58 protein-coding genes and 1 other annotated feature (2 of these 59 cut by a window edge) are annotated in these 56,981 nt (G+C 60.8%); of the genes, 53 read left to right on the top strand and 5 right to left on the bottom strand.

Features of this window, described 5'->3' with window-relative positions; genetic code table 11:
- The 13 genes from mreC to obgE all read left to right on the top strand — a co-directional run.
- Positions 1–501, top strand: the 3' portion of a protein-coding gene (gene mreC, locus IDH44_RS05395) for a rod shape-determining protein MreC (RefSeq protein ID WP_190915434.1). It extends 417 nt beyond the left edge of the window; the window shows 501 of its 918 coding nt (coding positions 418–918); its start codon lies off the left edge, out of view; it ends in the stop codon at positions 499–501.
- On the top strand, positions 498–1,025 hold the full coding sequence (gene mreD, locus IDH44_RS05390) for a rod shape-determining protein MreD (protein ID WP_190915432.1): 528 nt from the start codon (positions 498–500) through the stop codon (positions 1,023–1,025). The genes mreC and mreD overlap by 4 nt, the downstream gene beginning before the upstream one ends.
- A gap of 58 nt (positions 1,026–1,083) precedes the next feature.
- Positions 1,084–1,749, top strand: coding sequence for a septum site-determining protein MinC (locus tag IDH44_RS05385; RefSeq protein ID WP_317890118.1), 666 nt, complete (start codon positions 1,084–1,086; stop codon positions 1,747–1,749).
- A 5-nt stretch (positions 1,750–1,754) separates the two neighbouring features.
- Positions 1,755–2,549 (top strand): septum site-determining protein MinD, encoded by a 795-nt coding sequence (minD, locus tag IDH44_RS05380; protein WP_190915428.1) that lies wholly within the window; start codon positions 1,755–1,757, stop codon positions 2,547–2,549.
- Positions 2,550–2,564: 15 nt separating this feature from the next.
- Positions 2,565–3,719, top strand: coding sequence for an FtsW/RodA/SpoVE family cell cycle protein (locus tag IDH44_RS05375; protein ID WP_190915589.1), 1,155 nt, complete (start codon positions 2,565–2,567; stop codon positions 3,717–3,719).
- Between the two features lie 582 nt (positions 3,720–4,301).
- Positions 4,302–5,339, top strand: a complete 1,038-nt coding sequence (locus IDH44_RS05370) for a M23 family metallopeptidase (protein ID WP_190915427.1) — start codon at positions 4,302–4,304, stop codon at positions 5,337–5,339.
- The gene (locus IDH44_RS05365) at positions 5,332–6,210 is read left to right on the top strand and encodes a M50 family metallopeptidase (RefSeq protein WP_190915425.1); all 879 of its coding nucleotides are present in this window, start codon (positions 5,332–5,334) and stop codon (positions 6,208–6,210) included. Before IDH44_RS05370 ends, IDH44_RS05365 begins: the two co-directional genes overlap by 8 nt.
- Positions 6,211–6,272: 62 nt before the next feature.
- Positions 6,273–7,577, top strand: coding sequence for an Rne/Rng family ribonuclease (locus IDH44_RS05360; protein ID WP_190915423.1), 1,305 nt, complete (start codon positions 6,273–6,275; stop codon positions 7,575–7,577).
- A 60-nt stretch (positions 7,578–7,637) separates the two neighbouring features.
- Positions 7,638–7,730 (top strand) — a sequence feature (ribosomal protein L21 leader region).
- Between the two features lie 13 nt (positions 7,731–7,743).
- Entirely contained in the window at positions 7,744–8,055 is a 312-nt protein-coding gene (rplU, locus tag IDH44_RS05355) for a 50S ribosomal protein L21 (RefSeq protein WP_190915421.1), read from the top strand.
- Between the two features lie 11 nt (positions 8,056–8,066).
- The gene (locus IDH44_RS05350; protein ID WP_190915419.1) at positions 8,067–8,402 is read left to right on the top strand and encodes a ribosomal-processing cysteine protease Prp; all 336 of its coding nucleotides are present in this window, start codon (positions 8,067–8,069) and stop codon (positions 8,400–8,402) included.
- Between the two features lie 17 nt (positions 8,403–8,419).
- Positions 8,420–8,731 (top strand): 50S ribosomal protein L27, encoded by a 312-nt coding sequence (rpmA, locus tag IDH44_RS05345; protein WP_190915417.1) that lies wholly within the window; start codon positions 8,420–8,422, stop codon positions 8,729–8,731.
- 206 nt (positions 8,732–8,937) lie between these two features.
- The gene (locus IDH44_RS05340; RefSeq protein ID WP_190915415.1) at positions 8,938–9,663 is read left to right on the top strand and encodes a Spo0B domain-containing protein; all 726 of its coding nucleotides are present in this window, start codon (positions 8,938–8,940) and stop codon (positions 9,661–9,663) included.
- A gap of 15 nt (positions 9,664–9,678) precedes the next feature.
- Positions 9,679–11,004: a GTPase ObgE gene (gene obgE, locus IDH44_RS05335; protein WP_190915413.1), complete on the top strand. Its 1,326-nt coding sequence runs from the start codon at positions 9,679–9,681 to the stop codon at positions 11,002–11,004.
- Positions 11,005–11,098: 94 nt separating this feature from the next.
- Here obgE and IDH44_RS05330 read toward each other — a convergent pair whose 3' ends face one another.
- Entirely contained in the window at positions 11,099–11,401 is a 303-nt protein-coding gene (locus IDH44_RS05330) for a DUF6809 family protein (RefSeq protein ID WP_190915411.1), read from the bottom strand.
- Between the two features lie 108 nt (positions 11,402–11,509).
- Here IDH44_RS05330 and IDH44_RS05325 point away from each other — a divergent pair, with 108 nt between their 5' ends.
- Positions 11,510–11,725 (top strand): helix-turn-helix domain-containing protein, encoded by a 216-nt coding sequence (locus IDH44_RS05325; protein ID WP_190915410.1) that lies wholly within the window; start codon positions 11,510–11,512, stop codon positions 11,723–11,725.
- Positions 11,726–11,772: 47 nt separating this feature from the next.
- On the opposite strand, the gene IDH44_RS05320 is transcribed toward IDH44_RS05325, so the two are convergent.
- Positions 11,773–12,324, bottom strand: coding sequence for a M15 family metallopeptidase (locus tag IDH44_RS05320; RefSeq protein WP_317890117.1), 552 nt, complete (start codon positions 12,322–12,324; stop codon positions 11,773–11,775).
- Positions 12,325–12,645: 321 nt separating this feature from the next.
- On the opposite strand from IDH44_RS05320, the gene IDH44_RS05315 reads away from it, so the two are divergent.
- The 23 genes from IDH44_RS05315 (at position 12,646) to mnhG (ending at position 34,756) form a co-directional block, all read left to right on the top strand.
- On the top strand, positions 12,646–13,083 hold the full coding sequence (locus tag IDH44_RS05315) for an ACT domain-containing protein (RefSeq protein ID WP_190915408.1): 438 nt from the start codon (positions 12,646–12,648) through the stop codon (positions 13,081–13,083).
- A gap of 73 nt (positions 13,084–13,156) precedes the next feature.
- Complete coding sequence (locus IDH44_RS05310) at positions 13,157–14,443, top strand: homoserine dehydrogenase (RefSeq protein ID WP_190915406.1); 1,287 nt, start codon at positions 13,157–13,159, stop codon at positions 14,441–14,443.
- Complete coding sequence (thrB, locus tag IDH44_RS05305; RefSeq protein WP_190915404.1) at positions 14,443–15,426, top strand: homoserine kinase; 984 nt, start codon at positions 14,443–14,445, stop codon at positions 15,424–15,426. Before IDH44_RS05310 ends, thrB begins: the two co-directional genes overlap by 1 nt.
- Positions 15,419–16,285: a prephenate dehydratase gene (gene pheA, locus IDH44_RS05300; RefSeq protein WP_190915402.1), complete on the top strand. Its 867-nt coding sequence runs from the start codon at positions 15,419–15,421 to the stop codon at positions 16,283–16,285. The genes thrB and pheA overlap by 8 nt, the downstream gene beginning before the upstream one ends.
- Before the next feature lie 60 nt (positions 16,286–16,345).
- Entirely contained in the window at positions 16,346–17,224 is an 879-nt protein-coding gene (gene ilvE, locus IDH44_RS05295; protein ID WP_190915400.1) for a branched-chain-amino-acid transaminase, read from the top strand.
- Positions 17,225–17,392: 168 nt separating this feature from the next.
- Positions 17,393–18,862, top strand: a complete 1,470-nt coding sequence (locus IDH44_RS05290; protein ID WP_190915398.1) for a LysM peptidoglycan-binding domain-containing protein — start codon at positions 17,393–17,395, stop codon at positions 18,860–18,862.
- A gap of 99 nt (positions 18,863–18,961) precedes the next feature.
- The gene (locus tag IDH44_RS05285) at positions 18,962–19,585 is read left to right on the top strand and encodes a BofC C-terminal domain-containing protein (RefSeq protein WP_190915396.1); all 624 of its coding nucleotides are present in this window, start codon (positions 18,962–18,964) and stop codon (positions 19,583–19,585) included.
- Between the two features lie 479 nt (positions 19,586–20,064).
- Entirely contained in the window at positions 20,065–20,568 is a 504-nt protein-coding gene (gene ruvC, locus IDH44_RS05280) for a crossover junction endodeoxyribonuclease RuvC (RefSeq protein WP_190915394.1), read from the top strand.
- On the top strand, positions 20,565–21,182 hold the full coding sequence (gene ruvA / locus IDH44_RS05275; RefSeq protein ID WP_190915392.1) for a Holliday junction branch migration protein RuvA: 618 nt from the start codon (positions 20,565–20,567) through the stop codon (positions 21,180–21,182). The genes ruvC and ruvA overlap by 4 nt, the downstream gene beginning before the upstream one ends.
- 52 nt (positions 21,183–21,234) lie before the next feature.
- Positions 21,235–22,245: a Holliday junction branch migration DNA helicase RuvB gene (gene ruvB / locus IDH44_RS05270; RefSeq protein WP_190915585.1), complete on the top strand. Its 1,011-nt coding sequence runs from the start codon at positions 21,235–21,237 to the stop codon at positions 22,243–22,245.
- Positions 22,242–24,374: a SpoIID/LytB domain-containing protein gene (locus IDH44_RS05265; RefSeq protein WP_190915390.1), complete on the top strand. Its 2,133-nt coding sequence runs from the start codon at positions 22,242–22,244 to the stop codon at positions 24,372–24,374. Before ruvB ends, IDH44_RS05265 begins: the two co-directional genes overlap by 4 nt.
- Positions 24,375–24,383: 9 nt before the next feature.
- Entirely contained in the window at positions 24,384–25,430 is a 1,047-nt protein-coding gene (gene queA / locus IDH44_RS05260) for a tRNA preQ1(34) S-adenosylmethionine ribosyltransferase-isomerase QueA (protein WP_190915388.1), read from the top strand.
- A gap of 13 nt (positions 25,431–25,443) precedes the next feature.
- Positions 25,444–26,583, top strand: a complete 1,140-nt coding sequence (tgt, locus tag IDH44_RS05255; protein WP_190915583.1) for a tRNA guanosine(34) transglycosylase Tgt — start codon at positions 25,444–25,446, stop codon at positions 26,581–26,583.
- Between the two features lie 18 nt (positions 26,584–26,601).
- Positions 26,602–26,931 carry a preprotein translocase subunit YajC gene (gene yajC / locus IDH44_RS05250; protein ID WP_190915387.1) on the top strand — a complete coding sequence of 110 codons (330 nt, stop codon included), beginning with the start codon at positions 26,602–26,604 and terminating at the stop codon, positions 26,929–26,931.
- Positions 26,932–27,056: 125 nt separating this feature from the next.
- Positions 27,057–27,938, top strand: coding sequence for an alpha/beta fold hydrolase (locus IDH44_RS05245; protein ID WP_190915385.1), 882 nt, complete (start codon positions 27,057–27,059; stop codon positions 27,936–27,938).
- A gap of 161 nt (positions 27,939–28,099) precedes the next feature.
- Positions 28,100–28,624 (top strand): CcdC family protein, encoded by a 525-nt coding sequence (locus IDH44_RS05240; RefSeq protein WP_190915383.1) that lies wholly within the window; start codon positions 28,100–28,102, stop codon positions 28,622–28,624.
- Positions 28,625–28,942: 318 nt separating this feature from the next.
- Entirely contained in the window at positions 28,943–31,363 is a 2,421-nt protein-coding gene (locus IDH44_RS05235) for a Na+/H+ antiporter subunit A (RefSeq protein ID WP_223869382.1), read from the top strand.
- Positions 31,350–31,772 carry a Na(+)/H(+) antiporter subunit B gene (locus tag IDH44_RS05230; protein WP_190915381.1) on the top strand — a complete coding sequence of 141 codons (423 nt, stop codon included), beginning with the start codon at positions 31,350–31,352 and terminating at the stop codon, positions 31,770–31,772. The genes IDH44_RS05235 and IDH44_RS05230 overlap by 14 nt, the downstream gene beginning before the upstream one ends.
- Before the next feature lies 1 nt (position 31,773).
- The gene (locus IDH44_RS05225) at positions 31,774–32,112 is read left to right on the top strand and encodes a Na(+)/H(+) antiporter subunit C (RefSeq protein WP_190915379.1); all 339 of its coding nucleotides are present in this window, start codon (positions 31,774–31,776) and stop codon (positions 32,110–32,112) included.
- The gene (locus IDH44_RS05220) at positions 32,105–33,586 is read left to right on the top strand and encodes a Na+/H+ antiporter subunit D (protein ID WP_190915377.1); all 1,482 of its coding nucleotides are present in this window, start codon (positions 32,105–32,107) and stop codon (positions 33,584–33,586) included. The genes IDH44_RS05225 and IDH44_RS05220 overlap by 8 nt, the downstream gene beginning before the upstream one ends.
- Positions 33,587–33,592: 6 nt before the next feature.
- A complete protein-coding gene (locus IDH44_RS05215) occupies positions 33,593–34,069 on the top strand; it encodes a Na+/H+ antiporter subunit E (protein WP_190915375.1) in 477 nt (158 codons plus the stop codon).
- Positions 34,069–34,365 (top strand): Na(+)/H(+) antiporter subunit F1, encoded by a 297-nt coding sequence (locus tag IDH44_RS05210; RefSeq protein ID WP_190915373.1) that lies wholly within the window; start codon positions 34,069–34,071, stop codon positions 34,363–34,365. Before IDH44_RS05215 ends, IDH44_RS05210 begins: the two co-directional genes overlap by 1 nt.
- Entirely contained in the window at positions 34,337–34,756 is a 420-nt protein-coding gene (gene mnhG / locus IDH44_RS05205) for a monovalent cation/H(+) antiporter subunit G (protein ID WP_190915372.1), read from the top strand. Before IDH44_RS05210 ends, mnhG begins: the two co-directional genes overlap by 29 nt.
- A gap of 397 nt (positions 34,757–35,153) precedes the next feature.
- Here mnhG and IDH44_RS05200 read toward each other — a convergent pair whose 3' ends face one another.
- The gene (locus IDH44_RS05200) at positions 35,154–35,543 is read right to left on the bottom strand and encodes a TIGR04086 family membrane protein (protein ID WP_190915370.1); all 390 of its coding nucleotides are present in this window, start codon (positions 35,541–35,543) and stop codon (positions 35,154–35,156) included.
- A 226-nt stretch (positions 35,544–35,769) separates the two neighbouring features.
- Between IDH44_RS05200 and IDH44_RS05195 the strand changes: the two genes are divergently transcribed.
- On the top strand, positions 35,770–36,486 hold the full coding sequence (locus tag IDH44_RS05195; RefSeq protein WP_190915368.1) for a DUF421 domain-containing protein: 717 nt from the start codon (positions 35,770–35,772) through the stop codon (positions 36,484–36,486).
- Positions 36,487–36,562: 76 nt separating this feature from the next.
- Here the strand turns inward: IDH44_RS05195 and spoVB are convergent, their stop codons facing one another.
- Positions 36,563–38,125 carry a stage V sporulation protein B gene (gene spoVB, locus IDH44_RS05190; protein WP_190915366.1) on the bottom strand — a complete coding sequence of 521 codons (1,563 nt, stop codon included), beginning with the start codon at positions 38,123–38,125 and terminating at the stop codon, positions 36,563–36,565.
- Between the two features lie 194 nt (positions 38,126–38,319).
- Here spoVB and IDH44_RS26415 point away from each other — a divergent pair, with 194 nt between their 5' ends.
- From IDH44_RS26415 to IDH44_RS05130, 12 genes are all read left to right on the top strand, one after another.
- Positions 38,320–38,598 (top strand): post-transcriptional regulator, encoded by a 279-nt coding sequence (locus IDH44_RS26415; protein WP_317890116.1) that lies wholly within the window; start codon positions 38,320–38,322, stop codon positions 38,596–38,598.
- 97 nt (positions 38,599–38,695) lie between these two features.
- Positions 38,696–39,598 carry a cation diffusion facilitator family transporter gene (locus tag IDH44_RS05180; protein WP_190915362.1) on the top strand — a complete coding sequence of 301 codons (903 nt, stop codon included), beginning with the start codon at positions 38,696–38,698 and terminating at the stop codon, positions 39,596–39,598.
- Between the two features lie 40 nt (positions 39,599–39,638).
- Complete coding sequence (recJ, locus tag IDH44_RS05175) at positions 39,639–42,059, top strand: single-stranded-DNA-specific exonuclease RecJ (protein WP_190915360.1); 2,421 nt, start codon at positions 39,639–39,641, stop codon at positions 42,057–42,059.
- The gene (locus tag IDH44_RS05170) at positions 42,056–42,568 is read left to right on the top strand and encodes an adenine phosphoribosyltransferase (RefSeq protein ID WP_190915358.1); all 513 of its coding nucleotides are present in this window, start codon (positions 42,056–42,058) and stop codon (positions 42,566–42,568) included. The genes recJ and IDH44_RS05170 overlap by 4 nt, the downstream gene beginning before the upstream one ends.
- Before the next feature lie 129 nt (positions 42,569–42,697).
- Positions 42,698–44,893 (top strand): RelA/SpoT family protein, encoded by a 2,196-nt coding sequence (locus IDH44_RS05165; RefSeq protein WP_190915356.1) that lies wholly within the window; start codon positions 42,698–42,700, stop codon positions 44,891–44,893.
- A gap of 60 nt (positions 44,894–44,953) precedes the next feature.
- Positions 44,954–45,406: a D-aminoacyl-tRNA deacylase gene (dtd, locus tag IDH44_RS05160; protein WP_190915354.1), complete on the top strand. Its 453-nt coding sequence runs from the start codon at positions 44,954–44,956 to the stop codon at positions 45,404–45,406.
- 75 nt (positions 45,407–45,481) lie between these two features.
- Positions 45,482–45,649 (top strand): ferredoxin, encoded by a 168-nt coding sequence (locus IDH44_RS05155; RefSeq protein WP_190915352.1) that lies wholly within the window; start codon positions 45,482–45,484, stop codon positions 45,647–45,649.
- A gap of 577 nt (positions 45,650–46,226) precedes the next feature.
- Positions 46,227–47,498 (top strand): histidine--tRNA ligase, encoded by a 1,272-nt coding sequence (hisS, locus tag IDH44_RS05150; RefSeq protein WP_190915350.1) that lies wholly within the window; start codon positions 46,227–46,229, stop codon positions 47,496–47,498.
- Complete coding sequence (aspS, locus tag IDH44_RS05145) at positions 47,495–49,324, top strand: aspartate--tRNA ligase (RefSeq protein ID WP_190915348.1); 1,830 nt, start codon at positions 47,495–47,497, stop codon at positions 49,322–49,324. The genes hisS and aspS overlap by 4 nt, the downstream gene beginning before the upstream one ends.
- A gap of 45 nt (positions 49,325–49,369) precedes the next feature.
- Positions 49,370–50,125 carry a tRNA threonylcarbamoyladenosine dehydratase gene (locus IDH44_RS05140; protein WP_190915346.1) on the top strand — a complete coding sequence of 252 codons (756 nt, stop codon included), beginning with the start codon at positions 49,370–49,372 and terminating at the stop codon, positions 50,123–50,125.
- Between the two features lie 283 nt (positions 50,126–50,408).
- A complete protein-coding gene (locus tag IDH44_RS05135; RefSeq protein WP_190915344.1) occupies positions 50,409–51,722 on the top strand; it encodes a replication-associated recombination protein A in 1,314 nt (437 codons plus the stop codon).
- Positions 51,723–52,074: 352 nt separating this feature from the next.
- Positions 52,075–53,388: a hemolysin family protein gene (locus IDH44_RS05130; protein ID WP_190915342.1), complete on the top strand. Its 1,314-nt coding sequence runs from the start codon at positions 52,075–52,077 to the stop codon at positions 53,386–53,388.
- A 330-nt stretch (positions 53,389–53,718) separates the two neighbouring features.
- On the opposite strand, the gene mnmA is transcribed toward IDH44_RS05130, so the two are convergent.
- A complete protein-coding gene (gene mnmA, locus IDH44_RS05125; protein WP_190915340.1) occupies positions 53,719–54,858 on the bottom strand; it encodes a tRNA 2-thiouridine(34) synthase MnmA in 1,140 nt (379 codons plus the stop codon).
- A 283-nt stretch (positions 54,859–55,141) separates the two neighbouring features.
- Between mnmA and cymR the strand changes: the two genes are divergently transcribed.
- The 3 genes in view from cymR to IDH44_RS05110 are tightly spaced (at most 17 nt apart) and all read left to right on the top strand, a layout consistent with a single transcriptional unit that may run on beyond the window.
- A complete protein-coding gene (gene cymR / locus IDH44_RS05120) occupies positions 55,142–55,561 on the top strand; it encodes a cysteine metabolism transcriptional regulator CymR (protein WP_190915338.1) in 420 nt (139 codons plus the stop codon).
- A 17-nt stretch (positions 55,562–55,578) separates the two neighbouring features.
- Positions 55,579–56,730, top strand: coding sequence for a cysteine desulfurase family protein (locus tag IDH44_RS05115; protein WP_190915336.1), 1,152 nt, complete (start codon positions 55,579–55,581; stop codon positions 56,728–56,730).
- Positions 56,731–56,746: 16 nt separating this feature from the next.
- Positions 56,747–56,981: the 5' portion of a PRC-barrel domain-containing protein gene (locus tag IDH44_RS05110; RefSeq protein WP_190915334.1), read on the top strand. The gene runs 293 nt beyond the window's last position; only the first 235 of its 528 coding nucleotides appear in the window; it begins with the start codon at positions 56,747–56,749; its stop codon lies off the right edge, out of view.

Raw genomic sequence — 56,981 nt, 5'->3', positions numbered from 1 at the left:
TCCAAGCAGGGCATCACCGAAAATATGGTGGTCACGACGGTGGACGGGCTGGTCGGGTATATCAGCCGTGTCTATCCGCTCTCCTCGACGGTCACGCCGATCACCGAGCTGAACGGACAGGCGCCGGACGTCAAGTCGATCCCCGCTACCGTCGACGGCAAGGAAAGCGAGTCCTACGGCTTTATCGAGACGTACAACCGGGAGACGGGGCAGCTGCTCATGACGCGGATCGCCGAGAACGATCCGCTCGAGGAGGGCGATATCGTCATTACGTCCGAGCTGGCGACGGTATTCCCGCACGGGATCGTCATCGGCGAGGTCGTCTCGCGCCAGGTCGGCGATTTCGGTCTGACCCACACCGCCTACATCGAGCCTGCCGCGCAGCTCGACAAGCTTACGGATGTCTTCGTCGTCAAGGTCCCGCTGTCCCAGACGGAGCTGGCGGAGGAACTGGCCGAGCAAGAGGGCGAAGCGAGCGGAGCGGAGGCGCCGGGCCAATGAAATTTCGCTGGGTGCTGCTTATCATGTTCATGCTTTTTATTCTGGAGGGAACGCTGGCGCAATGGCTTATTCCGCTCGAATGGTCCGGCCGGATCGTCCCCCGCTTTACGTTTGTTTTTGTACTATATGCGGCGCTGTACGCCGGCCGGCATCGCGCGCTGCTGCTCGGCATCTTGTTCGGCATGCTGCAGGATGTCGTCTTTTACGGCCATTTGATCGGCGTGCACGCCTTTACGATGGGCCTTTGCGGATATGTGACGGGGCTGCTGCTCGAGCATCGCCGCGCGCCCATGCTGGCGTCCCTGTCGGTCATCGGCATCGTCTATCTGCTCTTGGAATCGTTGATTTATTTGATTTATCGGGTTTTTCGGCTGACGGCGGATCCGTACGACTGGGTTTTGATGCAGACCATCATGCCGAGCTTTTTTGTGAATCTCGTCTTTGCACTGGCCGTATACATTCCGGCCCGCCGCTGGTTCGAGCGGATCGGCTCGCTCCGCGGTGCGGAGGAGGACGAATCGTGACCGCGGCAGGATATTGGAAGGCATGGCGCGAATTGTATACGGTGGAGGTGGGCCATTCGTGACCGAAAAGCAGCACATTACGATCAAGGGTGTGAAGGAAGGCCTGCTCTTCCTGCTGGACGATGCGTGCGAATTCGACGAATTGCTGCGCGAGCTGAAATACAAGCTGGAAAAATCGCATCATCAGGTGCTGACCGGTCCCTTAATCCATATTCATATCCGACTCGGCAAGCGGACGATCAGCGAAGAGCAGACCGCCCAACTGCGGGCAATCATTCGGGAACGCGGCAATCTGCTCGTGCAGTCGATCGAGGCGGAGCAGCTGGAGACGGCCTGCGCGGCGCAGGAGCAGCCGGGCTTGCGCATCATCTCCGGCGTCGTGCGTTCCGGGCAGACGCTTCGTCATGACGGCCATCTGCTGCTGACCGGCGATGTCAATCCCGGCGGCACGATTTCCTGCAGCGGCGATATTTATGTGCTCGGCGCGCTGCGCGGCGTTGCGCATGCGGGAGACGAGGGCGGCGAGCTGGCGATTATCGCGGCTGCGCTGATGCGCCCCACTCAGTTGCGCATCGGCGATGTCATCAGCCGTCCTTCGGACGAATGGGTGAGTGAAGACGCAGCGATGGAATTTGCCTATTTGTCCGACGGACGGATGCAGGTCGACAAGATTTCGCAGCTGCATCGAATGCGCAAAGAGCCGATCGTGTTTAAAGGGGTGTAAAACGCATGGGAGATGCCATTGTAGTCACTTCGGGGAAAGGCGGCGTCGGCAAGACGACGACCTCGGCCAATATCGGCACCGCACTCGCGCTGCAGGACCGGAAGGTATGTATGGTCGATACGGATATTGGACTGCGCAACCTGGACGTCATCATGGGCCTGGAGAACCGGATTATCTATGACCTCGTCGACGTCGCGCATGGCCGCTGCCGGCTCGCGCAGGCGTTGGTCAAGGACAAGCGGATGGAGGACAAGCTGTATATGCTGCCTGCCGCTCAGACCAAGGACAAGCATGATGTGACGCCGGAGCAAGTGCGGGACATCGTGCTGGAGCTCAAAAAGGAATTCGATTATGTCATCATCGACTGCCCGGCCGGTATCGAGCAGGGCTTCCGCAATGCGGTATCCGGAGCGGACCGGGCGATCGTCGTCACGACGCCTGAGAATGCCGCCGTACGCGATGCCGACCGGGTCATCGGCTTGCTCGAGCAAGACGGCATTGCCGCCAAGCTGCTCATTAACCGAATTCGACCCAATCTGGTCAAAAACGGGGACATGCTGGAAATTGACGAGATCTGCCAGGTGCTGGCGATCGATCTGCTCGGGATCGTCCCCGACGACGAGCGGGTGATCAAAGCGGCCAACAGCGGCGAACCGACCGTGCTGGACCCCTCATCCAGAGCGGCGATTGCGTACCGCAATATTGCCCGCCGCATTCTCGGCGATATGGTGCCGCTGATGACGCTGGAGGATAAGCCGGGCATGCTGCGGCGCTTCCGCAAATTTCTGGGAATTGGATAACGCGCAATGTCATGGATTCTGAACAAGCTCAAAAAGCTGGATTGGGGCATCCTGCTGCTGATGGGCGTGCTGATGGTGATCAGCACCTTCGTCGTGCGCAGCGCGACGATCGGCCAGGGACCGGCTTACGAGAATTACGATGTTAAAACGATGGTGTTTTATGGCGCCGGCTTTTTGGTCATGATTGCCTGCGTTTTTTTCGATTATCGCATATTGCTCAAAACATGGATGTATTTGTACGGGCTCGGGCTTTTGATGCTGGTCGGCCTGCTGTTTTTCGGCGTGACCATCAACGGCGCCACCAGCTGGTACCGCATTACCGATTCGCTGATGTTTCAACCGGCCGAACTGGAGAAGATTTTTCTGATTATTACGCTGGCCGCGGTCATCGGCCGCAGGCAGGGCGAGCCGCTGTCCTTCAAGACCGACGTGCTGTTGATCGCAGTGCTTTCGTTCGTGCCGTTCCTGCTCGTCATGGCGCAGCCGGACCTGGGCAATGCCATTATTTATCTGTTCATCGTACTGGGCATGCTGTGGATCGGCAATGTCCGCTACCTGCACGTGTTGATCGGACTGGCTGCGATTATCGGTGTGCTCGTGCTGTCCGTGACGCTGTTCAATACGTACAGCACCGAGATCAAGGATTATCTTGAGGACCAGGGCAAGGGGCATTGGCACACGCGGATCAACACCTTTATCAATCCGGAGATGGCGACGGCCGACGAGAAGCACCAGTCCGAAAAATCGATGATCGCCATCGGCTCGGGCGGCTTGACGGGAGACGGCTATCTGCAAGGGGACTCCAAAAATCGCAAATTTATTCCGTATCCCTACTCTGACTCCATCTTCGTGGTAATCGGCGAGGAGTTCGGCTTCCAGGGCTCGGCCGTGCTGCTGCTCGTCTATTTTTTGCTCGTCTACCGCATGATTATTATCGCCTTTCAATGCTACGACATACGAGCTTCTTATATCATTATCGGCATTGCGTCGATGTTTGTGTTTCAGATCTTCCAGAATATCGGCATGATGATCGGCATTATGCCGATCACAGGCATCACTTTGCCGTTCGTCAGCTACGGGGGTACCTCGCTCATGCTGAATATGCTCAGCATCGGCATCGTGCTCAGCATACGCGCGCATCAATACGAGCATATGAGCGAGGACGAATGACATCGCACAAGACAAGTAACAAAGTCGCAGATGACATATGCCAGATGACAGATGTCAGATGACAAAGCAAGTGGCGTAACAGATGACGAAGCATGTGATGAAAATACGTGACCAAGCATGTAACGAAACACATGCGAAACACATGCGAAACACATGACGAAGCCCGCTCATTATGGCGGGTTTTTTTGTTGCTCTTTCCACGGCATGCCGTGGCCCGCGCTGTCATAGGACGATTGGACGTTATGGACCTAAGCCATGAAGGGGTTTGAGAAGGCAAGGCAAAGGACTACGAAAGACTACGGAAGTCCTGTTAAGGCGCCTGCACCTATGCTTGACCCACTATGCTCCCAAAATTTCGCAGCAGGAATTGGTACGTGTCTAAGACGCTGCGATACACTTGGAGGCCACGCCAGATCACGACGAGGCGCTCGATTTCGCGGAACGAAACGCACGCGTCGCTCAAGTCCGCCCCGACGTTTCGCCTTGGCACATAATGCGGGGGGCTTGTTCATAAGTATTAGCAGATGAACAAGCACTCCGCGGCCTGTCGAGCGGTCCGGAAGCGAAGGAGAGTAGGCGGCTATGAAAAAGCACAGCAGCGTGTATGAGCGCCAGCAGGCGCGCATTCGAAGCCTCCGCATGCAAGGCGGGAGGGGGCAAGCGTCCGAGCGCCTGCAGCCGCAGCCGCCCCCCCTGAAGGCGGGGAAGCTTGGCGAGCAGGCCGGTCTTGACAGCAGGCTGGTCCCCCGCTACAACCCGGGACCACCAGGAGCTGTGCAGCGGACGGCCATCGGAGAGGCCAATCGAGAAGAGTCCGACAGAGAGACTAGAGGAGCGCCCGGGAAAGAGACTCTACAGCCGATCAGGAGAGAGGCTCGGGCAGATGACGATCGCGATCCCGAAGCGCTGTGGAAGGCGCAGCGCGGACCGTGGCGCGGCTGGAGCGGCGATCCGGGCTCCGGTCCGGAGGGTCCGGGCGAGCCGGAGGGCCCGCCGGGGGGAGACGGCGGGCTCGCCCGGACGTGGCTGGCGAGGCTGCTGACGGGGGCGCTTGTCTTCGTAGCGGTGTGGATGCTGTTCCAGCTCGATACGCCATGGGCCAGGCGCAGTCAAGCTGTGATTGCGCAAGCCTTGACGGACGAGATGGATTTCGCGCGGGCGGCGGCCTGGTACGCCGACACCTTCGCCGATACGCCGGTCTTCATCCCCTTCATCGGCGAGCGCGAGCCGCAGACGACGCGCGTATCGGGCATGCCGGAGACGCCGCTGCAGCCTCCCTTGGAAGGCGGTGTCGTCGTGCGGCCGTTCGCGGAGCTGCTGAGCGGCGTGGAGATTGCTGCCGCACCGCTGGCGGAAGTGCATGCCATCGGCGCCGGCCGGGTGCTGCACGTCTCGGCGGGCGAGCGCGAGATGACGGTCGTGATCCAGCACACCAACGATCGAATGACCGTGTACGGCCGGCTGCGGGACGCTGCGGTGGCGATGAACGACTGGGTCACGCCGGGCCAATCGATCGGTACGCTCGCCGATGCCCCGAATGGGGGGCAGAGCACGCTCTATCTGGCGATCAAGCAGCAGGATCGCTATATCGATCCCGCGGCTGTGATTCCGCTTGATTAGGGCATTCGGCATCCGTTGGTCGGTGCATCCGCTATTCGTCCTGATGATGCTGGCGGCGGTGGCGACCGGCTATATCGCCGAGCTGATGACGCTGTTCACGATCGTCCTGATTCACGAGCTCGGTCACGTCCTGGCCGCGCGCGGCTTTGGCTGGACGATTCGAGAGGTCAAGCTGCTGCCGTTCGGAGGCGTCGCCGAGAGTGACGAAGCCGGTCGTCTGCCGGCCCATGAGGAGATCATGGTAGCGCTGGCCGGACCGCTCCAGCATGTCTGGATGGGCGGCGCGGCCTTGCTGCTCGGCTGGAGCGGATTATGCTCGCAGCAATGGGCGGCCTACCTCGTCCAAGTCAACGTCATGCTGGGTCTGTTCAATCTGCTGCCCGCGCTTCCGCTGGACGGCGGCCGATTGCTCCAGGCGCTGTTCAGCCTCCGCCTGCCGTACCATGCGACGCTCGTGTGGGGCGGGCGAGTCAGCCTCGCCGTCAGCGCGTTGCTGCTGGGCTATGCGCTCGCGCCGCTTGCAGCCGGCACCGGACCGCGCGCGAATTTGCTGCTGATCGGTCTGTTCCTGCTCTCGGCCAACTGGACATATTATCGCAACATCCCATTTTTGTTCCTGCGCTTCCTGATGGGGCGCGCTCGACTTGCGGAGCGTCACGTGCGGCGGGGGGGGCCGGCGGAGCCGCTGATTGTCCCGGCCCGCTATTCGATCCAAGGGGCGCTGCGCCGCTTCAAGCGTGAACGCTACCACCTTGTCTTGATTACCGAAGGCCGGGGCGCGGTGCGTGCGATTCTGCCGGAAGAGCAGTTGATCGACAAGTATTTGCAATCCGGCAAGCCGGGCAGTGCAGTCGACGAGCTTTTGCGGTAAAATGAGAGCAGCACGGCCCTCTGCAGCTTGCAGGGAGGCCGATCGGGGCAGGTGAGGCGCGGATGAGACAGATTTTGTTGCACCATCAAGAGCATATGACCCAGGCCGCTGTGCTGGACGGCGGCGAACTCATTGAATTTTATGTGGAGCGCGGAGCGGGCAGGCAGTGGGTCGGCAATATTTATTTGGGCCGGGTGGTCAATGTGCTGCCGGGCATGCAGGCAGCCTTTGTCGATATCGGCGAAGGCAAAAATGCATTTTTGCATGTTGACGACGTGTTGCCTGCCAATCCGGAGCGGCGGCAGGGGAAGAAGCCGTCCATTGCAACGCTGCTCAGATCTGGCGAGCCATTGCTCGTACAGGTCATGAAGGAGCCGCTTGGCAGCAAGGGCGCGCGCGTGACGACGCATTTTTCGCTGCCGGGACGCTACCTTGTCTACATGCCGCACGCCGGCTACATCGGCATATCCAAAAAAATCGAACCGGAGGAGGCGCGCGCGCGCCTGCGTGCGCTCGGCGAGCAGCTCTGTCAGGGTGAAGAAGGATTCATCCTGCGCACAGCCGCCGCGGCGGCGGAGCATCGAGCGCTGGAACGCGATGTCGCCGCGCTGCGCGAGCTCTGGGCGCGTATTCGCGAGTCGGCCCGCGAGGGGACGGCGCCATGCGAGATTCATTGCGAGGCCGGGTTGCCGCAGCGCATGATTCGCGACATGCTGACGATGCGCTCGGACGAGCTGTGGACGGATGAGCCGGGCCGCTTCGAGGAGGCGGTGCGCATGGTGAGGGAGCTGGCGCCCGGCTTGGAGGCGAGCGTCAGGCTGCATGCCGCCGCCGACGGACATTCGCTATTCGAGCGCTTCGGCATCCATGCCCAGTTGGAGACGGCTTTTGCCAAGCGGGTCCGTCTGCCAAGCGGAGGGCTGCTCGTACTGGAACAGACCGAAGCGTTGACCGTCATTGATGTCAACACCGGGCGCTTCATCGGCGGACACGACCTGGAGGATACGGTGTACCGCACCAATCTTGAAGCCGCTGTCGTCATTGCGCGGCTGCTGCGGCTGCGCGACATCGGCGGCATCGTCATCGTCGATTTTATCGATATGACCCAGGAGGCGCATCGCGAACGGGTCAGACTGGAGCTGGAGGAGCGGACCCGTACCGATCGCGCCAAGTGTCACGTCGTCGGCTGGACAAGACTGGGCTTGTTGGAGCTAACTCGCAAGAAGGTGCGCGCGAGCGGCATGACGCAACTGCCCGATTGCTGTCCCGCTTGTGACGGGACGGGCCGCGTCGCCGAGTCGGCTGCGCATCGGGCCGCGCTGGACAAGAGCGGGGATGCTCCGGGGGCGTCTTCATTTATTTCTTGAATCATTTCGGGGATTATGATATAGTATTCTGGTATGTGCAGCAGTATCGCTTTGTGCTGTTACATGCTACAACCGCACAGACCGGGTTCCTGCAAGCGCGTGTCGGCTATCATGGCGTTACGCCACCCGAATCAGGCGAGTCTGAGACATGAGGAGGTGCAGCACAATGTACGCAATTATCGAAACAGGTGGCAAGCAATACAAAGTTCAAGAAGGCGACGTTCTTTTTATCGAGAAGCTGGAGGGCGCCGAGGGCGACGCGGTAACGTTTGATCGCGTTCTGGCCGTATCCAGTGGCGATGGCCTGAATTCCGGCGCGCCGTTCGTTGCAGGCGCAAGCGTGGCGGCAACGATCGAGAAGCATGGCCGCGGCCAGAAGATCATCGTATACAAGTACAAGCCGAAAAAAAATTATCGCCGCAAGCAAGGACATCGCCAACCGTACACGAAAGTCACGATTGGCAAAATCCAGGCGTAACGGCACACGATATGATTAGGGTGACGATCAGGCGAAGCGGCGAGAGCGGAAGGGTCGATTCGTTCGCAATCGAAGGCCATGCGCGGTTCGCCCCTGTCGGGGAGGACATCGTGTGCGCTGGCGTCTCGGCCGTGTCGGTCGGGACGGTGAATGCGATCGAGTCGCTCGCCGGACTGGAGCTTCCGGCGGCCATGAAGGGCGGCTGGCTCAGTTCGGACATCCCCGCTACAGGGGATGCCGTGGTCGACGAACGGGTGCAATTGCTGCTCGAATCGATGATTGTCATGCTGGAGACGATCGCTGGCAGCTATGCCGAGCATGTCGTCATCCGGCAGCATACGGGTTGAAAAGGGAGGGAAATACCATGTTGAAATTGGATCTTCAGCTATTCGCATCCAAGAAAGGTGTCGGCTCGACGAAAAACGGACGCGACAGCCGCTCCAAGCGTCTGGGCGCGAAGCGTGCAGACGGCCAAACCGTATCGGCAGGAAGCATCCTCGTGCGTCAACGCGGCACGAAAATTCATCCGGGCAATAACGTAGGCATTGGCAAGGACGATACGCTGTTCGCCAAGGTCGAAGGCATCGTCAAATTCGAGCGTTGGGGACGCGATCGCAAAAAAGTCAGCGTCTATCCGGTCGATGCGGCTCCGGCGGCGGCTGCCGCTGAGCTGTAAAATCAAGCCATTCCAACCCCATCCCCTTCAGGATGGGGTTTTTTCAACGAAATGGCGGCTTCGTCGATCGAGGCGGCAATCCCCAAGGGTGAGGGGGCTTGCGGAATTGGTCCGAATGGCCGCGAAATGATGACCGGCTCAAGCTATCCGTGCTATACTGTTAAAGGTTGGGAATGCTAAAGAAATGGAGAATTTGGATGGTTCGGATGCGTAAGATGCAAATTGCGGCGGCAGCTTCCGTGTTGCTTCCGGCAGCGACAATGCTCATACTACACAATTCAAACTGGTCTGCGGTCGTATTTGCACTGTGGATGGCGGCTGCGGCCGCGATTGTCTTCGTGCTGGAACGGCGTCAGCAAGCACAGATGCTCGAGCGTGCCCTGCAAGCCTTGCAGCAAACGTCGATTCGCACCTTGAATCACCATCGTCACGATTGGATGAACGACCTGCAGGTGCTCTACGGGTACATCCGTATGAACAAGCCGGATAGAATGATGCAATACGTGGACAATATTAGACAGCGCATGGCGGTAGACAGCAAGATCGGACGGCTGGGCGAGCCTTCGCTTGTCCTTTTTTTGCAGTCGTTTCGCACCTTGACCCAAAGCTTGCGGCTCGAGGTGGAGATTGAAGAGGACATTGATCTGACAGAGCTGCCGCTTGACGCGGCGGCGGTCAGCGCATCGCTGATTGCGCTCATTCAGGCTTACCGCACGGGGGTCAAGCCCGGGTACGGCGAGCCTGCCTGTCTGACCCTGGCGATGCAGCGACAGGAGAAGATATTGTTTGTATCGCTGCAGTTCGCGGGTGAGCTCTTGGCGGCTCAGCAGTTGCACCGGCATGTTCAGGACAAGCTCGAGCGCGCGCCGTTGCGTCTGCTGGAGCTGGATCCGGCAATGACGCGTGTCCGGCTGCAGGCGGACTGGCAGTAGGAACGGAGGAAAAGCATGTTTGTAGACAAGGCAAAAATATTCGTCAAGGGCGGCGACGGCGGCGACGGCATTATCTCGTTTCGGCGCGAGCTTTACGTTCCGGAAGGCGGGCCGGCAGGCGGCGACGGCGGCAAGGGCGCGGACGTTATTTTTCGGGTGGACGAAGGCTTGCGGACGCTGATGGATTTTCGCTACCAGAAGCATTTCAAGGCTCCGCGCGGCGAAAAGGGAAAGCCCAAGGGGATGCACGGCGCCGGCGCCGAAGCAATGGTCGTGCGTATTCCGCCGGGCACGATGCTGGTCGACGACGATACCGGAGAAACGATAGCCGATCTGACCCGGCACGGGCAGGAGATCGTCGTCGCCCGCGGGGGGCGCGGGGGGCGCGGCAACATTCGATTCGCGACGCCAAACAATCCCGCGCCGCATATCTCGGAAAACGGAGAGCGCGGCGAAGAACGCTGGATCGTGCTGGAGCTGAAGGTGATGGCCGATGTGGGGCTTGTCGGTTTTCCAAGCGTCGGCAAGTCGACGCTGCTGTCGGTCGTCTCCGCGGCGAAGCCGAAGGTGGGCGCCTACCACTTCACCACGATTACGCCGAATCTCGGCGTCGTGGATGTCGGCGAGGGACGCACGTTCGTTGCGGCCGATCTGCCCGGTCTGATTGAGGGCGCGCATGAGGGCGTGGGACTTGGCCATGAATTTTTGCGGCACGTCGAGCGCACCCGCGTCGTCGTCCATGTCGTCGACATGGCCGCCACGGAGGAGCGTGATCCGTTCGAGGATTGGCTGAAAATCAACGACGAGCTGCACAGGTACAATGCGCAGCTGTTCGATCGCCCTCAGCTCGTCGCCGCCAACAAGATGGACATGCCGGGCGCCGAGGCGCATCTGGAGCGCTTCCGCGCCCAACTGGCCGCCCATGAGGGCGGACCGAAGATCGAAGCGGTCCTGCCGATCTCCTCGCTTACCAAGCAGGGCGTGCGCGAGCTGATGTTCCGCGCGGCCGATCTGCTGGACGCCTTGCCGGAGACGGCCGGCGTAGAGGAGGTCAAGACGGCGCAGGAACGCAAAGTTTATACCTTTTCGGGCAAGCAGGAGAATGATTTCAAGGTGCGCTTCGACGACGGCATTTACGTCGTGGAGAGCGAGAGCATCGAAACATTCATCGATCGCAACAACTTGAACTCGTACGACGAGGTGATGCGATTTGCCCGCATCATGCGCAAAATGGGGGTAGACGCGGCCTTGCGCAAAGCCGGCGCCAAGGATGGCGATCTCGTCCGGATCGGCGATTACGGCTTCGAATTTTTCGAAGGCAGCGACTATATATTCGAATAGGCGGCGCATAGCGCTGATAAAAAGCCTTTGCCCTTAAGCGGCAAGGGTTTTTTTGAAATCGTCGTGCCCGTAAAGGCTCGAAGAATTATGTTATTTAAACTTCAAATTTTGATATGTCGGTCGCAAGCCGTTCTTCCCCCATTAAAACTTCAACCATTAAACCTGCTCCCATGCGAAATCCATAAGAAAAAGCAGTGTTTAATTCCATTTCGTGCACTTGGGCATACAAGTCCATTAATTTTTGAAGATCTTCCACTACTTTTGCATCGTTTGTTGTTTTCCATTGATTAAGGATCCTCGAGATGTCATTGCTGATTTCTCGATATTTAGGATCGGTAGGAATAATTTTTTCGTCAGGTTTAAGTCTTCCGTCGTACAGTTCTTTTAGAATACTCATTTACCCTCCTGAGAACGATCGAGCATACGCATAAGCGTACCAAGTTAAAGTTAATTATATGGTACGTTAATGCGTATAGTCAATCTCCTTGAATTCAGGTGACTTGAAATGACGAAAAAGGTTGTAATAAACATAAAAGCACTGACCCAAAAGTATAATCTGTCGCTGCGCGAACTTTCGAGATTGTCCGATGTGCGGCATGCTGCATTAAGTGAACTGGCGAACGGCAAACGGGAGAGTATAAACTTTGCACATATCGAGCGCATCGCAGAAGCGCTCGATATCAAGGATATAAGAGAAATTATCGATTTAAAAACGAGGTAAAGAAAAAGACCCGCTACGGCTTAAGCTGAGGCGGGTCATCGTGTTTTTCATTCTTGTATAACCGTTACATGCCCGGGCGGCAAAAATCCGCGCTGCAGCTGATCCAGCGTATAACCGAAATCCATCTGCAAATGGGGATAGTCCGGGAATCGCTCCCAGTCGCCGCCCCAGGCGAAGCCGAGCGTCTTGGCCATCTCCACGACCTCCATCCAATCGGAGGCGCCGTTGCCGTTGCCGTCGTATTCGAGGTCCCACAGCACTTCGCCCGATGACGTGCGCAGCGCGAAGTCGATGGCGAGACCGTAATTGTGGTAGGACTCGCCCCCCCGCGCACGGGTGACGATATTGCCCGGAGACGTGCGCCCCTGCGCGTAGATGGCTTCCTGCTCCTCGTGACTGCGGAAGGCGTCGGTAATCAGCACGTCAATGCCGGCCTGATCCGCCAGACGTACAAGCGTGTCGCGCTTGTCGGCGAGCTCGGGATGAAGCCCAGCGGCAATCCGGGGCTCGGCAGGCTCGATGAGCGGCACGTGACGCTCCCAGGCGGGAGATTCTAGATGGGTATAATAAGCCAGCGCCCCCAGCAATGCGAGAAGCACGAGCAGCGTGCCGGCTTTTGACTTTCGTTTTGGCTGCGCCTGTCCGGGTCTGCGCGAGGGCGCTTGCAGGCGCGAGCGGGCCCGCTGGGGCGCCGATTTGAAGTGCGGGTCGATGATGTCCAGCTCCCAAGTGTGTCAGTTATCCGCTAACGCGATCCCTTCTATCGTACCACAATCGGGCAAGCGACACGATAGGCGGCCAGTCGGAGAATGTTGTCGAAATTCCGTCGCCCAATTCGGCTTAACCTATTGCCGTGGCGTCGGTTTTTCGTTATAATGTCCACTATATAAAAACATTTGTCTATCACAGGAGGACGTCAGATGACGGATCGTTATTTTGTCGTCCGCGAGGACATCCTGCCCGAGGCGATTGTAAAGACGCTGCTGGTGAAGGATATGCTGCAGCGCGGCGAAGCGGCCACCGTGCACGAGGCGACCGAACGCGCAGGTCTGAGCCGCAGCGCCTTCTACAAGTATAAGGACGGCATTTTCGCGGTCAATCAGCTTGACCGCGAACGCCTCATTACGGTATCGATGGATCTGGAGCATCGCTCCGGCGTGCTGTCCAAAGTACTGGGACTGGTCGCCGGGCTGGAGGCGAATGTGCTGACGATCAATCAGAGCATTCCGCTGCAGGGACAGGCCAATGTCGTGCTGTCCGTCGACACGTCGCCTATGACGCAGCCGATCGCCGCGCTGATCGAGCAGCTGCGAATGGAGCCCGGCGTGCGCAAGGCGGCCATCATCGGCCAAGGGTGAGCGAGTAGCCTGTCATAACGTCCGGAATCGGCCCGGCTCGATTCAAATTATTCGGAGTGTGGAGGAGAAACAAATGGAAGCAGTAAATATCGGCTTGCTCGGATTCGGAACAGTAGGGACGGGTGTCGTCCGTATTGTCGAAAATCATCAAGACGACCTGCGCAGCCAGGTCGGTCTGCCCATCAGAATCGCCAAGGTGCTCGTGCGCGATCTCGACAAGCCGCGCGGCGTCTCGGTGGCGGAGGATAAGCTGACCGACGATCCGTATGCGGTCATTGACGATCCGTCCATCCACGTCATCATTGAGGTCATGGGCGGCGTAGCGCGCACCAAGCAATATCTGCTGGATGCGCTGGCGCGCGGCAAGCACGTTGTCACGGCGAACAAAGATCTGATGGCCTTGCACGGTCCCGAGCTCATGGAGCAGGCGCGCCGTTACAAATGCGATATCATGTACGAAGCAAGCGTGGCCGGCGGCATTCCGATTATTCGGACGCTGATCGACGGCTTCTCGTCGGACCGCATCACCAAAATCATGGGCATCGTCAACGGGACGACCAATTATATCCTGTCCAAAATGACGGAGGAAGGCGCATCTTATCTGGATGTGCTCGGCGAAGCCAAACAGCTCGGATATGCGGAATCCGATCCGACCTCCGATGTCGAGGGTATGGATGCGGCCCGCAAAATGACGATCCTCTCCACGCTCGGCTTTCGCACCGAGGTCGAGCTGGCCGATGTCAGCACGAGAGGCATCTCCTCGGTCACGCTGGAGGATATACGGTATGCGAAGCGTCTGGGCTACGCGCTCAAGCTGCTCGGCATTGCCGAACGGCAGGACGAGCATATTAGCATCACGGTAGAGCCGACAATGGTCAAGCATACCCATCCGCTGGCCTCGGTCGGCGGCGTGTTCAACGCGGTCTATGTATACGGCGAAGCGGTCGGCGAAACGATGTTCTACGGGCCCGGGGCGGGCGAGCTGCCGACAGCCACATCTGTGGTGGCGGACCTGGTGGCCGTCGTCAAAAATCTGCGGCTGGGCGTCAACGGCTTGCATAGCTCGACCGTCTACAAGCCCAAGAAGCTCAAGTCCGACGAGCAGATCTCGAATAAGTACTTCTTGCTGCTGCATGTCGAGGACCGGGCGGGCGTGCTCTCCCAAATCACGCAAATCTTCGCCGATCACGAGGTCAGCCTGGAATCGGTGCTGCAGCAGCCGAACCCGTCCAATCCGAAGGCGGAAATCATCATTATTACGCATGATGCGAACCTGGCAGCCATGAAGCGAGTGCTGGCAGCATTCGAGTCGCTGGACGTGATTCAGACGGTGCAGAGCGTGTACCGGGTGGAAGGCTGATGAACGAACGCCGCATCATCGTCAAAACGCCGGCGAGCACGGCCAATCTCGGCCCGGGCTTCGATACGCTCGGGATGGCGCTGTCCCTCTATACCTGGATCGATATGGCCGCGACGGACGGTCCGACACGGATCGAGCTGCTCGGCGGTCGTCTGAAGGGCATCCCGACGGACAAGTCCAATCTGATCTACAAGATGGCCCAGTTGGTCTACGACGAGGCGGGCTATACGTTGCCCGAGCTCGAAATTGCGATGTACAGCGAGATCCCGCTCACACGCGGGCTGGGCAGCAGCGCGACGGCAATCGTCGGCGCGCTGACAGCCGCCAACGTGCTGGCCGGGCGGCCGCTGAGCGACCAGCGGCTGCTGGAGCTGGCCACGGCCGAGGAAGGTCACCCGGACAATGTCGGAGCCTCGCTGCTGGGCGGCATCGTCGTCGCGGCCGCGGGAGCTGCAGGCAGCGTCGACTGTATCCGACTGGAGCCGCACGCGCGTCTGGAGGTGCTGGTGGCGATTCCGGACTTCCAGCTGGCGACCGAAAAGGCGCGTCATGCGCTGCCGGACAGCCTGCCGCTCGCCGACGCGGTCCACAATGTGGGCCGCAGCTCGCTGCTCACCGCTGCACTGGCGATCGGACGGCTGGATCTGATCGGCAAGGCGATGCAAGACCGCATACATCAGCCCTTCCGGGCGCCGCTTATTCCGGGCATGGCCGATATTCTGGCACGCGCCGCAGCGCATGGCGCGCTCGGGGCGGCGCTCAGCGGCGCCGGACCGACGCTGTTGACGCTGGTGGACGCGCATAGTACGCGCAAGCAGGAGCTGGAGCGCTTTTTGCTGGATACACTGGAGTCGGCGGGCGTCCGGGCCGAGCTGCGCTGGCTGCAGCCGGTCCGACTCGGGCCGGAGGTCGAGCTGCTGGATCGCAGCATGCAGGATGTGCCGCTTATGGATTGGATCAAAGGAGAAGTCAAGCATGATTAAAGTAGCACTGCTGCCGGAAGGCAGCACCTCGGACGAGGCGGCCCGACATCTGTTCGCAGGCATCCCCGTCAGCATGTCGTATTACAAGCCGATCGCGGATGTGTTTTTGTCCACGGCGGACGAGCGTACCGATTACAGCGTCATCCCGATCGAGAATACGATCGAGGGCTCGGTCAGCCTCCACCTGGACTGGATCATTCACGAGGTCGATCTGCCGATTCGCGCGGAATGGGTCTACCCGTCGATTCAGACATTGATCGGCCGCCGCACGGAGCTTGTCGGCGAGCGAGGCGAGCTGGAATACGACCGGATTGTCAAAGTGCTCAGTCACCCTGTGGCAATGGCGCAGTGTACGCAATTTTTGCGGGCCAATCTGGCGCATGCGCAGTGGGAGCATGTGAGCAGTACAGTCGAAGCGGTGCGCCTCGTCAAGGAGAACCCGGGCTCCGGCTGGGCGGCGATCGGCACACAGGCCGGTGCGGAGCTGCACGGCCTCGACGTTTTGCAGCTCGGGGTGACCGACCACAACAACAATTTTACGCGCTTTTTGCTGCTCGGCCAGCGCCCGTTTGTCGAGCGTACGTCCGATACGTACAAGACGAGCATTCAGATCACGCTGCCGGAGGACTACCCGGGCGCGCTGCACCAGGTGTTGTCTGCGTTCGCTTGGCGGCGCATCAATTTGTCGCGCATTGAATCCCGGCCGACCAAAAAGAAGCTGGGCAGCTACTATTTTTACATTGATATCGAGATGTCGTTGGATACTGTGCTGCTGCCGGCCGCAATCAGCGAAATTGAGGCGATCGGCTGCCAGGTCCGTATTCTTGGCTCGTATCCGAGCTTTACGTATAACCCTTAATCAGCAGTGGTTCGGGCTCTTGACAGGGAGCCGGCATCTATTCGGAGGTGGAAGCAACGCATGGCGCAGCAGTGGATCTACATGAATGGCAACTATGTAACGAAGGAAGACGCAAAGGTTTCCGTATTCGACCACGGATTTTTATACGGAGACGGTATTTTTGAGGGCATCCGCATTTACGGCGGCAACATCTTCAAGTGCAAGGAGCATCTAGACCGGCTGTACGACTCGGCGCGCTCGATCATGTTGAATATTCCGCTGTCGTACGAGGACATGCAGGCGGCGCTGGTGGAGACGATTCGACGCAATGAGATGCGCGACGGCTATATCCGGCTCATCGTCTCGCGCGGACCTGGCAACCTGGGGCTTGATCCCGAGCGCTGCCCGGAGGCCTGGGTCATCATTATCGTGGAGCAACTGGCGATCTATTCGGAGGAAGCTTATCGCAACGGGCTCGTCTCGGTGTCGGTGTCGCAGCGGCGCAACATTCCCGACGCGCTCAATCCGAAAATCAAGTCGCTGAATTACCTGAACAATATACTCGTGAAAATTCAGGCCAATCTGGCCGGCGTCGGCGAGGCCATCATGCTCAACGCCCAAGGCTATGTCGCCGAAGGCTCGAGCGACAATATTTTTATCGTCAAGCGCGGGATCGTCTACACGCCGCCTTGCTACATCGGTGCGCTGGAGGGCATCACGCGGGCAACGATCATTGAGCTGTGCGACAAGCTCGGCTACACGCTCAAGGAAGAGCCGTTCACGATGCATGACGTGTATGTGGCGGACGAGGTGTTCTTCACCGGCACGGCGGCGGAGGTCATTGCGGTGCGCGAGGTGGACGGACGCGTCATCGGTTCCGGCGCGGCCGGTCCGATCACGAGCCGGCTGCTGGAGGCGTATCGTCAAATTGTCGAAGTCGAGGGCGTGTCCATCGACTGAACTTGCCGCATGGCGCGGCTTTGTGATCCCGAACCGGTAAGGTTCGGGATTTTTTTTGGCGCGAATGGGGGACATACGCCCACCTGCTGCATAGGATGTATGGATTGGCGGACCGCTGCACTCCGCGGTCTGCCGGATACGAGTCCGTGACAGGAGGGAAATGTTCGAGTGAAAATTCATATGGTCAAAAAGGGCGACACCTTGTACAGCATCGCCGAGAAATACGGCGTGACGCTGGAGGAAGTGATCAAGCTCAACCCCGAAATCGCCGATCCGAACGTCATCGACGTCGGCATGAAGGTCAAAGTCCCGTCAAGCGGCGAGAAGCCGTCCGGCGAAGGGATGATGCATCAGCACAAGGTGGTGCAGGGCGATACGCTCTGGAAGCTCTCCAAGGCGTGGGGCGTGCCGCTCGCGGATATGATCAAGGCCAACCCGCAGCTGAAAAATCCGAATGTGCTGCTGACCGGCGAAATTGTCAATATTCCGAAAACCGGCAGCGGGCCGAACGTCTCAATCCCTGAGCCAATGGATAACTGGCAAATGCAGACGCCGCCCGGCAAAACGCCGACGCATATCATCACGCCGCAAGCAGCGCCGGTCCCTGCGATGCCGCAGCCGACCCCGGCGGGGCCTGAGACGGACCTGTTCAAGTCCTACGGCATGCCGGCTACCGAGGTGGGAGGCATGAATGTCATGCCGCAGCCGTGGATGCCGGAGCAATCGCATTATGGCATGCAACAGTCGCAATCGGGCTATGGCATGCCACAGATGCCGATGCAACAAATGCCGATGCAACAAATGCCGATGCAGCAGATGCCGATGTCGCAGATGACAGATATGCAAATGCCGCAAATGCCGCAAATGCCGGAGATGCCGATGCAGCAGATGGAGTTGCAGCCACAAGCGCATTCGGCCGGCCAGATGCCGTACGGTATCGGACCGTCCGTTCTGGGCGCCTCGGAGCAGTGGCCTTGCTATCCCGCACAGGGTATGCAGGCAGGCGCGGCGGATATGGGCGCCATGCTGCCTTGTGGCGAGGGCTACGGCCCGGGACACGGCTACACGTACGCGGCGCCGCAGGAGCTACCCGGACAAAGCTATGGCATGCCTGGCTACGAGCAGACGAGCGGCGGCACACAAGCGGGCGGCATGCAGATGGGCGGCATGCAGACTGGCGGCTTGCAATTGGGTGGCACGCAGCTAGGCGGCATGCACGGAGGCGCCCCGTCCTATGGCGGATTCCCGATGCCTGGCGCGGAATGGGGCCCGCCGCCTGGCTATCCGCCGCAAAGCGGGATGCAGCAGCAGGGCGGTTACGGCGGTTATCAAGGCTACGCCAGCCCTGTTCCGTACGGCATGCCTTATGGCGCACCGTACGGACCATATGTAGGCGGAGCATCGGAGAAGCCATGCAATTGCGGATGCAAGGAGAAGCGCAGCGAGCCTGAAAAAAGCGCTGCGGGGAACTCCGGCAAATCATCGGCGACCACTGCGGCAGCGAAATCCGTCAAAGGCGACGCAAGCCGGAGCCGCAAATCAGCGCCGCCTGCGCGCAAGGCTTCCGCTTCGGCTCGCAAAACCGCGCGCGTGAGTGCAAAGACCCGGCGCGGCAGCCAGCCGTGGATCGGCCGCTAGGGTCGCGTACGCGCACGCGCAGCGCTGCGTAAACCAAGTATAATCCCCTTCTGGCCGGGCACACTAGGGTCAAACATCCAGAAGGGGATCCGATTAACTATGAAACGCAGCCTATGGAAGCAGTTGAAAAAGCAACTGCGCCGCCGCAGACGACCGCTGCTCGCACAACTGGCATTGGCGTTGACGGTAATCACCGCTGTGCCTTCGGCGGCAACGGCTTGGCATGTCGCAGAGACGCTGCCGCCCGAATCGTCATCGGCATCCGGAGGCCTTCAGCAGCAGCTTGCCCAGACAGAAGGGCTGCTGGAGGTCCGGCTCCAGCGCACCTACTTGTGTGGCGAGGAGACGTCTGAGCTGGGCAGCATGACCGGGGCTCAGGCGCTGGCGCTGCTTGTGCGCCATCCGAGCTGGACGGCCTCGGTGGAGCCAGGCCGATTATTGGTGAGTGAGCGCATCGACGATTTGTCCGAAGCCTGCAGCCACGGCGCCTTTTTCGGTGTCGATCGAAGCGGCAATTTGTCGCTTTACGACGGCCCGCCTCGAGAGGAGCGGCTGATGCGTACGTTTTATCAGCTCGATGTAGGGTTGCTGGAGAGCCGGCTGCCGGCAGCGCATTTAAAGCGACTGCATCGTGGCATTGAAGTCACCGACGTCGTGGAATACAATAGCGTATTGTCCATGTTCAGCGAATATGCGCTACGTCGCCACGACAGCGCAGTTTGAGCTGCAGGCGTGATTTCTTGTCTGCGGTTTTTTCGTGCGTGGAAGTAGCGATAAGAAACCAGAAAACCTAACTGGTCGAAAGTGTCGGATGGAGCAATAGAGTGAAATAGTAGACAATAGTCAGGCTATTGCTCGATCGCATGCGTCGGATGATGGCAATGGCAATAGAGTGAAAAAGTTACGCTACTGCCCTCGCTGCCGTGTCTCAGCCCCCTTGTGGCTCCCGCTGCTCGGTTCTCACTTGCTCCAACTGCCCTTAGCTACTCCTACTGCTCCCTTGCAACCCCGCAGTATTCCAGCAGTAACCCTGCAGCATTCCAGCAGCAACCCCGGAGCACCTTCGCAGCATCCTCACAGCATCCCCAATGCATTACCGCGGCATTGCAGGACTCCCTGCGAATGCGTCGATCGCTTCTGTTCTCATGACTGCGAACATTTGGTATAATGATGTGAAGCTTTGGGAAAAGGGAGAGGACGTTTTGCGGGTACTGGGCATAGATCCGGGCATTGCGATCGCGGGCTTCGGCTTCGTCGACAAGCTCGGACACAAGTTGGAGCCGGTGCAATACGGCGCCATTGAGACGGCTGCGCATACGCCGCAAGAGACGCGCTTGCGTCAAGTTTACGAGTCCGCATGCGCGCTCATGGACAAATACAAGCCGGATGCGGTGGCCGTCGAGAAACTATTTTTTAACCGCAACGTTACGACCGCGTTTGCCGTCGGGCAGGCGCGCGGCGTCATTATATTGGCGGCGGCCCAGCGCGGCCTGCCGGTGGCGGAATATACGCCGCTGCAGGTCAAGCAGGCCATCGTCGGCTACGGCAAGGCGGAGAAGCGCCAGGTGCAGGAGATGGTCAAGATGTTCCTGAAGCTGGCGGCTGTGCCAAAGCCCGACGATGTGGCCGATGCGCTGGCGGTCGCCATTTGTCATGCGCACTCGGCCGTATTGCAAGGCAAAGTAGACGAGGTGACGCGGCGATGATTGATTATGTCAAAGGCAGCCTCGCGCTGTGGGACGAGGACGGCATCGTCGTCGACGTGCAGGGCATCGGGTATCGGGTGCATACGCCGAATCCGTATGCGTTCGCGGGACTGACCGACAAGGTGGAGGTCTACACGCATTATCATGTGCGCGAGGATGCCGTGCAATTGTTCGGCTTCGCGACGCGGGACGAGCAGCGGCTGTTCCGCATGCTGCTGGACGTCTCGGGCATCGGCCCGCGCGTCGCGCTCGGCATCCTCGCCGGCGGGACGCCCGAGGCGGTCATTGCCGCGATCCGGCAGGAGAACCTGGCGTTCCTGACCAAGCTGCCGGGGATCGGCCGCAAGACGGCGCAGCGCATGGTGCTGGATCTGAAGGACAAGCTCGGCGCGCAGGCCGGCGCCGAGGAGACGCTGCCGCTCGCGTCGTCCGGCGCCGCAGGCGCGTCCGGCGGCAGCGCCGCCTGGCACGAAGCGGCGCAGGCGCTGGCCGCGCTCGGCTATCGCGACGCGGAGATCGACAAGGCGGGACACACGCTGCGCGAGGCCGCCGAGTCGGGGCTGAGCACGGACGCGCTCGTGAAGCGAGCGCTGCAGCTGCTGTTCCAAGGCTGAAGCAGGGGAGGAATCGGGCGTGGAAGAGGAGCGAATCATATCGGCCAACCTGATGATGGAGGACCGCGCCGCCGAGCTGAGCCTGCGGCCGCGCTATCTGAGCGAATACATCGGGCAAGCCGCCGTCAAGGACAATCTCAAGGTCTACATCGAAGCGGCCAAGCTGCGCAAGGAAGCGCTGGATCACGTGTTGCTCTACGGACCGCCGGGCCTGGGCAAGACGACGCTATCGAATATTATCGCAAATGAGCTCGGCGTCAACCTGCGCACGACGTCGGGGCCTGCGATCGAGCGGCCGGGCGATCTGGCTGCGCTGCTGACGAATCTGCAGGAGGGCGACGTGCTGTTCATCGACGAGATTCACCGCTTGCACCGCACGGTGGAGGAGGTATTGTACCCCGCGATGGAGGACTTCGCGCTGGACATCATGATCGGCAAGGGACCGAGCGCGCGCTCGGTGCGGCTCGATCTGCCGCCGTTCACGCTTATCGGCGCGACGACGCGCGCGGGCTTGCTGTCGGCGCCGCTGCGCGACCGCTTCGGCGTCGTCGGGCGACTCGAGTTCTACACGATGCCGGAGCTGTCCTTCATCGTATCGCGCACAGCGGAGCTGCTCGGCGTAGGCATGGTCGGCGAGGCGGCGGACGAGATTGCGATGCGCTCGCGCGGCACGCCGCGCATTGCGAACCGGCTGCTGCGGCGGGTGCGCGATTTTGCGCAGGTGCGCGGGGACGGGATGATCACGAGCGAGCTGGCGGAGACGTCGCTCGGCCTGATCCAGGTTGATCCCAAGGGACTCGATCAGATCGACCACAAAATGCTGCACGCGATGATCACCAGCTTTCGCGGAGGGCCCGTCGGGCTCGATACGATCGCGGCTACAATCGGAGAGGAAAGCCAAACGATCGAGGACGTCTATGAGCCCTATCTCATGCAGATCGGGTTCCTGCAGCGTTCGCCGCGCGGCCGCATCGTCACCCCGCCGGCCTATGCCCATCTCGGGCTGCCGCTGCCTCAGACGCCGGAGCGTACGGATTCGGACAAGGGGAGGCACGACGAATGAACGTAGGCAAGCGCTTGTCGTCAGGTCGGCGCATGGTGTTAATCGCAAGGGCTGTCGCGCTGCTTGCGGCAGCGGCTCTGCTCGTCGTCCCGCTGCTGCTGCAGGCGCAGACGGCGCAGGCCGCAGCGCCCGCTCTGGAGCGCATCCGGGTGGCGCTGCTCGTCAATCTGCCCGGCACGTATACGAACAATGCGACAGCGGCGTCGCTGAGCGGATCCGAGGGCCTGCAGGTTAAGCTGCGCGGCTCGGCCGCCTGGGATCAGCTGGCGGCGGGAGAATACGCACGCGTGGCGCTCGACGATTACAAGGTGCTGGTCGGAGAGAGCGCCGATTATCGCGCTGCAGCAGCGGTATTGGAACAAGTCAAAAAATCATCCTCGGCCGCATGGCTCGTCTCGGCGCAGGGCGGGCAAGGCGCCTTGACCTACCGCGTGCTGGAAGGCGCATATGCCAGCGCAGCCGACGCGCAGGCTGCCGTCTCCAAGTGGAGCGGCGATGCCGCGCTGCAGTCGCTCCCGGGCGCGTTGGCGCCGCGTCTGGCGGGACCGCTGCGTCTGGCGTCGGCTCCATACACGACGCTGCAGGAGGCGCGGGCTGCCGCCGCCGTCGCAGTCGCAGCCGGGCTGGAGGCGTACCCGGCCGTAATCGGCAGCGGCGCCGACGTCCGCTATGTAGCGGTGATCGGCGCTGCAGCTGACGAAGCCCAGCTCGCCGCGCTGCGCGAACAGGCAAGCGCGGTCGAAGCGCTGGGCGAACTGGCTGTATTGGACCGCGCACAGCCCGTGGTCGTGCTGCTGCGCGACCACACGCGGACAGCGCAGGCGGCAGCCTCGGACGCACTCTATCTGATCGGCGGCACCGGGACCAAGCTCTGGCTCGGGGGGCCAGAGAGCGGCCGAATCAAGCTCGACGAGCGATACGGGCGCTCGTATCGCGGCGGCTTCGAGCTAAGCGCGCACAATGGCATGCTGGCCGCTGTGAACGAACTGCCGTTCGAGCACTATCTGTATTCGGTGGTCGGCGCAGAAATGCCCGCTTCGTGGTCGGCCGAGGCGCTCAAAGCGCAAGCAGTCGCGGCGCGTACCTATGCGCTGCACAAAAACGGCGATGCGTTCGAGATCGCCAACGTCGTCGATACGGTGCTGAGCCAAGCGTACAGCGGCGTCGCCTCCGAGAGCGCGTCCGTCACCGCCGCGGTCGATGCGACCGCGGGCGAGGTCATGCTGTATAACGGGCAAGTGATCGAGGCGCTCTTCTCCTCGAGTGCGGGAGGGGCTACTGCGGATGCGTCGGAGGTGTGGGGCAACGAGGTCGCGTACCTGCGCAGCGTCGAGAGTCCGGACGAGGTATCCGAGCAGGGCCTGTACGCCTGGTATCGGATCGCCCTGGAGGACGGACGCACCGGGTATACGCGCGAGGACCTGCTGGAGGATACCGGCACGAAGACGAGCGGCGGTCAAGCGATCCTGCGCATCGTCGGCAGCGACGTGATGGTCCGGCCGATCCCGCTCGTCCAGAGCGATGTCGAGCCGGTAGCCAAGCTGCAGAGCGGCGCAAGGGTCGTGCTGGTGGAGCAGGCCGTGCAGTCCAATGCCATGAGCTGGGTGCGCGGTCCGATGGACGCCGAGGCGCTGCTGACGGCGATCAACAAGCGGCTGTCGACCCCGATCAGCGGACCGATCCGTACCTTGACTATCGCCGAGAGCGGCCCGTCGGGACGCGCATTGAAGATCGAGGTCAACGGGCAGACCGTGGATATTCGATATCCGGACAGCCTGCGCTCGGCGCTGGGCGGCCTGCCGAGCACACGCTTCACCGTAGATGAGACGGGTCGCGTGACCGTGCTGGGATCGGGCGGGGCCAAGACCGAGCGGCCGTATGACGCGTCGCCGCTGCATGCGGCCGGCGCCGATCGCGTGGAGCAGGCCGGCGGCACGTATTATGTGCTCGACGGCAGCGGCCGCCTTCGCGCCGCGACGCAGGATGCCCAGTTCCGCTTCGTCGGCACGGGCAACGGCCATGGCGTCGGCTTGTCGCAATACGGGGCCCGCAGCATGGCCGAAGACGGGTATGACTACAGGGAAATTCTGACACACTATTACAATGGCATAACGATCAGCAAGGGATGACGAGAGACGATGGATGTACGCGAATTTGATTTTGAATTGCCGGATCGGCTGATCGCCCAGACGCCGCTGGCCGAACGGACGGCATCGCGCCTGCTGGCGCTGGACAAGCGTAGCGGTGCGACGGCGCATCGCGGATTCGCCGAACTGGCAGACTATATGCGTCCCGGCGATACGCTAGTGCTTAATGATACGCGCGTCTTGCCGGCTCGGCTGCTGGGACACAAGCCCGATACCGGGGCTCGCGCCGAATTGCTGCTGCTTAGACAGCTGTCCGGCGATCGCTGGGAGACGCTGGCGCGGCCGGCCAAGCGTCTGAAGCCAGGCACCGAGCTATGGTTCGGCGAGGACGAGCGCGGCGGGCCGCTGCTGCGGGCCCGCGTGCTGGACGCCGGCGAGATGGGAGCGCGGACTGTGCAGTTCGAGTACGAGGGCATCTTCCACGAGCTGCTCGACCGGCTCGGAGAGATGCCGCTGCCGCCCTACATTCGCGAGCAGCTTTCGGACAAGTCGCGCTACCAGACGGTATACGCCCGCCACGAAGGCTCGGCGGCGGCGCCTACGGCAGGACTTCATTTTACCGAGGCCTATCTGGAGCGGTTGCAGCGCAAGGGCGTCCGCCTGGCATATGTGACGCTGCACGTCGGGCTGGGCACGTTTCGGCCGATGTCCGCCGAGACGGTGGAGGAGCATGTCATGCACGAGGAATATTACGCCCTAGACGAAGCGAACGCCAGGCTTCTCAATGATACGAAGGCATCGGGCGGCCGTGTTTTTGCAGTCGGCACAACCTCGGCGCGCACGCTTGAGACGGTCGCCGCGCGCTTTGGAGAAGGGTCGATCGCAGCCTGCAGCGGCTGGACCGGTATTTTCATTTATCCGGGCTACCAGTTCCGGCTTGTCGATGCGCTGCTCACGAATTTTCATTTGCCCAAGTCGACGCTCGTCATGCTGGTCAGCGCGCTGGCGGGGCGGGAAGCGATCATGCGCGCCTATCGCGAGGCGGTTGAGCGGGAATACCGGTTTTTCAGCTTCGGTGACGCAATGCTTATTTACTAGAGAATGGACGGATCTGACGATGGCGATACGATACGAATTAATTAAGGTTTGCAAGCAGTCCGGCGCCCGCCTTGGCCGCATCCATACCCCGCACGGGGTGATCGACACCCCGACCTTTATGCCGGTCGGGACGCAGGCGACGGTGAAGACGATGAGCCCGGAAGAACTCAAGACGATGGAAGCTCATATCATTTTGAGCAATACGTATCATTTGTTTTTGCGCCCGGGCCACGAGCTGATCGCGCGCGCCGGCGGCTTGCACCGGTTTATGAATTGGGATCGTCCGATTTTGACGGACAGCGGCGGCTTTCAGGTGTTCAGTCTGAGCGGCATGCGCAAAATTTCCGAAGAGGGCGTGCAATTCCGCTCCCATTTGAATGGCGATAAAAAATTCCTTTCGCCCGAAAAAGCGATGGAAATTCAGCACGCGCTCGGCTCCGACATCATGATGGCCTTCGACGAATGCCCGCCTCATCCGGCGGAGCATGGCTATGTGAAGCAGTCGCTGGAGCGCACGACGCGCTGGGCCGAGCGCTGCTTGCGGGCGCACGACCGGACCGATACACAGGCGCTGTTTGCGATTGTCCAGGGCGGCATGTACGAGGATTTGCGCAGGCAGAGCGCGGACGAGTTGACTTCCATGGATTTCCCGGGGTATGCTATTGGAGGGCTGAGTGTAGGCGAGCCCAAGCCGCTCATGTACGAGGTGCTGGATTATACGGTGCCGCTGCTGCCCGCGGGCAAGCCGCGCTACCTGATGGGCGTAGGGTCGCCCGACGCGCTGCTGGAGGGCTCGATTCGCGGCATTGACATGTTCGATTGCGTGTTGCCCACGCGGATCGCGCGCAACGGCACGACAATGACCAGCGCGGGGCGCCTTGTGGTGCGCAACGCGAAGTTCGCAGAGGATTTCGGTCCGCTCGACTCTGCATGCGACTGCTACACGTGCACCCATTATTCGCGCGCTTACATTCGTCATTTGCTGCATGCCGACGAGACGTTTGGCATCCGACTGACGACCATCCATAATTTGCATTTTTTGATTCGTCTCATGAAGGACGTGCGCCAGGCGATTGCGGAGGATCGACTGCTCGATTTTCGCGACGATTTCTTCGCGCGCTACGGCCTGTTGCATAATGAGAAAGGATTTTAGAAAAGGGGTGAGAAAACGATGATGCTAGCAGATAGCGCATACATTGCGACCGGTGACACAGCTGGAGGCGGGAGCCTTTTGACGATGATTTTGCCCTTTGTTTTAATGTTTGCGGTGTTTTATTTCCTCCTGATCCGCCCGCAGCAAAAAAAGCAAAAGCAACGCAATTCCATGCTGACTCAGCTGAAGAAAGGGGACCGCGTCGTAACGATCGGCGGAATCCACGGCACGATTCATGAAATCACGGACGATATCGTCGTCCTGCGCGTCAATGACGCGACCAAGCTGACATTTGACCGCAGTTCGGTCAACAACGTAAGCACAAGCACGCAAGTCAGCGAATCCTGATACGCCAATAAGCGCCAAAGCCGGACGGGTTCCCGTTCGGCTTTTGTATATTTATCCCAAATTGGGCAGACACTATCCGATAGGAACCGGCAGCGATCGCCGGGCATAGGAAAAGGATGGGGCGTATGCCGTTATGCAGCTTGAACGGGGCGGTCTTGCACTATCGCGTGCGGGGCAGCGGGCCGCCATTATTGCTGGTGCATCCGCCGCTGCTGAGCAGGGCGTGCTTTCATTACCAGGAGGAAGCGCTGGCCGATGAATTCCAGATTATCACGCTTGATCTAAGGGGACACGGTCACAGCGGGCAGTCGAAGGTGCCGCTCTCATATGCGTTGCTTGCCTCCGACATGGCGGCATTAGTGGATCATCTCGGACTCGCGAGCTGTTACCTGTGCGGGTATTCGACCGGGGCGGGCGTCGTCTTGGAGGCGCTGCTTGCCTATCCGGACCGGTTCGCCGGGGCGGTGCTGATCAGTGCCATGTCCGAGGCGGGCGATCCGCTGCTGCGCGCCAAAATCGCGCTCGCGATGCGGCTGGCCGCAAGCAAGGCGAGCGCGCGGCTGCTTCGGCTCGGCATTGTTTCGGGAAATGCCGATCGCGCGAGCACGTTTATCCGATTGATGCGTGAAGCGCGGCGCGCCAATTTACCGGACGTGCAGCGCTATTTTGCAAGCTCGCTCGCGTATCGCGCCACAGAGCGGCTAGCGGAAATTGAGGTGCCGGTGCTGCTGCTGTACGGCGGCAAGGATCGTGCATTTCGGCGCTATCGGCTGCTCCTGCAACGAAGGCTAAAGCAATACGACTCCGTCATCCTGGACAAGGAAGAGCATCAATTGCCAACCAAAAGTCCGCATGCGGTGAATGCTTGGATTAGACGCTGGCTGCGGGTCCAGACGCGCCCTTCTATCCCCTTAACGGCGCCGGAATACGAGCATTCGCCGGAGCTGACGGGCTGGCCGCTTGAGGAGGAGATGCCGGCCGATAGCGAGCCGCATTCGTTGCAATGAAGGGCGTGTCTCGCATCAGCGTTACCGTGCGTGTAGCGCACGACTTTAGGTAGTGCGGGCAGGGTTGCAGGGGCAGGAAGAATGGAGTACGATCATGAAGAGGATTGTCGATATTTCAACGGGAAGCCCGTACGCTATGCGGAAGGAGAAATGCAAGAATTATGACTATTTTGGGCATGCACCCGCTGCAGGCGCTGGCGCTGGCGGTCTCCGTGACCGGCGGGCTGATTTTGATTCGATTGCGGATTCGTGCGACCCGGCGGCCGACCTCGCTGCGCAAGATCGTGCTGCCGCCTGTGGCGATGTGCAGCGGCTTCGCCATGTTTGCCATTCCCGCGATGCGCATCCACCCGCTATGGGGCTTGTGCGCCTTCGGCACCGGCTTGTTGATTTTTTCGTTTCCGCTCATCGTGACCACACGCCTCGAGCGCCGCGAAGCCGACATTTATGTCATACGTTCCAAAGCGTTTATTTTGATTATGGCCGTTTTGCTTGCCATCCGGGCAATGCTGCACGGGGTTGCCGAAGCCTACATGACCGTGACGCAAACGGCGGCGCTGTTTTATTTATTGGCACTGGGCATGATTTTGCCGTGGCGCCTAGCCATGGTCAGCGAATTTTTGCGTCTGCGGGGAGCGGATGAGGCGCAGCGGGACGATTCGCCGCCGACTCGTCAATTTTTTTGAAACCATCCTTGCCTTTCGAACGTATTACGAGGGATGCTGCACGATTCGTACATATTCTCGCGGCCGATGCTGCGGTTTGTTTGGATGCGCTTCTTGCATGCGGAGCTGTGCCGAGCGCGCCTCGCTCAGGACGCTCATTTTTTGATCGGCCACCCAAGCGCCGGCCAAAAGCAAGAGCAGGATTGCGCTGCAAATGAGCGCCTTTGTTAAGGTTTGCATCAGTACCTCCGTTAGACTGGTTTCTTTCTAGCATCGCCAGCCCCCCCGTTATTTCATACTGCCTATGATTTGGATACTGAAAGGAGAGATCAGGGCCTGATGTTGCTGCATGCCGCGGTATTGCTGCCACTGCTGTTTACCATATTTGTGCCGCTGCTGTACAAAGCCTTTCCCAAGCTGCACACCGGCTGGGCGGTGCTTGCCGTACCGGTTGTGCTGTTTGTCTTTTTTGTCATGCAAATTCCGGGGCAAATGAACGGCGGCAGCGCCCAAAGCGCCGCGATTCCATGGATCCCTGCGCTCGACATTTCGTTTGCGCTCGTCTTGGACGGCCTGTCGTTGCTTTTTGCGCTGCTGATTACCGGCATTGGCGCGCTCGTTGTGCTGTATTCCATCTCGTACTTGTCCCGGGACAAGGAAGCGATCCACCGCTTTTACGTTTACCTGCTCTTATTCATGGGCGCGATGCTCGGCGTCGTGCTGTCCGACAACCTGATCGTGCTGTATGGCTTTTGGGAATTGACGAGTCTGTCGTCGTTTTTGCTGATCGCTTTTTGGTACAAGCGCGATCGTTCGCGCTACGGTGCGCTCAAGTCGATGCTGATCACCGTCGCGGGCGGCTTCGCCATGCTTGGCGGATTTGTGCTGCTGTACGTGATGGGCGGCACCTTCAGCATCCGGGAATTGGTTGCCGGTCTCGACGGATTTTCGGGTGACGCTTTATTCGTCCCGGCAATGCTGCTCGTGCTGCTGGGCGCCTTTACCAAGTCCGCCCAGTTCCCCTTCCACATCTGGCTGCCGGACGCGATGGAGGCTCCTACTCCGGTCAGCGCTTACTTGCATTCGGCTACGATGGTCAAGGCCGGCCTTTATCTGGTTGCGCGCATGAGTCCGGTGTTCGCCGGCGAAGCCGTCTGGTTCTGGCTGGTCTCGGGCGTCGGCCTGGCTACGCTGCTCTGGGGCTCGTATTGCGCGGTGCGTCAGACCGACCTCAAGGCGGTGTTGGCCTATTCCACCATCAGCCAGCTCGGGCTGATCATGTCGCTGCTGGGCATCGGCTCGGCGGCCGCGCATCAGGGCATGGCCGAAGATGCGGTAGCCGCTTACGCGGGCGCGATTGCCGCCGCCCTGTTTCATTTATTCAATCATGCGACGTTCAAGGGGACGCTGTTCATGGTGGTCGGCATCGTCGACCACGAGACCGGCACACGCGATTTGCGCCGGCTTGGCGGGCTGATGGCGCTGATGCCGGTGACGTTTGCGCTCGCGCTAGTCGCCAGCTTTTCGATGGCCGGCATCCCGCCGTTCAACGGCTTTCTGAGCAAGGAAATGTTTTTCACCGGGGCGCTCAAGGCCGCGGAGCTGTCTCTATTCGGCGTGCCGGGCTGGTCGGCGCTCTTTCCGATCATCGCTTGGGCCGCGAGCGTCTTTACGTTCATCTATTGCATGATTGTCGTGTTCAAGACGTTCGCCGGACGATTCAAGGCGGAAGCGCTCGACCACAAGCCGCATGAGGCGCCGCTGCTCATGCTCGTGCCGCCGGCTGTCCTGGCCTCGCTTGTCATAGTGGTAGGGCTTTTTCCGGGGCTGGTCGCCGGCAGTCTGATCGAGCCCGCCCTGGCTGCCGTGCTGCCTGCGCAGGCCGACGCGTATCACGTCAAGATTACGATGTGGCACGGATGGACGACCGAGCTGTTTATGACGATCGGCGTCGTCGCAGTCGGCATCGCCTTGTTTTTGACGCTGCGTTACTGGCAAGGCATCTATGCGCTGCTTCCCGGCCGGCTCACGTTCAACCGGGTTTATGACGGACTGCTGCGGGTGTTGGACCGCGGCTCGCTGTTTCTCACAGGACGCTACATGACCGGATCGCTGCGGCATTACCTGATTTATATTTTTGCGTTCATGATCGGACTGCTCGGCTGGATGATGCTCAGGCTTGACGTGCTGGGCGGAGGTTCGCCGGTTTATGCGGAGCTGTCCTTTTACGAGGTCGTGTTGGTGGCGGTCATCGTACTCGCCGCGCTGGCTGTTCCGCTGGCGGCCTCGCGGCTGACGGCGATTCTACTGACCGGCGCGGTCGGATATATCGTTTCCTTGCTGTTTGTCGTGCTGCGCGCTCCGGATCTGGCACTTACGCAGCTGATAGTAGAGACGGTCTCCGTCACGCTCTTTTTACTCTGCTTTTACCACTTGCCCAAGCTGCGCAAGGAAATGGCGCCGCTGCCGTTCAAGCTCGGCAACGCGCTGATTTCCGTCGGCGTCGGGCTTGTCGTGACGACGATCGCGCTGGTGGTCTCGGGGGCGCGCAAGTTCGATTCCATTTCCGATTTTTTTATCGCTCAGAGCTACGAGCTGGCGGGCGGGCGCAATATGGTGAACGTTATTCTGGTCGACTTTCGGGGGTTTGACACGCTGCTCGAAATCATGGTGCTGGGCATCGCTTCGCTCGGCATCTATGCATTGATCAAGCTGCGGTTGGCCGACGGGGAAGGGGGCGAGCGACTTGAAAACAAATGACGTCATTTTGCAAAGTGCCGCCAAGCTGGTCGTATTCGTCATCCTGACCTTTTCGGCTTATCTATTTCTGTCAGGGCATCACGAGCCGGGAGGCGGGTTCATCGGCGGATTGATGTCCGCCGCAGCGCTCGTGCTGCTGGCGCTGGCCTACGATCTGGATACGATTCGCTCGGTGCTGCCGGTCAATTATCGCATAGTGACGGCAACCGGTCTGTTGCTTGCCATCTTGACGGGGGCCGGTTCTTTTCTGTTCGATCGACCGTTTCTCAGTCACGCCTTTGATTATTTTACGTTGCCGTTGCTGGGCAAAACCGAGCTTGCGACCGCCGTGCTGTTCGATCTGGGCGTCTATCTGGCTGTCGTCGGCGTGACGATGACGATCATCCTGTCCATCGGGGAGGATCGCTGATATGGAAGTATTGCTTTGCATCGCGGCCGGGATGTTGTTTACGGTTGGCACCTACTTGATTTTGGCGAAAAGCCTGCTTCGTATCGCCCTCGGCACGTCACTGATCAGCCATGGCGTGCATCTGCTCCTGCTCACGATGGCCGGCGTCAAACGCGGGGCGCCGCCTCTGCTCGGCGAGGAAGCGCAGGCGTATACCGATCCGCTTCCGCAGGCGCTCATTTTGACGTCGATCGTCATCAGCTTCGGGGTCACTTCGTTTTTTTTCGTGCTCGCGTACCGGGCGTACAAGGAGCTCGGCACGGACGATATGGAGCAGTTAAGGGGGCAGGGCGATGAGTAATCTGGTAATCATGCCGCTGCTCGTCCCGCTTGTGACGGCGGTGCTGCTTATTTTTTTCCACAAGCGCCTCAGAGCGCAGCGTATCCTCGGCGCCGTCAGCGCGCTGATCAACATTGCCGTGGCGCTGGGGCTCGTCCTGCACGTGCGTGGAAATGGCATTGCCACGCTGCAGCTGGGCGGCTGGGCGCCGCCGCAGGGCATTGTGTTCGTAGCGGACATGTTCGCCGCGCTGCTCGTGCTGACGACTGCTATTGTCGGGGCATGCTGCCTGTTCTTTGCCTTTTTTACAATCGGCGAACCGCGCGAGCGTCATTATTTCTATCCGTTTTTCCACTTTTTGTTGGTCGGAGTCATTGGTTCGTTTCTGACCGGCGACATTTTCAATTTGTTCGTCTGCTTCGAGGTCATGCTGATCGCGTCGTATGCGCTGATCGTGCTGGGCGGCACGAAGCGGCAGCTGCGCGAATCGATCAAGTATTTGCTGATCAACATTGTCTCCTCCGCACTGTTCGTGACGGCGGTCGCTTATCTGTACGGCACGCTCGGCACGCTCAATATGGCCGATCTTTCGATGCGGGTCGCCGAAGCGGGGCAGGACGGGCTGCTGACGCTGCTGTCCGTGCTGCTGCTTCTGGTCTTTGGCTTGAAGGCCGGTCTGCTGCTCTTTTTCTGGCTCCCGGGATCGTACAGCGCGCCGCCGCCTGCTGTGGCCGCCGTCTTTGCGGGCTTGCTGACCAAGGTGGGCGTCTACGCGATCATTCGCGTGTTTACGCTAATTTTTTATCATGATCAGGCGGTGACCCATGTGCTGATCGGGGTGCTCGCCGCGATTACGATGAGTGCGGGCGTCATTGGCGCGATTGCATACCGGGATGTGCATCGCATTCTTATTTACAATATTGTCGCCGCGGTTGGCTTTATGGCATTCGGCCTGGCGGTTGCCAGCCGCGAAGCGCTTGAAGGCGCGACGTTCTACTTGCTGCACGATATGCTGGTCAAGGCGCTGCTCTTCCTGCTGGGGGGCGCGCTGATTGCGGGAGCCGGGACGTCTCGGCTCGCGGAGATGGGCGGCCTGATCCGCCGCTTTCCGCTGCTGGGCTGGCTGCTGCTGGTGGCGGCGCTGGCGCTCGTCGGCGTCCCGCCCACGAGCGGCTTCGTCGGCAAGCTGCTGATCGTGCAGGGCGGACTGGCAGAGGGCTGGTATTGGATCACGGGCATATCGCTTGCCTCCTCGCTGCTGATGCTGTATTCGATGATGAAGCTCTTCATGGCAGCCTTCTGGGGCGAGGAGCCGCTGCATCGACCTCCGTCGGCAAGCCGCGTGCCGACCGGCGTCTACTGGCCGATCGGCGCGTTGACCGTGCTGGTCCTCGCGCTGGGCGTCGGCGCGCAGTGGGCGATGCCCTATGTCGCAATGGCGGCCGACGCGCTGACCGACCCGCAGATCTACATCGATGCGGTGATGAAGGAGTAGAAGCATATGGGACTTCAGATTGTTCTCAACCTGATCATCGCCGTCGTTTGGATGTTTCTGAACAACGAATGGACGGCGGTGCAGCTGATCGTCGGATACGCGCTGGGCGCGCTCATCATGCTCGCGCTGCGCCGGTTTTTCAATCATGATTTTTATTTGCGGCGGGTATGGGCGTTTTTGCTGCTGTTGGTCTTGTTTTTGCGGGAGCTGATCATGTCCAATATTAGCGTCATTCGCGAGCTGCTGCGGCCCAAGCTGGCGATCCGGCCGGGGATCTTTGCCTATGACACCGAGCTGCGCGGCGATTGGGAAATTACGGCGCTGGCCTGTCTCATCACCCTGACCCCCGGTACGCTGACGCTGGAGGTGTCGCCGGATCAGCGCACGCTCTACATTCACGCCATGGATATCGCCGATGCCGAGGAGCTGTCTGCGCAGATTCGCAGTACATTCGAAAAAGCGATCAAGGAGGTGACGCGCTGATGCTGCAGGTGGTGCTTTACACGGCGCTTGTGCTGCTGTCGCTGTCCGTCGTTGCGGGTCTGTACCGCATCATACGGGGACCTTCCATGCCGGATCGCGTCATTGCGCTCGATACGATCGGCATTTGTCTGATCGGCTTGGTGGCTGTCGTCTGCATGCTACAGGACACGACTGCCTATCTGGATATTATTTTGCTGATGGGAATTCTGGCCTTCCTTGGCACGGTGGCCTTTTCCAAATTTATCGAGAAGGGGGTGGTGATGGAGCATGCACGAAATCGGGATGACCATCGTTGAATGGATCATTGGCTTGCTCGTGCTGGGCGGCGCGCTGCTCGGCGCGCTAAGCGCCTTCGGACTGCTGCGCTTGCCGGATGTATATACGCGTTCGCATGCGGCGACCAAAAGCACAACGCTCGGGGTGATGTCGATTCTGCTGGGCGCGTTTCTGTATTTTGTCGCCTACGACAACTATGTCAGCGCCAAGCTGCTGCTCGGCATCGTATTCGTGCTCATCACCGCCCCTGTGGCGGGTCATCTGATCGGTCGCGCAGCCTACAAGTCCGGAGCGCCGCTCAGCGACCGGACGGTCCAGGACGACCTGAAGCACGCGCCGCACACCGATACGCAGCTGCGCGAGCATACCGACGGCCAACTGCCGCACGAACGCGAGCGGCAAAGAGAATAGCGCTGCAGTGCAACTGCGGCCCGCAAGAACAGGTACGGATGCACGAACAGGTACGGGATGCATTAAAAACGTCTCTGCCCCTCTCGGGGCAGAGACGTTTTTCATCATTAGAGCTTAGATAATTTTGAGGAGATAGACTGAAATCGGCTCCACTCCAACGGCGGGAATAAGCGTAAAAAGTGAGGCTGCACGGCGGAATCTGCTCCAACGGCGGGAATAAGCGTAAAAAGTGAGGCTGCAACGGCAGAATCAGCTCCAGCGGTGGAAATAAGCGTAAAATGTGAGGCTGCACGGCAGAATCAGCTCCAGCGGCGGGAATAAGCGTAAAATGTGAGGCTGCACACCCGAAGAACAAAACTTGCTGCGCGTCAATGGACGGCGCAGCAAGTTCGCATTGTCAGGCGCGTGCGTTGACGCCGATCATGCCGCCTGCCGCACCGGCCAGCGCGGCGGCTGCCAGCGTGATAAGCGTACGCAACGTGAGCGCCGCGTCCATCGCCAAAAAGCCGATGAGAACGATGGCCAGTCCGTAAACCAGACCGACCGAGATGCCGTGCGACCAACCCTTGCGCTGGGCGCGCTTCCCGGATACAAAGCCGCCCGCCAGCGCGCAAAGCGCATGCGCACCGCTTACGTAGCCGGGCAGCTGTGCTTCCTGCATGCCGCTGAAATAAAGCAGTCCGGCCATCAACAGCGTGCAGCCGAGGAGCCATAGCGCGGCATACATCAGCCCGGACAGGAGCGGCGACGCAATGCGAAGGCGGGGCACTTCTTTAATGGCTTTCACCTGCAATTCCCCTTCCTCGATACGGAACGTTTTGGCCGCTACTCGCAGCGGCAGGTTCCTTTGTGCTATCAAGCATATGGCGGCAACAGGCGAATTAGTACAACCTCGGCACATTTCACCTGCTTTGTGCATTCGCATATGTGCATCGATTGCAATACCAGCGGTCACACTAACGGGTACAGATAGGCACGAGGGATGATCGTTAGGGAAGGGGGCGACGGGCGGGATGGTGGATATGACGAGCATTCTGATTCGGACGCTGCTGATGTATGTGGTCGTGTTCGTCGTCATGCGGCTGATGGGCAAGCGCGAAATCGGCAAGCTGACCGTATTCGATCTGGTCATCTCCGTCATGATCGCGGAGATTGCGGTGCTGGCGATCGAGGATGTAGAGCGTCCGCTGGCAGACGGCCTGGTGCCGATGGCGGCGCTGCTGCTCGTGCAGATCCTGCTGGCCTACCTGTCGATGAAGAGCAGAGTGGTGCGGATGCTGTTCGACGGCAAGCCCAGTGTCATTGTCGATAAAGGACGCATTAATTACGACGTGATGCGCAAGCAGCGGTACAATCTCGACGATCTGATGCTTCAACTGCGCGAAAATCAGATTGCCTCGATTGCGGATGTTGAATTCGCCGTACTCGAAACGAGCGGTAAGCTGTCCGTCATCAAAAAGGATGACGATACTAGCACGAAGGAGCAGGGAATCAAGGCGGATGAAGGCGATTCCGACACTTTAATTCCGCCGCGCTTTCGATACGAGACGCTGCCGATTCCGCTAATTATGGACGGCAAGGTGCAGGAAGAGTCGCTGGTCAAGCTCGAAAAGACGCGCTTCTGGCTCAAAAAGGAGATGCGCAAATTTGGCATTACCGACCTGAGGGACGTGCTGCTGTGCACGCTGGACCATCGCGGGCGCTTGTTCGTCGATCGTAGGGATAGCTGAGACAGCGGACCCGACATTGCATAGCCCGAGCCAATGCAACCGCCGGGCCAACGCATAACCGGTTCGGTTCATCGCGTCAGCCGAACCAACGTCCAATCAGAGGAAGCCGGCTCACATCGTGGCGGTCGATGATGCGCATGATCACCATGAGCAGCAAATAAACCGCCAATGCGCCGGAGAAGGCAATTCCCGCTCGCAGCCATTCAGCGTCGAGCGGCAAGCTGGTGAAGCACCAGCGCAGCGCCGCGCCCATAATGAGCATCGCCGCTGCGACCTTGCCCAGATCCGGCAGCTTGAAGCGGTAGCCGGTGCTTTTGGCTACGCTAAAATAATGCAGCACAGTGACCAGCATAATGTTGGCGTTGATGGCGAGCAGCGCGCCGTAAATGCCGAGCGCCGGGTTGCTCGCTAGCTGCGCGATCAGAATCAGCTTGACGCAGGCGCCGAAGAAGGTGTTACGCAACGCAACGCCGGGCTTGTCGAGCGCCTGCAGCGCCGCCTGCAGCGGACTCTGCAAATAAATAAACAGCGCAAGCGGCGCCATCAGCTGCAGCATCGGTGCGATCTCGGCATGATGAAACAGCAGGCGGCAAATCGGCTCGGCGAGCAGCAGCATGGCTACGACGAACGGCGCGCCGCTGACGAGCGCCAGCCGGATCGATTGATGCAGCCGCTTGCGAATGATGGCATGATCGCCGCGCGCAGCGGCCTCCGAGAGCGAGGGCACGAGCGAGACCGAGAGCGAATAGGTCAAGGCCGTCGGCAGCAGTACAATCGGAATAATCATGCCCTGCAACTCGCCGTACTGGGAGGTCGCCAGCGCAGTCGCCACGCCAGCCGCGACGAGCGCCCGTGCAATAAAGATCGATTCCAGCAAGTAGGAAAGCGAGCCGACGAGCTTGCTGAAGGTCACCGGAACCGACAATCGGAGCAGGCCCCCGAGCACCGGCGGTTCGGCTCTGCCGCCAGACGCGGACGGGAGGGCAGTGGGACGGCCCGTCTCGCGCCTGCGCTCGATCATCCGGTGTCCGAGCAGGACAGCCAGCCCCCCCAGTTCCCCGATCACCCCGCCGAGCATGGCGCCGGCGGCTGCCCATTCCAGCCCCCAGGGCAGCATCCAGCGGGCGAAAAACAACACGAACACAATGCGCAGCACCGTCTCGGCAATCTGCGAGTATGCGGTGGGCAGCATATTGTGGCGGCCTTGAAAATAGCCGCGGTAGACGGAGGAGACGGCGATAATGCCGAGCATCGGCGTCATGAACAAAAAGCTGCGATAAACCCGAGCATCAGGCAGCAGATGGGTCGTAATCCAAGGAGCGAGCAGCAGCATCAGTCCGGTGCAGGCGAGTGCGAGGCCAATCGTCAGCGTCATCGCGGTGCGAAAAATATGGCGCACGCGCCGCTCGTCGCCAAGTGCGAGCGCCTCAGAGGTCTGCTTGGATACGGCGAGCGGAATGCCGCCGGTAATCAGTGTCAGCATCACAATTAAAAACGGATAGCCCTGCTGGTACAGACCGACGCCCTCCGAGCCGATGAGGCGCGGCAGGGCGATCCGCGGCACGAAACCGAGAATGCGGGTCACGATGCCGGCTGCGAGCAGTATCATGGCGCCTTTCATAAAGGTTTGTTTGGTCACGTCACGGGTCCCTCGACTTTCTGCGGTAAAGTATGAGGCAGGGCTTGCCTTCGCTTATACAGCATATGCCGGGCATGTCCGGTTAAATGTCACACGTTTTTGCAAGCAGGAATTGCGGGGGGGCGTGTCGAATTACCCCGTGTCGGATTAAAACGTTGAACGAGCCAGACACCGCGAAAGGGGAAGCGCGCATAGTGGACGAAGAAGAGGAGCGGGCACAAGAGGAACGGAGCGTGTCATTGGAGGAGCTGAGCCAAGATATCGAGGTGCTGTGCGCCAGCAAGGCGGAAGAATTCCGCATGATCGGCTACGAGCATGTCGTGGGGGAAGAGATCTGGTCTTGCGTGAGCAGCAAGTACGCCAAAAGCGGACAGCCGCCGCTCTACCAGCTGGTCAACGATATTTTGTCGCTCAAGCCGACGGCATTTATGAATTTCATGACGCTTAGCGCCTATCGCGGCACCCATTTCTAAACGGATGGGGGCTTTTTTTTGACGTCATTTTGCAGGGTCGCTATAATAAAGAGCGAGTTGTTAAAAATGCAGGGATTACATAAACGGGGTGTCTGCAATGGCGAAATTGCCGCAAAACGAACAAGCCGAATCGTCCGCCCGCGCAGCGGCCGGGAGCGCCGGATTGGCGCTGCTCAAAGCGGTCGCGGCTGCGGCGACCGGGAGCGCGGCGCTGCTGGCGGACGCGATCCGCAGCGGCGCCCAAGCTGCGGAAGGGGCCGCGCCGGCGCTGATGCGCCGGGAGCAGCGTCTGAAGCGCGCGAATCGAAGCGACCGGGAGCGGGGGAGGAGCATGGCGGCGGTCACGCTGGTTGCCGGGCTGATCATCATGGTGCTCAGCCTGGAATTGGGACTCGAGGCGATCCGCATGCTGCTGAGCGAGGAGCCGGCCGCGCCGCGCTGGTGGGCGGCCTTGATCGTGCTCGGCGCCTACGCGCTGGGCGAGCTCGTACTGCCGCGCTCGCGCAGGCGTGTCGAGCAGGTGCTGGCGCTGATCGCCTTGATCGGGACCGGCGGCGCTTATCTGGGCGCAGTACTGGAGCTGCGCCAATTGCTCTATCTCGATCCGGCGGCGGCGCTGGCGATCGCTGCCCTGACCGTGGCCGGGGGCTACCGGCTCATCAGCGGCATGCTGCTGGAGCGGCGCGGGGCGGGGCTGCGCGAGGAGAGCCCGGAGGAGATGACGGCGTTCGTGCAGCGTATCGAAGGCGTTATCACGATTGAAGAGATTCATGCCTGGGAGCGGGGACACTATGTCGCAGTGGAGATGCGCATCAGTGTCAATCCTCGCATTACGGTGCTGGAGGCGCACGAGATCGCCAAGCGGACCAAGGAGCTGCTGCTCAGGCGCTTCCTTCACGTGACGGACGTGACGGTCACGGTCGATCCGTACGATCCGGGCTACCCGTACAAGTCCAATCACGATCCGAATCAGCAGCCGATGCCGACGCTCCTGCAATAGCACGTCAATAATCGCGCAAGAGGACCGGGGAGGAAAACCATTGATTGAAGCCAGAACGACATGGCGGCTGGAGCCGTTGACGGAGGCGCAGCAGCAGCAGTGCGACGAGCTGACGAAGCTGCCGCTGCCGCGGCTCGTCGCCGAGCTGCTCGTGCGGCGCGGCATCAGCGATGCCGCTGCCGCACGCGTTTTTTTGTACGGAGAAGGCGAGGCGCCGCATGATCCGCTGCTGCTCGCCGGCATGGAGCAGGCCGTCCGGCGCATCCGCCGGGCCGTCGATACGGGCGAGCGCGTACGTATTTATGGCGATTACGACGCCGACGGCGTCAGCTCAACCGCGCTCATGATCCGTCTTTTTGCCGAGCTCGGTCTAGACTATGATTATTATATTCCGCATCGCCAGCTCGAGGGGTACGGGCTGAATGCCGCAGCGATCGAAAAGGCGGCGGAGCGCGGCGTGACCTTGATCGTCACGGTCGACACCGGAATCAGTGCAGTGGAGCAGATCGCCCTCGCCCGCGCGCGCGGCGTCGACGTCGTCGTCACCGATCATCACGAACCGCCTCAGGTGCTGCCGGAGGCCTGCGCGATCGTCAACCCCAAGCTGCCGCACTGCGGCTATCCGTTCAAGGGGCTGGCAGGTGCGGGGGTCGCATTCAAGCTGGCGCACGCCCTGCTCGGGCGGCCGCCGCTGGAATGGGCCGATCTGGCGGCGCTGGGCACCGTGGCTGACCTGATGCCGCTCGTCGGGGAGAATCGCTGGCTCGTCAGGCAAGGGCTGCAACGGATGCAAGCCAGTGCCAACAGCGGCCTGCGCGCGCTCGCCGAGGTAGCCGGCGTGCGTCTCCCGGAGCTGACGTCGACGAATGTCGCGTTTGCGCTGGCGCCGCGCATCAACGCGAGCGGCCGGCTCGCGCATGCCGACGAGGCCGTAAGCCTGCTGGTCGGCGACGATCCCGAGGAGGCGATTGCGGCCGCTACGCGGCTCGACGAGCTGAACAAGCAGCGCCAGCGCATGGTGGCGGATATGACCGAGGAGGCTGCCGAGCTGTGGCAGCAGCGGCTCGAGGCGTGCTCGGCGGCAGGGGAAGCGGCGCCGGCGGCGATCGTGGTGACGGCGCCGCACTGGAATGTCGGCGTCGTCGGCATCGTCGCCTCCAAGCTGGTTGAGCGCTTCTACCGGCCGACCGTCGTGCTCGCGCTCAATGAAGCGACCGGCTTGTGCAAGGGCTCCGCGCGCTCGATCGAAGGCTTTGATCTCTATGCCGGTCTGCAGAGCTGCGCCGAGCTGTTCGAGCATTACGGGGGTCATCAGGCCGCCGCAGGCATGACGCTCTCGCGGGAGGGCGTGCCCGAGCTCGAGCGCCGGCTCGGCGCGGCTGCGCTGGCGCAGCTGCGACCGGAGCAGTGGCAGCCGACGACACAGGTCGACGCCGTATGCACGCTGGAGGAAGCGAATCTGCGTACGATCACGGAGATGGCCGCCCTCGAGCCGTTCGGCGCGGGCAATCCGGCCCCGCGCATCTGGCTGCGCGGGGCATGTGTGGAGGAGAGCCGCGCGATCGGCAAGAGCGGGGCGCATCTCAAGCTGACGCTCGGCGGCGGCGGTAGGCGGCTCGAGGCGCTGCGCTTCGGAGCGGGCGAGCTGGCCCGGCAGCTGGCGCCCGGCGTTGCGGCCGAATTCGTCGGCGAACTGGCTGTCAATGAATGGAACGGCACGCGCCGGCCGCAGCTGCTCGTGAATGATCTGAGCGTGCGTGAGATCCAGATCTTCGATTGGCGCGGGGACGCAGCGGGCCTCGAGCGCTGGCTCCAGGATGCCGCGCCGGGGCGCGTGATTGCCGCGGTGGGCGCGCCGGAGCCGCGGCAGGATATCGCGGCAGCCGCTGTGCGCGGAGCGGGCGGGCCCGCAGTCGAGCGGCTCGCCTATGCCGATCTGCCGGAGCGCCTCCGCTGTACGGACCTGCTGCTTGTCGGGCGTCCGCCGTCCGCGGCCCGCCTGGCGGAGCTGCTGCAGCGCTGTCCGCAGCTGGAGCGGATAGCGGCGCTGTATCCGTCAGGGCGCAGCGATCGCGCCGGTTTTCCGGAACGCAGTCATTTCATCGCCGTCTACCAGCAGCTGCGCAGCGGAGACTGGCAGCGGTGCGCACCCGAGACGGCGGCGATCCGGCTCGCCGAACGGACCGGCTGGAGTACGGGGATCGTCCGCATGATGTTGGACGTATTCGCCGAGCTGGGATTCCTTACGCTGAGTGCGCAAGGGATCGAGGTGGCTGCTGCGCCGCGCAAGCGCGACCTCGGCGAGTCGCCGCTGTATCAGGCCGCGCAGCGCCGGCACGCAGACGACCGGCTGCTGCATGCGAGCACCGCGGAATTGCGCGAATGGATGGCCGGCCAGCTAAGCCCTCGAGCGGGAACGGATGTCACGGACAATAGAGCAAAGGAGCTGCTTAACCGATGAATTTAAAGGAATATATTCGCGTCATTCCGGACTTCCCGGAGCCGGGAATTCGCTTCAAGGACATTACGACGCTGCTGAAGGATGGGGCGGCATACCGAACCGCCATAGACGGTCTGAAGGAAATGGCCGACGGGCTGGGGGCGGAGGTCGTGACCGGGCCCGAAGCGCGCGGCTTCGTCATCGGCGCGCCGCTGGCGCTGGCGCTGGGCGTGGGCTTCGTGCCGATCCGCAAGAGCGGCAAGCTGCCGGGCGAGACGGTCGAGGCCGCCTATCAGCTCGAATACGGCAAGGATCGGCTTGCGGTGCACAAGGATGCGATCCAGCCGGGACAGAAGGTGCTGATTGCCGACGATCTGCTCGCCACCGGCGGCACGATTGCGACGACGATCGACCTCGTTCGCCAACTGGGCGGCGAAGTCGTAGGGGCGGTTTTTTTGATCGAGCTCGGCTATCTTTCCGGCCGGGACAAGCTGGCCGGCATTCCGACCCATTCGCTGATTATGTACTGATCCCCCGCTCGCGCGCGCGAATCGACCCGGCCAGCTGTTGACGACAGGCGGCAGGAACAGGCATAATATGAAGAAAACTCGGAAATTACGGCGACGCCAACGCGCGGACTTTTTCGGAAGGGACGTTTCATGGGTATTGAGCAGTTATTGGAAAAGGCATCGGCTTATTTAAAAGAACATGATCTGCAGCACATCCGCGAAGCCTACGATTTTGCCGAACAAGCTCATCACGGCCAGGTCCGAAAGTCCGGAGAGCCTTATATATTGCATCCCGTGGCGGTAGCGGACATCCTCGTGAATATGCACATGGACGTCATCTCCATCATCGCCGCGCTGCTGCACGACGTGGTCGAGGATACGACCGTGGCGCTGGACGAAGTCCGCGTGCGCTTCGGCGAGACATGCGCCATGCTCGTGGACGGCTTGACCAAGCTTGAAAAAATCAAGTTTCGCTCCAAGGAGGAGCAACAAAACGAAAATTACCGCAAAATGTTCGTGGCCATGGCCCAGGACATTCGCGTTATTCTGATCAAGCTGGCGGACCGGCTGCACAACATGCGGACGCTGAAGTTCCAATCGGAGGAAGCGCAGCGCCGCATCGCATACGAAACGCTGGAAATTTTTTGTCCGATCGCGCATCGGCTCGGCATCTCGGCGATCAAGTGGGAGATGGAGGATATCGCGCTGCGCTACCTCAATCCGCAGCAGTATTACCGTATTGCTAATCTGATGAAAAAAAAGCGGGCCGACCGCGAGCAGCACATCGACGACGTCATCGGCGGCATCGCCGAAAAGCTCGAGGAGATGGGCATTCACGGCGACATATCGGGACGTCCGAAGCATATCTACAGCATTTATAAAAAAATGACGAGCCGCAGCAAACAATTCAACGAAATCTACGATCTGCTGGCGATCCGCATCATCGTGGACAATATCAAGGATTGCTATGCCACACTCGGCATCATTCATACGTTGTGGCGGCCGATGCCGGGCCGCTTCAAAGACTATATCGCCATGCCCAAGGCGAATATGTATCAGTCGCTGCATACGACGGTCATCGGACCGAACGGCGAGCCGACCGAAGTGCAGATTCGAACGTGGGAGATGCATCACACGAGCGAATACGGCATCGCTGCGCATTGGGCGTATAAGGAAGGCATGGTCGTGCCCGAGGGCAGCTTCGGCGATAAGATGTCGTGGTTCCGCGAAATCTTGGAGCTGCAGAACGAGACGCGCGATGCGGCGGAATTCATGGAATCGCTCAAGATGGACTTCTTCTCCGACCTCGTATTCGTGTTCACGCCCAAGGGAGAGGTATTCGAGTTGCCCGCCGGATCCGTGCCGCTGGACTTCGCCTATCGCGTCCATACCGAGGTCGGCAACCGGACGATCGGCGCCAAGGTCAACGGCCGCATCGTGCCGCTCGATCACAAGCTGCGCACCGGCGACATCGTTGAGATCCTGACCTCCAAGCATTCGTACGGCCCGAGCCAGGATTGGCTCAAGATTGCCCAATCCTCGCATGCCCGCAGCAAAATCAAGCAGTGGTTCAAAAAAGAGCGGCGCGAGGAAAACGTGGCCAAGGGGCGCGAGCTGCTCGAGCGGGAAATCAAGCGGCTCGGCCTGGAGCCGTCGGCGTGGCTCGTCGATGACAAGCTGCAGGAGGTCGCTGGCAAATTCACGTTCAACGACATCGAGGACATGCTCTCGGCGATCGGTTTTGGCGGCATTACCGCAGCCCAGATCACGACTCGCCTGACCGAGAAGATGCGCAGGGAGGCGGAGGAGGCGAGTCAGCTCCAGCTCTCCTCGGAGGTCAAGGAGGTCAAGGGCGCGTCCGGCTCGGCCGCGGCGCAGGCCAAGCGGCGGCCGACGCACGGCGTGCGGGTCAAGGGCGTGGACAATCTGCTCGTGCGCTTCGCGCGCTGCTGCAACCCGGTGCCCGGCGACGACATCGTCGGCTATATCACGCGCGGGCGCGGCGTGTCGGTGCATCGCTCCGACTGCAATAACATTCCGGCTGTCGGCGACGGCGAGGAGGCGGCCCGCGTCATCGAGGTCGAGTGGGAGGACGCCGTCGAGGCGAATTACAGCGTCGATATCGAGATCACGGGACACGACCGGCGCGGCCTGCTCAACGAGGTGCTGCAATCGGTGGCGGAGAGCAAGACCAACATTGCCGCGGTCTCGGGCCGCTCGGACAAAAACAAGCTGGCGATGATTCATATGACGATCCTCATTCGTAATATTGAGCATCTGCATGCCGTGGTCGAGAAGATCAAGCGCGTGCAGGACGTGTATTCGGTGCAGCGGATCATGCAATAGCGGCCCAGCAAGGCAGCCGCGACAGACAAGGCAACGGAAGGGCAAAGGATGTGACGCAACATGCGCGTGCTGGTGCAGCGCTGTAAACATGCGGCGGTCACGGTCGGAGGCGAGACCGTCGGCCAGATCGGGAGCGGCCTGCTGCTGCTGGTCGGATTCACGCATGACGACACGGAGCGGGAGGTCCGGCAGTTGGCCGAACGCGTCACGGGTCTGCGAATCTTCGAGGACGAAGCGGGCAAGATGAACGCTTCCGTGCGCGAGATCGGCGGCGAGCTGCTGTCGGTCTCGCAATTCACGCTGTACGGCGATTGCCGCAAGGGACGCCGCCCGAACTTCATGCAGGCCGCGCGACCGGAGCAGGCCGCCGCATTGTACGAGCTGTTCAACGCGCAGCTCGCCCTCTCCGGCCTCCAGGTGGAGACCGGGCGCTTCGGCGCGATGATGGACGTGGAGCTGACCAATTGGGGGCCGGTGACGCTCATGCTGGAGAGCCCTCCTTCCCGTGATTAGGCCGTGAGTAGACGAACCGCCTCCGGCGCACACTAAGCCCAAGATGTGCATTCGGGTTCCAAAGGAGGCGGCGCCATGCGGCGCGGGGCAAAGGAGCAATGCGTGCTGCGCGGCCAATCGAGCCTGCAGCAGCAGGAGCGCGGCGAGGCCTGCGCGGTCGAGGCCGCGGAGCGCGGCGGCGGACCGGCCGAGCAAGCGCGTCTGCGAGGCGTCTGTGCACTTGGACCTTCGGAAAGCGGCTAATCGACCGGGCGAGGAAGCGGCAGGTTATAGGTGTGATAACGTTTTATTTTTTGTAATGCAACTGTAACGTGTGCAACATCATTCTTTAATGTCCGTCGCCTATACTAATAGTCGACCCCCTTTTTTTAATATAATTTCTTTGGACCTGCGAATTGTCGTAGGTTTTTTTTCTGTCTGCTTGACATCGGACGTGCTGCCGGGTACAATCAATTATCGATATGCTGCCCGTTCGAGGCAGCGCATAACGACGATTCGATGACGGGACAGTTGTAATTCGCCCCCGCCTACCCAGAGAGGATCGCCCCGGCTGCAAGCGATCTTATGGCGAACGGATGAGAGGACCTCCCCGAGAACGGACAGTGAACCGGCTTGTCGCCCTCGCCGCCTGCTGAGGAGGAGCACCGCCGCATTAGCAGTCGCGCGACTAGCGGACGTTACCCGCCCGAGCGGACCGGAGCGACTGAGCCCGGACCGGAACAGATGGGTGGTACCACGAGAGCAGCCGAGCTCTCGTCCCGGGCAGACGATGCCTCGGACGAGGGCTTTTTTTACATTTTACCCGACGGAGGGATGGACGATGGCTTTTCAGAAGGCAAAAGGAACGCAGGATCTGCTGCCCGCCGCGATCGGCACCTGGCAGTACGTCGAAGCAGCGGCGCGCGAGCTGTGTCGCCGCTACGGCTTCCGCGAGATTCGCACGCCGATGTTCGAGTCGACCGAGCTGTACCAGCGCGGCGTCGGCGAGACGACCGATATCGTGGAGAAGGAAATGTACAATTTCGAGGACCGCGGCGGCCGCAGCGTGACGCTGCGCCCGGAAGGGACGGCCGGCACGGTGCGCGCGTATGTAGAGAACAAGCTGTACAGCGAGCCCGAGGTGGCCAAGCTGTATTACATCGGGCCGATGTTTCGCTATGAGCGGCAGCAGGCCGGGCGCTACCGGCAATTTCACCAATTCGGCATCGAGGCGCTCGGCGCGCTCGATCCGGCGCTCGACGCCGAAGTAATCGCGCTCGGCTATGATTTCTTCACCTCGGTCGGCCTCAAGGGCGTGCGCGTGGAGCTGAATTCGGTCGGGACGCCCGAGATTCGAGCGGCCTTCCGCGAGCGGCTGCTCGCCTTCCTCGAGCCGAAGCGCGAGCTGCTGTGCAAGGATTGCCAGTCGCGCATGGACCGCAATCCGCTGCGCGTGCTCGATTGCAAGCACGATCAGGCGCATTTCGAGGGGGCGCCTTCGATCCTGGACAGCCTGGATGAGTCGTGCGCGACGCACTTCGACCAGGTGCGAGCGCATCTGGATGCAATGGAGATTCCGTACACGATCAACTCCCGGCTCGTGCGCGGACTCGACTATTACACGCATACGGCCTTCGAATACAAGGCCGAGGGCATCGGCTCGATCGACACCGTCGGCGGCGGCGGCCGCTACAACGGGCTGGTCGCTGACATCGGCGGCCCGGACCAGCCGGGCGTGGGGCTCGCGATCGGGCTGGAGCGGACGGTGCTGCTGCTGGAGAGCCAGCAGACCGAGCTGCCGGAGACGACGCGCGCCGATGTCTATGTGGTCGGACTCGGCGAATCCGCCGCGCAGGCGGCGACCGGCGTAGCGAAGCGGCTGCGGGGCGCAGGCCTGGCGGTAGAGCGCGACTACGGCGGGCGCAAGATGAAGGCGCAGCTCAAGAGCGCGGACCGCTATGAGGCGCGGCTGGCCGTCATCCTTGGTGAGGATGAGCTGGCGCGCGGCGAGGCGGTGCTCAAGGCGATGGCGAGCGGGGAGCAGCAGACCGTCCGACTGACGGAGCTGGAGGCGCAAGTAATTACCCAATTGAAGGAGATGGATGCACAATGATAGCGAAGACGCATGATTGCGGACGGGTGACGAAGGCGGAGGTCGGCCAGACGGTCGTATTGAACGGATGGGTGCAGCGGCGGCGCGACCTGGGCGGGGTGTTGTTCATCGACCTGCGCGATCGCAGCGGCATTATGCAGATCGTGTTCAACCCGGACTTCTCCGGCGAAGCGCTGGCGATCGGAGACCGGGCGCGCAGCGAATACGTGCTGGCGGTCAAGGGGACGGTCGTCGAGCGCGACCCCGAGACCTTCAATCCGAACCTGGAGACGGGCGAGATCGAGGTACGCGTCACCGAGATCGAGATCATGAACGCGGCCAAGACGCCGCCGTTCCCGATCGAGGACGGCGTCGAGGTCGATGAATCGCTGCGGCTGAAGTACCGCTATCTCGATCTGCGGCGTCCGGAAATGCAGCAGACGCTGCGACTGCGTTCGAAGGCGGCCAAGGTGTTCCGCGACTTCCTCGACGGCGAGGGCTTCCTCGAGGTGGAGACGCCGATCCTGACGAAGAGCACGCCGGAGGGCGCGCGCGACTATCTGGTGCCGAGCCGCGTGCATCCGGAGGAATTTTTCGCCTTGCCGCAATCGCCGCAGATCTTCAAGCAGCTGCTGATGGTCGGCGGCCTGGAGCGCTATTATCAGATCGCCCGCTGCTTCCGCGACGAGGACCTGCGCGCCGATCGTCAGCCGGAATTCACTCAGGTCGACATCGAGACGTCGTTCCTGTCGCAGGATCAGGTGCTGGAGCTGATGGAGCGACTCGTCGGCGAGCTGATGGCGCGCACGGTCGGCGTCACGATCGAAGCGCCGCTGCAGCGCATCACGTATGCTGATGCGATCCACAAGTACGGCTCGGATAAGCCGGACCTGCGCTTCGGCCTGGAGCTGCGCGACATTACGGACCTGGTGGCGGGCAGCGATGTCAAGGTATTCGCCAATGTGGCCGGCTCCGGCGGCGTGATCAAGGCGCTCAACGCCAAGGGCTGCGCCACCTGGAGCCGCAAGGAGCTCGACGACCTGCAGCCGTTCGCGGCGCGCTACGGCGGCAAGGGACTGGCCTGGGTAACGGTCAAGGAAGGCGAGTGGCGCGGACCGATCGTCAAGTTCTTCAAGCCGGAGGAGATCGCGGCGCTGACTGAGCGGCTCGAGGTCGAGGAGGGCGATCTGCTGCTCTTCTCCGCGGACAAGCTCAAGGTCGTCGCCGACGTGCTCGGCAATCTGCGGCTGAAGGTCGGCAAGCAGCTCGGTCTGATCGACGAATCGGCGTTCAAGTTCGCCTGGGTGGTCGACTTCCCGCTGCTCGGATGGGACGAGGAGGCGAAGCGCTACGTCGCCGAGCATCACCCGTTCGCGCGTCCGCATGACGACGATCTGCATCTGTTCGACAGCGATCCGGGACAGATCCGGGCGCAGGCGTACGATCTGGTGCTCAACGGCTACGAGGTCGGCGGCGGCTCGATGCGGATCTACCGCCGTGAGGTCCAGGAGAAGATGTTCGCTGCGCTTGGCTTCACGCCGGAGGAGGCGCATGCGCAATTCGGCTTCCTGCTGGACGCCTTCGAATACGGCACGCCGCCGCATGGCGGTATCGCCTTCGGCTTCGACCGGTTGGTGATGCTGCTGTCTGGCCGCACGAATCTGCGCGAGACGATCGCGTTCCCCAAGACGCAGAGCGCCTCGGACCTGATGGTCGACGCGCCGTCGCAGGTGGAAGCGGCGCAGTTGGAGCAATTGCATGTACGCACCGTGCCGAAGCCGCAGACGAAGCAGCAGGCGGGCGGACCTGCGCCGGCAGCCCAGACCTCGGTCAAGGACGGCGTATAACCAGAGGTCGTTCACTGCGAACGAGCCTACGAAGGGAGTGAATCGATGCTGCATCAATTTTCTCGCACCGAGCTGGCGATCGGACCGGAGGGCCTGGACGTGATGAAGCGCAGCACCGTCGTCGTGCTGGGCATCGGCGGCGTCGGCTCGATCGCCGCGGAGGCGCTGGCGCGCACCGGGATCGGCCGCATCATCCTGATCGACAAGGATGTCGTCGACATCACCAACGTCAACCGGCAGATTCACGCGCTCACCACGACGATCGGTCAGCCCAAGGCCGAGCTGATGCGCGAGCGCATCGGGCTCATTAACCCCGAATGCGACGCCGTCGCGCTGCGGATGTTCTATACTGAGGAGACGCACGAGGAGCTGTTCGCCTGCAAGCCGGACTATGTGATCGACGCCTCGGACACGGTGTCGTACAAGATTCATCTCATTCTGCAGTGCCTGCAGCGCGGCGTGCCCGTCATTAGCAGCATGGGCGCGGCCAACAAGATGGACCCGTCCAAGTTCCAGGTGGCGGATATCTCCAAGACGTCGATGGACCCGATTGCCCGCGTCGTGCGGCAGCGGCTGCGCAAGGAAGGCGTGCGCAAGGGCGTCAAGGTCGTCTTCTCCACCGAGGAGCCGAAGAAGCCGCGCGCCGACGTGACGCAGCGCATCGTACCGGATAATGCGCCCGAGATCCGCAAGGCGCAGCAGCCGCCGGCCAGCAACAGCTTCGTGCCGCCGGTCGCCGGTCTGATCATGGTCGGCGAGGTCGTGCGCGACCTGCTGAAGCAAGGCGGCGTAGATGTCTGAGGTCGGCGGTGCGCAAGCGCCCGACAAGCGGGACCAGCGCGACAAGTACGATAAGCACGACAAGCGCGATAAGCACGACAAGTTCGACATGTACGGCAAGTGAGACCAGCGCGATAAGCACGCCGTGTACGATTTGAAGGCTGACGGCCCGTCGGAAGAGCTTCCGTCGGGCCGCCGCTCTGTTTATCAGCCTCCGCGAGCATTTCTGCCATCCTAGTGGCGAACGTGCATTCCTGCATGGTAAAATGAGAGGACAAGCTGCTGCCAGAGAAAGGTGGGCACCATGGACCTGTTTTCCTATGCTAATGAAGAAAAGCCGCAAAGCCGACTGCTGGCCGATCGCATGCGTCCGCAGTCGCTCGAGGAATATATCGGCCAGGGCCATCTCGTCGGCCCGGGCAAGCTGCTGCGCCGGGCGATCGAAGGCGATCGGGTCAGCTCGATCCTGCTGTACGGACCGCCGGGCAGCGGCAAGACGACGCTGGCGCATATCATCTCGCTCGGCACGCAGGCCGAATTCGTCAAGCTCAACGCCGTCGACGCGACAGTCAAGGATGTGCGCGAGGTGATCGAGCGGGCCAAGACGAACAAGTCGATGTACGGCAGCAAGACGATCCTCTTCCTCGACGAGGTGCACCGCTTCAATACGGCTCGTCAGGACGCACTGCTGCCGGCGGTGGAGCAGGGGATCATCGTCTTCATCGGCGCCACGACGGAGAATCCGTTCCACCACGTCAACGGCGCCTTGCTCTCTCGCGCCACGCTGTTCCAGCTCGAGCCGCTGACCCAGGCCCATTCACTGGAAGCGATGCGCCGCGCGCTGGCGGATCGCGAGCGCGGGCTCGGCTTCATGGATATCCGCGCCGACGAGGAGGCGCTGGCCCATCTGGCAGCGATGGCCGGCGGCGATATCCGCCGCGCGCTCAACGCGCTCGAGCTGGCCGCGGTGACGACGCCGTCCGAGCCGGACGGCTCGGTGCGGATCACGATGGAGGTCGCCGAGGAGTCGATTCGCAAGCCAACCGTGCAGGCTGATCCATCGACGCAGTACGACGTGTTGTCGGCCTTCCACAAGAGCGTGCGCGGCTCGAGCGACGCGGCGCTGCTCTGGTTCCTGTACGCGGTGGAGAAGCTGGGCATGGACCCGATGGTGTTTCTTCGCCGCCTGATCGTCGCCTGCAGCGAGGATATCGGACTGGCGAATCCGCAGGCGATGGTACAGTCGGTCACGGCGATGGACGCCTATCACAAGATCGGCTGGCCCGAGGCCAAGTACAACATCGCGCAAGCGATCCTGTTCGCCGTGGAGAGTCCGAAGTCCAATGCGGCGGCGCAGGCGATCGGCCGAGTCACGGAGGCGATCGAGCGCTCCGGCACGCTGCAGGTGCCGCTGCATCTGCGCGACACGCATTACCGCGGCTCCGAGCAGCTCGGCCATGGCGGCTACAAGTATCCGCATGATTATCCGGGTCATTACGTCGACCAGCAGTATGCGCCCGATTCGCTGCGGAGCGCGTCCTTCTATCAGCCGAGCGCGCAGGGGACCGAGGGCAAGCTGCGGCACAATCGGCGACTGCGCGACAAGGGCGAGCGCTGATTCAAGCCGGCGCCATGCGGGGTAAATGGCGCATAAGACGAGTTATTCGGATGAATCGGGCGAATCCGGTCAAAAAACATTCATAAAGGCCAGCCTGTGCCGAATAATTATCGATATGCCGGATTTTCCCCGGTTTGACGCGGGTGACCGCGATGATCTATGCTAGTAGTATTACGCTTTACCCCTAAGTAAAGCGGCTGTTGAAATGGTTTTCATTTTGAATTAAATTTATGTACCCGAAGGAGGTGTACCTGATCTTCGCCGCCCGCCCGGCGGGAAGTGCGGAGACAGGGAATCGTTGGAAGGCGACCCGTTACCGATAATCACGCTATTGTTCAATGCGATACTGATTATGTTTCTGGTATTTTTAAACGGATTTTTTGTGGCGGCGGAATTTGCCATGGTCAAGGTGCGCGGCAGCCGCATCGATATGCTGGTCGGAGAAGGTAATCGGCGTGCGAAATTCGCGACGCATTTGACCAACAATCTGGATGCGTATCTGTCGGCATGTCAGCTCGGCATTACGCTTGCATCGCTCGGATTGGGTTATGTCGGCGAGCCGGCCATCGCGCACATTATCGAGCCGTATCTGAAGGCATGGTTCGGACTGAACGACACCGTCATCAGCACCATTGCGTTTTTCATTGCGTTTGCCATCATTACGTTTCTTCACATTGTGATGGGCGAGCTTGCGCCGAAGACGCTGGCCATCCGCAAATCGGAGCAACTTACTTTGCTTACGGCGGCGCCGCTGGTGTTGTTTCACAAGATCATGTATCCGTTTATTTGGTTCCTCAACGGGACAGCCAATTGGCTGCTGCACCGCTTCGGTGTTGAACCTGCGTCCGAGCACGACTCGGCGCATACGGAAGACGAGATTCGCATTTTGATGAAAGAAAGCCATAAAAGCGGGCTGATCGACAACACGGAGCTGACGCTGGTCGACAATATTTTCGACTTCGCGGAGACGACGGCGCGCGAGATTATGATTCCGCGCACCGAGATGGTCTGCCTGTACGCGAATCTGCCGTTCGAGGAGAATCGCAAGATCGCGATGCAGGAGATGCACACCCGGTTCCCGGTCTGCGAAAACGACAAGGACAACATTATCGGCTTTGTCCATATCAAAGACCTGCTGAAGATTGAAGACCGTCAGATCGCCAGCATTACCGAGATCGGCCGGCCGGTGACGTCGGTGCCGGAGTCGATGCAAATCAGCACGCTGCTCAAGCTGATGCAGAAGAAAAAGACGCAAATGGCCATTCTGATTGACGAGTATGGCGGAACGTCGGGTCTGGTCACGCTGGAAGATATTATGGAGGAAATCGTCGGGGAGATTCAGGATGAATTCGACGAGGAGCGTCCGGATATCGAGCGCAAGGACGATTCGACGTATTCGATCAACGGCTTGCTGCTGATCGAGGAAGTCAACAGCTTTTTTGGGATTGAGATTCCGAACGAAGATTACGATACAATAGGCGGCTGGATCTACTCGCAGATCGAAATTCCGCCGCGCGAATATCAAAAAATCAGCTATCGCGATTCGCATGATTTCGTTATCGTGGAGACGGACAACATGCGCATCTCGCGCATCGAGGTGCGGATGCTGGCCAAGGCGGCGAGCGCAGTGCCGCTCGAGCTGGAGCCGCATGCGGAGACGGGATAAAGAGCGCGTGCGGAGATGGGATACAGAGTACCATGAGGGTACGAGATCAGCCGTTTTCCCGATTGCACGGATTCATAGGAACGAACTAAACGAATTCGGCGTCCAAGCCGGTCATTGCGTTGACCGGGCATGGACGCCGTTTCTTTTGAATATGATTGAGCAAAAATCAAAGAACAAAACGTATGGCTTGCAGCTGTATGGACTGGCGACTGGCGCAACCCTCGCGGACGGGGGAGCGCCATGGTCGTGGGAGCCGCTCGCCAAGGACGAACAACTTTAACGGACACCAGCGACGCTTAGCGGTCATTTTCTCCACATCCATGGCCCAAACTACTCGCTAAGCGTCGCTGGCAAAACGAGCGGCTCGAGCGGATCGGCGCATTCGATCGTCGCGCCGCCGAGACAGACGTCGCCGTCATAGAAGACGACCGCTTGTCCGGGTGTAATCGCTTTTTGCGGCTCGTCGAAGCGGACGTCAACATTGCCTTTTGCATCGCAGACGAGCGACACGCCCTGATCGGGCTGGCGGTAGCGGAATTTGGCGGTGCAGCGCACCTCGCCCTCGGGCGGCGCGCCGGCAATCCAGTTGAGTCCGCTGGCGTGCAGGCCGGTCGAATATAGACTCGGGTGCGCTTCGCCCTGGACGACGTACAGCGTATTGTCGGCCAGATCCTTGGAGCAGACGAACCAGGGTTCGCCCGTGCCCGAGCCGCCGATGCCCAGACCCTGGCGCTGCCCGAGCGTGTAATACATGAGACCGTCGTGCTTGCCCTTGTCCGCGCCGGTACGAATATCGATCATCCGGCCCGGCTGGGCGGGCAGATACTGGCTGAGGAAGGCTTTGAAATTGCGTTCCCCGATAAAGCAGATGCCGGTGCTGTCCTTTTTGCGCGCGGTTGCGAGTCCCGCTTCCTCGGCGAGCGCACGCACCTCGCGTTTTGGGAGATGGCCGATCGGGAACATCGCTTTGGCCAGCTGCTGCTGATTCAGCGCATGCAGGAAATACGTCTGGTCCTTGCCGGCATCGACGCCGCGACGCAGCTCCAGCATGCTGCCGCTCCGGCTGCTGCCGAGCTGCGCATAATGGCCGGTAGCGAGGTAATCGGCGCCCAGCTCCAGCGCCTTGTCGAGAAATTCCCCGAACTTGATCTCACGGTTGCACATCACATCGGGATTCGGCGTGCGGCCTTGCCGGTAGGCGTCGAGAAAGTAAGCAAATACCTTGTCGTGGTATTCCTTCTCGAAGTTGACGGTATAGCAGGGGATGCCGATCTGGTCGCAGACGCGGCGCACGTCCTCGGCGTCGGCTTCGGCCGTGCAATGGCCGAATTCGTCGGTATCGTCCCAATTTTTCATATATATCCCGATTACATCATAGCCTTGCCGCTTGAGCAGCAGGGCGGTAACCGAGGAATCGACGCCGCCGGACATGCCGACGACGACGCGTGTCGAAGCATTTGAATTGGACATGGTCGTGCCCCCTTTGCGTTGTGCCTGGTCGAGATACGATTCGAGCGCAAGGTTCATTATACCATATCTGAAAATAAGGATGAGCGTGTTGAAAATTATTATGCGTATGTAAAAGCTTTTTTCGCAAAAGCGGATCAAATATGCTAACATATAAGGATAATGGGAATAAAGAGATTTAGCGAGAAAGCGCAAACAAGCTAAAGGTTTTTGGATACCGATACCGAACCTATTACAACAGCGCTTTTTGCAACGTAAGCAGAAGGCTGGAAAAGAGGGATAACGCGTGAAAATTTCCACAAAAGGCCGCTACGGCCTGACCATCATGATGGAGCTGGCCGGCAAGCACGGCGAAGGTCCGACCTCGCTCAAGAGCATTGCCGAACGCAACCAGCTCTCGGAGCATTATTTGGAGCAATTGATTGCGCCGCTGCGCAATGCGGGCTTGGTCAAAAGCATTCGCGGCGCCTATGGCGGCTATATCATATCGAAGGAACCGGAGGAAATCACATCCGGCGACATCATCCGTATTCTGGAAGGTCCGATCTCGCCGGTTGACTTCACGGAGGAGGACGATCCTGCCAAGCGCGACTTGTGGCTGCGCATTCGCGACAGTATCGCCGGCGTGCTGGACTCGACCACGTTGGCCGACCTGATCGCGTTCAACGGGGATAAGGAACTCGACAGCTACATGTTCTACATCTAAGCGCGGGAGGGAGCAAAGTGCGACAGATTTATCTCGATCATGCCGCCACGACGCCGCTTCACCCGTCGGTGCTCGCGGCGATGCTGGAGGTGCTGGAAGGTCCGCCCGCCAACCCCTCCAGCGTCCACGCCTTCGGCCGGCGCGCGCGGGCGCGCGTCACGGCCGCGCGCGACAGCTTGGCCGAGCGGCTCGGCTGCCGGGCGGAGCAGCTCGTCTTCACCTCCGGCGGCACCGAAAGCGACAATCTGGCGCTGCTCGGCACAGCTGCTGCGATGCGAGGACGCGGCCGTCGGCATATCGTAACCAGTGCAATCGAACATCACGCCGTGCTGCATACGTGCGAGCGGCTGGAACGGGAGGGATTTGACGTCACGCGGGTACAGCCCGATGCGCAAGGCATCATCCACGCGGAGCAGGTCGCGGCGGCGCTGCGCCCCGATACGGGCCTCGTCAGTGTGATGATGGTTAACAACGAGCTCGGCACGATCCAACCGATCGCGGACATCGGAGAGCGGGTGCGCGCCGCCGGGGTGGTCATGCACGTCGATGCCGTGCAGGCGCTCGGCAAGCTGCCGCTTGACCTGCGCAAGCTGCCGGTCGATCTGCTCAGCCTGTCGGCGCACAAGATCAACGGGCCGCAGGGAGTCGGCGTGCTGTATGTCGCGCCGCGCACTTCGCTGCATTCCCAGCTGTTGGGCGGGACGCAGGAGCGCGGCCGGCGCGCCGGTACGGAGAACGTGGCCGGGATCGTCGGCATGGCGCGCGCGCTGGAGCTGGCCGAGGCAGGCAGAGAAGCAGCCTGGCAGCATGCGCAGCTGCTGCAGCGGACGCTGCTCGAGCGGCTCGCGGAGCGGGATGATATCGAATATGCGATTAACGGGGCGGACGCCGAGCGGGTGCCGCATATCGTCAATCTGCGGCTGCGGGGCGTCGGCACCGAATCGTTGCTGATGAATCTCGACCTGGAGGGCGTGGCTGCGGCGAGCGGCTCGGCCTGCAGCTCCGGCTCGCTGCGTACGTCGCATGTGCTGCAAGCAATCGGCATGCCGGAGCTGGGCGCCAGCGCGGCTGTGCGTGTCAGCTTCGGAATTGGGAATACTGTGGAGGAGATTGAATACGCGGCCGATAAACTTGCAACCATTTGCGCCCGTATTCGTACTACGCACTAGGAGGCCTTCACAGACCGTGCTTAAGCTGCAATCGCTGATTGGATTGCCGATGATTGACCAGGCTTCGGGCAGGCGCGCCGGCACCATCCAGGACATCTGGTTCGACGAACATTGGCAGCTCGCCGGTATGATTACTCGCGCATCGCGCTGGGGCAGACGCGGCATGACAGTGCTGCGCTGGCGTCATGTCGCCGCATGCGGCGAGGATGCCGTGCTGCTGCACGAGCAGGCGCTCGAGGAGCGGCTCCCGG

The organism is Paenibacillus sabuli (assembly GCF_014705605.1).
In the GTDB taxonomy this organism is placed as follows: Bacteria; Bacillota; Bacilli; order Paenibacillales; family Paenibacillaceae; genus Paenibacillus_D; species Paenibacillus_D sabuli.
Note: the sequence above shows the minus strand (reverse complement) of the source record. Positions and strands in the feature narration are given on the sequence as shown.

Bases quoted from the DNA above. Each gene is read 5' to 3' on its own strand.
- IDH44_RS05180 (WP_190915362.1), top strand. From the start codon at position 38,696: ATGGCGAAATTGCCGCAAAACGAACAAGCCGAATCGTCCGCCCGCGCA.
- IDH44_RS05195 (WP_190915368.1), top strand. From the start codon at position 35,770: ATGGTGGATATGACGAGCATTCTGATTCGGACGCTGCTGATGTATGTG.
- rpmA (WP_190915417.1), top strand. From the start codon at position 8,420: ATGTTGAAATTGGATCTTCAGCTATTCGCATCCAAGAAAGGTGTCGGC.
- IDH44_RS05170 (WP_190915358.1), top strand. From the start codon at position 42,056: ATGAATTTAAAGGAATATATTCGCGTCATTCCGGACTTCCCGGAGCCG.
- dtd (WP_190915354.1), top strand. From the start codon at position 44,954: ATGCGCGTGCTGGTGCAGCGCTGTAAACATGCGGCGGTCACGGTCGGA.
- aspS (WP_190915348.1), top strand. From the start codon at position 47,495: ATGATAGCGAAGACGCATGATTGCGGACGGGTGACGAAGGCGGAGGTC.
- IDH44_RS05225 (WP_190915379.1), top strand. From the start codon at position 31,774: ATGGAAGTATTGCTTTGCATCGCGGCCGGGATGTTGTTTACGGTTGGC.
- IDH44_RS05155 (WP_190915352.1), top strand. From the start codon at position 45,482: ATGCGGCGCGGGGCAAAGGAGCAATGCGTGCTGCGCGGCCAATCGAGC.
- minD (WP_190915428.1), top strand. From the start codon at position 1,755: ATGGGAGATGCCATTGTAGTCACTTCGGGGAAAGGCGGCGTCGGCAAG.
- IDH44_RS05360 (WP_190915423.1), top strand. From the start codon at position 6,273: ATGAGACAGATTTTGTTGCACCATCAAGAGCATATGACCCAGGCCGCT.
- IDH44_RS05310 (WP_190915406.1), top strand. From the start codon at position 13,157: ATGGAAGCAGTAAATATCGGCTTGCTCGGATTCGGAACAGTAGGGACG.
- ilvE (WP_190915400.1), top strand. From the start codon at position 16,346: ATGGCGCAGCAGTGGATCTACATGAATGGCAACTATGTAACGAAGGAA.
- mnmA (WP_190915340.1), bottom strand. From the start codon at position 54,858: ATGTCCAATTCAAATGCTTCGACACGCGTCGTCGTCGGCATGTCCGGC.
- IDH44_RS05330 (WP_190915411.1), bottom strand. From the start codon at position 11,401: ATGAGTATTCTAAAAGAACTGTACGACGGAAGACTTAAACCTGACGAA.
- hisS (WP_190915350.1), top strand. From the start codon at position 46,227: ATGGCTTTTCAGAAGGCAAAAGGAACGCAGGATCTGCTGCCCGCCGCG.
- IDH44_RS05315 (WP_190915408.1), top strand. From the start codon at position 12,646: ATGACGGATCGTTATTTTGTCGTCCGCGAGGACATCCTGCCCGAGGCG.
- obgE (WP_190915413.1), top strand. From the start codon at position 9,679: ATGTTTGTAGACAAGGCAAAAATATTCGTCAAGGGCGGCGACGGCGGC.
- IDH44_RS05245 (WP_190915385.1), top strand. From the start codon at position 27,057: ATGCCGTTATGCAGCTTGAACGGGGCGGTCTTGCACTATCGCGTGCGG.
- mreD (WP_190915432.1), top strand. From the start codon at position 498: ATGAAATTTCGCTGGGTGCTGCTTATCATGTTCATGCTTTTTATTCTG.
- IDH44_RS05265 (WP_190915390.1), top strand. From the start codon at position 22,242: ATGAACGTAGGCAAGCGCTTGTCGTCAGGTCGGCGCATGGTGTTAATC.
- IDH44_RS05340 (WP_190915415.1), top strand. From the start codon at position 8,938: ATGCGTAAGATGCAAATTGCGGCGGCAGCTTCCGTGTTGCTTCCGGCA.
- queA (WP_190915388.1), top strand. From the start codon at position 24,384: ATGGATGTACGCGAATTTGATTTTGAATTGCCGGATCGGCTGATCGCC.
- ruvA (WP_190915392.1), top strand. From the start codon at position 20,565: ATGATTGATTATGTCAAAGGCAGCCTCGCGCTGTGGGACGAGGACGGC.
- IDH44_RS05210 (WP_190915373.1), top strand. From the start codon at position 34,069: ATGCTGCAGGTGGTGCTTTACACGGCGCTTGTGCTGCTGTCGCTGTCC.
- IDH44_RS05350 (WP_190915419.1), top strand. From the start codon at position 8,067: ATGATTAGGGTGACGATCAGGCGAAGCGGCGAGAGCGGAAGGGTCGAT.
- IDH44_RS05240 (WP_190915383.1), top strand. From the start codon at position 28,100: ATGACTATTTTGGGCATGCACCCGCTGCAGGCGCTGGCGCTGGCGGTC.
- IDH44_RS05130 (WP_190915342.1), top strand. From the start codon at position 52,075: ATGTTTCTGGTATTTTTAAACGGATTTTTTGTGGCGGCGGAATTTGCC.
- IDH44_RS05235 (WP_223869382.1), top strand. From the start codon at position 28,943: ATGTTGCTGCATGCCGCGGTATTGCTGCCACTGCTGTTTACCATATTT.
- IDH44_RS05285 (WP_190915396.1), top strand. From the start codon at position 18,962: ATGAAACGCAGCCTATGGAAGCAGTTGAAAAAGCAACTGCGCCGCCGC.
- pheA (WP_190915402.1), top strand. From the start codon at position 15,419: ATGATTAAAGTAGCACTGCTGCCGGAAGGCAGCACCTCGGACGAGGCG.
- IDH44_RS05165 (WP_190915356.1), top strand. From the start codon at position 42,698: ATGGGTATTGAGCAGTTATTGGAAAAGGCATCGGCTTATTTAAAAGAA.
- ruvB (WP_190915585.1), top strand. From the start codon at position 21,235: ATGATGGAGGACCGCGCCGCCGAGCTGAGCCTGCGGCCGCGCTATCTG.
- IDH44_RS05215 (WP_190915375.1), top strand. From the start codon at position 33,593: ATGGGACTTCAGATTGTTCTCAACCTGATCATCGCCGTCGTTTGGATG.
- IDH44_RS05325 (WP_190915410.1), top strand. From the start codon at position 11,510: ATGACGAAAAAGGTTGTAATAAACATAAAAGCACTGACCCAAAAGTAT.
- IDH44_RS05220 (WP_190915377.1), top strand. From the start codon at position 32,105: ATGAGTAATCTGGTAATCATGCCGCTGCTCGTCCCGCTTGTGACGGCG.
- yajC (WP_190915387.1), top strand. From the start codon at position 26,602: ATGATGCTAGCAGATAGCGCATACATTGCGACCGGTGACACAGCTGGA.
- IDH44_RS05370 (WP_190915427.1), top strand. From the start codon at position 4,302: ATGAAAAAGCACAGCAGCGTGTATGAGCGCCAGCAGGCGCGCATTCGA.
- mnhG (WP_190915372.1), top strand. From the start codon at position 34,337: ATGCACGAAATCGGGATGACCATCGTTGAATGGATCATTGGCTTGCTC.
- rplU (WP_190915421.1), top strand. From the start codon at position 7,744: ATGTACGCAATTATCGAAACAGGTGGCAAGCAATACAAAGTTCAAGAA.
- IDH44_RS05140 (WP_190915346.1), top strand. From the start codon at position 49,370: ATGCTGCATCAATTTTCTCGCACCGAGCTGGCGATCGGACCGGAGGGC.
- IDH44_RS05135 (WP_190915344.1), top strand. From the start codon at position 50,409: ATGGACCTGTTTTCCTATGCTAATGAAGAAAAGCCGCAAAGCCGACTG.
- thrB (WP_190915404.1), top strand. From the start codon at position 14,443: ATGAACGAACGCCGCATCATCGTCAAAACGCCGGCGAGCACGGCCAAT.